Raw genomic sequence first — 54,706 nt, forward strand, 5'->3', positions numbered from 1 at the left:
ACCCACCCGTCGGCCGGCGCGCAGACGATCACCGTGAAGAACGGCCAGACCACCGTGGTCGACGGGCCCTTCGCCGAGGCGAAGGAGGTCATCGGCGGCTTCGGCATCCTGCAGGTCCGCGACGAGGCCGAGGCGATCGAGTGGGGCCGCCGGTTCGCGTCGATGTTCGACGAGGTGGCGGTCGAGGTTCGCCGGGTCTCCGAGTTCGAGTGACGTCTAGTGTTTGGGATCGTGGATCCCAAACAAGCGGTTGAGGCCGTCTGGCGGATCGAGGCGGGCCGGGTCATCGCCGGCCTGGCCCGCCTCATCGGCGACGTCGGGCAGGCCGAGGAGCTGGCGCAGGACGCGCTGGTCGCGGCGCTGGAGCAGTGGCCGGCCGAGGGCGTGCCGCGCAACCCCGGCGCCTGGCTCATGACCACGGCCAAGCGCCGCGCCATCGACCAGATCCGCCGGCGCGAGCGCTTCGAGCGCAACCTGCCCGACCTCGTGCATCCCGCGGAGGCCGACACGTCCGACTTCGACGCGGTCCTCGAGGATGAGCCGATCGAGGACGACCTGCTGCGGCTCATCTTCACGGCCTGCCACCCGGTGCTGTCGCCGGAGGCCCGCGTGGCGCTGACCCTGCGGATGCTCGGCGGCCTGTCGACGGTCGAGATCGCCCGCGCCTTCCTGGTGCCGGACGCGACGGTCGGCCAGCGGATCAGCCGCGCGAAGAAGACCCTCGCCGACGCGCACGTGCCGTTCGAGCTGCCGGTCGGCGAGGACCGGGCCGCCCGGCTGGCCTCCGTGCTGGAGGTCATCTACCTGATCTTCAACGAGGGGTATTCGGCGACCGCCGGCGACGACTGGATGCGCCCCGCACTCTGCGAGGAGGCGATGCGGCTGGGCCGCGTCCTGGCCGGCCTCATGCCCGGCGAGGCCGAGGTCCACGGCCTGGTCGCGCTGCTGGAGATCCAGGCGTCCCGCAGCGCCGCCCGCACCGGCCCCTCCGGCGAGCCGATCGTCCTGCTGGAGCAGGACCGCGGCCGCTGGGACCGGCTGCTCATCCGGCGGGGCCTCGACGCGCTGGCGAAGGCGGAGGCGCTGGGCGGCGGGACCTACACGCTGCAGGCGGCGATCGCGGCGTGCCACGCCCGCGCGCGGACCGCCGCGGAGACGGACTGGGCGCGGATCTCCCTGTTGTACCGGGAGCTGTCCGCCGTCGCGCCGTCCCCGATCGTCGAGCTGAACCGCGCCGTCGCCGTGTCGATGGCGGACGGCCCGGCGGCCGGCCTGTCGGTGCTCGACCCGCTGGCGGAGGAGCCGTCGCTGCGCAACTACCACCTGCTGCCGAGCGTGCGCGCCGACTTCCTGCTCCGGCTGGGCCGCCCGGCCGAGGCCCGCGCGGAGTTCGAGCGCGCGGCCTCGATGACCCGCAACGAGCGGGAACGCTCGCTGCTCCTCGCCCGCGCCGCGTCCTGCTGACGGCTCAGAGGTTGCGGTCCAGGAAGTCCACGACCGCTCGGGTGAGCGCCAGACGGTGACCGGACAGGACGTGGTCGTCGGGGAGGACGACGTGCTCGGCGCCCTGGTACGCGGCCACGAGCGGTTCGTGGTGCAGCGCCGGCGGGGCGACGGTGTCGTCGGCGGCCGCGACCAGCAGCACCGGGCGGTTCGCGAGCCGCGGCCCGAGGCCGGCGAGCGCGAACGCGTCGGCGTTCGTCTCGGCCTCCGCCAGGAGCTGCCCCGCGCTCGTGCCGCGCAGCGGCAGCAGGTCCTCGCCGAACATCGTCCGCAGCGCCTCCCGGGCGGCCGGGTCGGCCAGCCCTCGTCGCGCGGCCCCGCCGAAGTCGAAGCCGGCGATGGAGACGACCGCCCGGACCGCGGGATCGCCGGCCGCGGTGTGCAGGGCGGCGAACCCGCCGAGGCTGTGCCCGACGACGGCGACGCGGCCCGGGTCGAGGTCCTCCGTGGGTGGCTTCTCGCGCACGATCCGGGTGACGTGGGCGGCGTCGGCGAGCACGGTGCGCCAGCCGTACGCGCCGCCCACGCCCCACGAGCCGCGGTAGTGGAAGACGAGCGTCGCGTACCCGGCCCGGCGCAGCGCCTGCGCGAGGTCGAAGTTGCGCTCGTTGCCGGGGAAGCCGTGCAGCAGCACGACCACCGGGTGCGGCCCGGGGCCGGCGGGCACGTGCAGGACCCCGAGCAGCGTCTCTCCGTGGCTCTCCAGCCGGACTTCGGGCGTCCGCGCGGGCGGCAGGAGAGCGGGATCGGGGTCAGCCATCCAGCGGTCGATCACGGCCTCAAGGCTAGTGGGGCCGTCGACAGCACGACGGGCCACGCCCTGGCTCAGGACGCGTAGCGGCGCAGGGTCGTCGTCGCCAGGCCCGACTCGGCGGCCAGCGCCGACCAGGTGGCGCCCCCGGCGCGGCGGGCCGCGACCCAGTCCGCGATGGAGTCGTGGCCGACGGTGGCGGCGGCGGCCCGGCGGCGCAACTCGGCGCCGGCCCGCTTGCCGGCGTGGGCCAGCATCGGGATGCCGTGGTGGGCCAGGGCCGCGACCACGGTCGTCCGCGACACGCCGGCCTCGGCGGCGATCGCCGCGACCGTGCGGTGCCGGGCGAGGTGGGCGTCGCGCAGGTAGCCGGCGACCGAGTCGTGGCCGGCCGCCCGGGCCGCCGGCCCCAGCCGCACGTCCGTGTGGTGCGGCTTGGGCGCCGGGGCGTGCCGGGCCACCCAGTCCTTGTGCAGGCCGGCCTCGCGGCTCACCGCGGCCATGCTCATCCCGCTCGCCAGGCGGTCGGCGACGTACTCGGCGAAGGTCGGGAAGCCGAACCGGGCCGCGGCCGACGCCTCGGTGCGCGCCCGTTGCCGCTCGGCCCGGCGGCGGTTGCCCGCGGCCCGGGCCGCCGGGTCGACCGTGGCGAGGGCGGCGAGAGTCTTCGCGAGCCGCTCCGCGGGGTGGGCCCGGCCGCGGGCCGCCCGCGCGGCCGCCGCCGTCAGCGTGCCGTCGCCGGCCCGGCCGCGGGCCGCGCGCTGGGCCTCACGGATCACCGGCTCCACCGCGCGGCGGGCGGTCAGGGCGGCCGCGCGACGCTTGCGGGTCGCCTCGCCGCTGAGCGGGTTGCCGATCTCCAGGCCGAACGCCTCGATGTACTGCGCCTTGGTCCATCCGTGGTGCCGCAGATGACTCGCCACGGACAGGAACCACCGCCCGCACAGGTGGCAGCAGACGCGGTCGCCGTCCACCAGCAGCTGCCCCACCGGCGCAAAGTCCACGACCATACCTCCAGTAGTCACAGTGAGACTACTGGAGCACGCAGTACGCTGCCAACCGTGCCGTCGTTGTCGCTGGCCGAGTGGATCGTGCTCACCCTCGTCGACGAGGCGCCGACGCACGGCTTCGCCGTCGCGGCGCTCACCGGCGACGGCGGGACCGTCGGGCGGGTGTGGCACGTCCCGCGGCCGGTGGTGTACCGCAGCCTCGACCGTCTCGGCGCGTTCGAGCTCGTCCGCGTCGAGGCCACCGAGGCCGGCAGCCGCGGGCCGCAGCGCTCGATCCTCACCACGACACCGGCCGGCGCCGGGGCGGTGTCGGACTGGCTGGGCCGGCCCGTCGAGCACGTGCGCGACCTGCGCTCCGAGTTCCTGGTGAAGCTCGCCCTGCTGGACCGCCGCGGCCGCGGCACCGCGGACCTCGTCGCCCGCCAGCGCGAGGTGGTCGCGCCGCTCGGCCGGGCGCTGGAGCGGCGGCAGGCCACGGCGAGCGGATTCGACCGGGTGCTCGCCGCTTGGCGCAGCGAGAACGTGCTCGCCGCGCTACGTTTTCTCGACGCCGTCGATACGCATTCATAGCAATTCGGTGAAACGCATTCTTGGAATGACCGGATAGGTCCGGTCCGGACCTGCTGTTTACCTGCTGCATGTCCGGCGTAAGCGTTCGAAATCCCGTTCGGCCATGCGCTCATCGGAGGCTCGGTTTCCTCGTATGCGCTGGTCAGAGGGCCGATAGACGATTCATTCGTCGTTCATTGACCTACTACTCGGCGGTGGTTCTGCACTGCCAGGGTCGCCAACGCATCCAACTGTGGGTGCAAGGCGGAAAGGTCAGCGAATGCGAACCATCAGCAAGGTCGGGCTGGGGGTGGCGGGAGTAGCGGTGCTCCTGTTCGCCCAGGCCACGCCCGCGGGCGCGGATGCCGCCGCGCAGGGTGCCGACATCGTTGGCGTCGGCTCCGACACCATCCAGTACGCCGCCGACTTCCTGGCGGACGGCGACTACCTGGGCAACCCCGGCTTCAACGCCGCGGGCGCCCGCATGTTCAGCTTCGACGCGACCGGTGACGCCCGGGGCACGCTCACCACGGGTGCGACCGTGGTGCTGCGGGGCGGCAACTTCCCGGTCGTGCGGCCGAACGGTTCCGGCGGTGGTCTGACGTACTTCACGCAGACCGACACCGGCGCGAACCACAAGGTCCAGTTCGTCCGTAGCTCCCGCAAGCCCAGCAAGACCGAGAACGACCGCGCGGTCGCCCTCGGCTGGGGCGGCCTGCGCTGCTACCAGATGGGCCTCGACGGTCTGAAGATCGCCACCTCCAAGCTGGTGGCGTCGAACGCGGGCACCGGTGGCATCAGCGCCGCCGACCTCAAGAAGATCTACAGCAGCCCCCCGCAGATCACCACCTGGGGCCAGGTCACCGGCTACAACGGCCCCAACCCCGGCGCGACGATCGTCCCGATCCTGCCGCCGGCCACCTCGGGCACCGAGCAGTTCTTCATCGCGCAGCTCGGCCTGACCGAGGCCCAGGTCCGCACCACGGCTGAGGGCCTGGTCCGGGCCGAGGAGCACGACCCGGCGCCGGTCCAGAGCAACGCGAACGCCATCGCGCCGTTCTCGACCGCCCGTCTGGTCATGATCCACAACGGTTACTTCAACAACGGCACCGCGCAGGACCCGATCAACCTGCTCTCCGGTGGCCAGGCGTTCGACGTGACGCGGCCGGTGTACTTCATCGTCCGCAACAGCGAGATCAACACCTCCTGGAACCGGGCGCTGTTCGCTCCGGGCGGCTTCCTCTCGCAGTCCTTCCTGGCGCAGCCGCTGGTCGAGGACGCGGCCGGCTTCACGTACCAGTACGCCGACGCCGGTATCTGCAACACGCCCTGACGCCAGCTCCACACACCAATGAAAGGGAGTTCCCGTTGAAGATTCGCTCCAGGTCCCTGATGGTCTCGGCGGCCGCTCTGGTCGTCGCGGCCGGCGTGCTGGCGGGGGGAGGTGTCGCGAACGCTGCGGTGACGCCCGGCTTCGAGCCGGACCCCAACGCGATCGGGCACATCACCCTGTACAACGCCAGCGGCGCCGTCATCACCGGCGGTAGCCTCAGCACCGTCCCGTTCGCGGCCTACGCTTCGGCGTCGGGCCCGGGTCGTTCGGGGGACACCAGGGCCTTCATCCGGGTTGCGACCCCGAAGGCGGCCACCCCGACCGACCAGTTCGTGTCGGCGGTCGTCACCAACACCACCAACTACCCGAACACCAACGCTCCGGCGCCGCTCAACACGTCGACGAACCCGCTCGTCTCCGCGACGACGGGCCAGTCGCTGGCGGCGTACATCGCGGCGAACCCGAACACCGAGACGGCTCCGGCTCTCGCGAACATCTACCAGGTTCGCCTGATCACGACCGCCCCGGGTCAGTCGCCCGATGTGAACTACTTCCGTGTCGACATCCAGGTGGACACCGCTGCCGGCACGTGGACCGTGGTCCACCCGGCGTCGGCCACGCCCACCACGACCACGCTGACGGCCAGCCCGTCCAGCCCGGTCAACAGCGGCACGGCGGTCACCCTGACCGCGAAGGTGACCCCGACCGGCACCGCCGGCTCGGTCCACTTCTTCGACGGGGCGACCGACCTCGGCGCCGGCACCTACAACGCGGCCACGGGGACGGCGACGTTCCCCGCCACCCCGTCGGTGGGCAGCCACTCGTACACCGCGCAGTTCACGCCGAGTGACACCTCCGCCTTCAACGGTTCCACCTCCACGGCGCTGCCCTTCACCGTGAACGCCCCGGGCACGCCGACCACGACCCAGCTGTCGGCGAACCCGCCGAGCGGCACCGCGGCCGGTTCCGGCGGCACGCTCGACGTGACCCTCACGGCGAACGTCGCCCCGGTCGGCACCGCCGGCTCGGTCGAGTTCTTCGACGGTTCCACCAGCCTCGGCCAGGGCACCTACGACGCCGCCACCGGCACGGCGACGCTCGTCAAGACCCTCGCCACCGGCAACCACCTGCTCGTCGCCACGTTCACGCCGAGCGTCAACGGCTTCCAGTCGTCGACGTCCTCGATCGTGAACTACGCGGTGGTGGGCGCGAACTCGGCGGCCGTGCCGCTCGAGGCGCAGAACAACACTGAGCCGTTCGCCGGTGCCCTGGTCCTCCAGGTCGCCGCGGGCACCAAGGTTCAGCTGACCCAGATTCCGGTGACCGACCCGAACGGCCACCCGGCCCTGGCGACCGACCCCACGGGTCACCGCCACGCCTGGGTGTTCACGGGCTCGCTGACCGGCGTCTCGGTGAACGACACCCGGCCGACCCAGGACGGCTGGACCCTCAACGGGCAGGCCGCGGACTTCCACAACGGCTCGACCGTGGTCCCCGCGTCCTACCTCGGCTGGGTCCCGGCGGCCGCCGGCGGCGACGCCGAGGGCACCGTGTCGGCCGGCCCGACGGTCGACTCCAAGCTCAAGACGGAGTCGAGCAACGGTCTCGGCGTGAGCAGCCAGTTCGCGAAGGCCGCTCCCGGCAACGGTCTGGGCACCAAGGACCTCACCTCCTCGCTGGAGCTGCGGATCCCGGACACCAGCCCGACCGGCCTGTACACCAGCACCCTCACGCTGACCCTGGTCAGCCCCTGACGGTGAACAACTGAAGACAGCTCAGGTCGGTCCGGGGCTTCCCGGGCCGGCCTGAGCCGTCGCCCTTTCAGACGACGACGACAGACGACGGACGGATGCTGAACATGAGACGCCTCGTATCGCTGCTCCTGGCGGTCGCCGCCGGGGTGCTGCTGGCCCCCGCGGCCGCGCACGCCGAGCCCGCCGACGACGGCAACCGAGCCTGGTCGGTGCGGCCGGGAAGCCCCGAGGGCAAGCCCGACCGGCGCACCCACTACACGCTGCAGGGCACGCCCGGCGCCAGCGTGGAGGAGAAGGTCCTCGTCACCAACAGCAGCAAGGTCGCGGCGTCGTTCGTCATCTACGGCACCGACGCGTTCAACACCAGCACCGGCGCCTTCGACCTGCTGCCGGCCGCGCAGAAGCCGATCGACATCGGTTCCTGGATCAAGTTCGGCGCGGCCACGGTCACCATCGAGGCCGGTGCGACGGCGGTGGTGCCGTTCAGCATCGCGGTACCGCAGAACGCCACACCCGGCGACCACGCCGGCGGCGTCGTGGTCTCGCTCGCCACGGGCACCGACGTCAAGGTCGACACGCGGGTGGCGGTGCGGGTGTACTTGAGGATTGCCGGGCTGCTCAGCCCGAGCCTCACCCCCAAGGATGTCGATGCCGAGTACACCGGCGTCAGCAACCCGTTCGGCTCCGGCAAGGTCGCCGTCTCCTACACGGTCGAGAACACCGGCAACATCCGCCTGCAGAGCCGCGCGAAGCTCGTGGTGAAGTCCGCGGCGACGGGCATCACCCTTGCCGAGAAGAAGCTGACCGACCTTCCCGAGCTGCTTCCCGGTCAGCACGTACCGCACCGCGCCGAGGTCGACGGCGTCTTCCCGGCCGGTCCGCTGACCGTCCGCATCGAGCTGGAGCCGTTCCCCGACCCCGAGCAGCCGGTCGGCCAGGCCGTCCCGAAGACCGAGAGCCACACGATCATCTGGGCGTGGCCCTGGCTGCTGCTGCTCGCGTTCCTGATCCTGCTCGGCGGTGCCGGCTTCCTGGTGCGCCGGCAGCTGATCCGCCGCCGGCTGGCCAAGGCCCAGGCCGAGGCGCTGGCCCGCAAGCGCGCCCGCAAGGAGGCCAAGAAGGCCGAGGCCGCCGGAGCCAAGCCGGAGGACAAGGCCGAGGACAAGGCCGAGGCCGGCGCCGGGGCCGGAGCGAGCGCATGAGGTTCATGAGAGCAGCGGCCGCGGTGGCCATGGTGGCGGCGCTCGCCACCACCGGCGCGTGCGGCAAGGACGACGAGCCCGTGCCCTACACCGACTCCCGCTCGGCCGGCGTGATCGCCCTCTACGGCCGGGACGGCAACATCGTCACGCAGGGGAAGGTGTCGGACAAGCCGTTCGTCGCCAAGGCGGTCGGCCACGTCAAGGCGGCGCCGCCCTACGACGGCGAGGGCCGCAAGGCGACCCTGCTCGGCTTCCTGCCCCGCCACGGCACCGACCCGACGCAGTGGAACGGCCGCTTCCTGACCGGCGCGAGCACCTACGAGGACCCGGCCCGCCCGACGGTGATCGCGCCGCCCGAGGCCGGCTCGCTCGCCGAGTTCCTCGAGGTCTACCCGACCCAGTGGAACGGCCTGGTCCAGCTGCGCATCTTCCTCGGGGTGCCCGGCGAGGGGACGCTGACCTCCAGCTACGCGACGGCCGACATCAAGGTCACCGGCGACACCTGGAAGCTCGTGCGCGGCGCCACCACCGAGGCGATCGGGGAGCAGCCCCGCGACATCCACCCGGTCGGCGTGCGGGAGACCGGCGTGCCGATCAGCGTCGAGGTGAGCGGCAGCCCGCACCCGTCGCCCAGCCCGTCCAACGGCGCCCCGCTGCCGCGGACCGGCACCGACGTCATGACGATCGCCGGCGCGGGCCTCGCGCTCGTCGCGGTCGGCGCCATCGCGGTCGCCCTCGGGCGCCGCCGCCGGAAGGTGACCTCATGAGCACCGCACCCACGCAGGAGATGTACTTCCAGCCGCCGCCGCCGCCGCCCCCGCCGCGGCACGCGTCCCTGGCCACGCTGGAGGCGCGGGCCATCTCGGCCTGGTTCGGCCAGCGCAAGGTGCTCGACCGGGTGTCGCTCACCATGCAGCCGGGCAGGGTCACCGCGCTCATCGGCCCCTCGGGCTGCGGCAAGTCGACGTTCCTGCGGATCCTCAACCGGATGCACGAACTGGTGCCCTCGGCCCAGCTCGCCGGCGAGGTGCTGCTCGACGGCGTGGACATCTACGACACCGGCCGCCGGCTCACCGAGGCCCGCCGCCAGATCGGCATGGTGTTCCAGAAGCCGAACCCGTTCCCGACGATGAGCATCTACGACAACGTGGTCGCCGGGCTGAAGCTCACCGGCACCAACGTGCGCAAGTCGGAGAAGGACGCGCTCGTCGAGGAGTGTCTGATCAAGGCCGGCCTGTGGCGCGAGGTCAGCGACCGGCTCAAGTCGCCGGGCGGCGCGCTGTCCGGCGGCCAGCAGCAGCGGTTGTGCATCGCCCGCTCGCTGGCGGTGCGGCCGCGCGTGCTGCTCATGGACGAGCCGTGCTCGGCGCTCGACCCGACCTCGACCCGCGTCATCGAGCAGACGATCGCCGAGCTTGCCCACGAGGTGACGATCGTCATCGTCACGCACAACATGCAGCAGGCCCACCGGGTGTCCCAGCAGTGCGCGTTCTTCCTGGCCGAGCACGGCACGCCCGGTGCCATCGTGGAGAGCGGCGACACCGAGCAGATGTTCGGCGCGCCGCGCGACCAGCGCACGTCCGACTACGTCAACGGCCGGTTCGGATGAGCGCGCCCGAGCTCCAGGACGAGGTACCGCGATCGCTCGCGTCGGTCGGGTCGCTCGCCGACCGCGTCTTCCGGCACACCGCGCGCGGCGTCGGCGTGTTCATCCTGGTGGTCTTCGGCTCGATCGGCGTGTTCCTGGCCCTGCAGGCGCTGCCGACGCTGCGCCGCTACGGCGCGGCGTTCTTCACCGAGAACGAGTGGCTGCCGGAGCGCGACCAGGTCGGCATGTCCGCCGTGCTCCTCGGCACCCTGCTCGTCGGCGTCATCGCGATGCTCACCGCGTTCCCGCTGGCGCTGGCCTCGGCGCTGTACATCACCGAGTTCGCGCCGAACGCGATCCGCAAGACGCTCGTCGCGATGGTCGACCTGATGGCCGCCGTGCCGAGCATCATCTACGGCCTGTGGGGCTTCTGGCTGCTGCAGCCGCAGCTGGTGCCGGTCGCGCACTGGATCCACCAGAACCTCGGCTGGATCCCGCTGTTCGAGGCCAGCACCGACCCGGACGCGCCCGCGTACGCCCAGTCCGTCTACACCGGTTCGGCGTTCATCGCCGGCCTGGTCGTCGCCATGATGGTCATCCCGATCAGCTGCGCGGTCATGCGTGACGTGTTCGCCCAGGCGCCCGTCGGCGAGCGGGAGGCGGCCCTGGCGCTCGGCGCGACCCGGTGGGGCATGATCCGCACGGTCGTGCTGCCGTTCGGGCGGGGCGGCATCGTCGGCGGCACCATGCTCGGTCTCGGCCGGGCGCTCGGCGAGACGGTCGCCGTGCTGCTCATCATCTCGGTCGCGTTCGAGATCAAGATCCGCATCCTGGAGAACGGCACGATCACGGTCTCCTCGCTCATCGCCAACCGCTTCGGCGAGGCGACGGCGGCGCAGCTGTCGGCCCTGCTCACCGCGGGCTTCGTCCTGTTCGTCATCACGGTGATCGTCAACACGATCGCCGCGATCATCGTCAGCCGCAGCCGCAGCGGCGCCGCGACCGAGATCTGAGGGCCGAGCCGTGACCGTGACCGCACCACCACCCGTCCGCACCGGGCCGCCCGGGCCGCCCGGACCGCCCGGGCCACCCCGGCCGCCCAAGCCGGAGCAGCCCGCCGTCGTCGAGCGGCCGCGGCGGCTGCGCGGCCGGACCCTCGACGACAAGCTCAGCTTCGCCGGCGCCACCCTGGCCTCGCTCGCCCTGACCTGGGTCGGCTACGGCAAGATCCTGCCGTTCTACGGCTTCATCGGCTTCGTCATCGTGTGGTACGTCGTCTTCCTCCTCATGTATGCGACGGTCACCGCGCTGTCCAGCCCGCGGCCGGTCGTCGTCGACCGGGTGGCGTCGGCGATGGTGCACGCCGGCGCGATCGTGGTCGGCATCGCGCTGCTCTCGACCGTGCTGTACACCTTCTTCCGCGGCTTCCTGGTGACCCTGCACCTGAACTTCTTCACAGCGGACATGGCCGGTGTGCGGCCGCAGGCGCCGCTGAGCGAGGGCGGCATCAAGCACGCGATCATCGGCACGGCCATCGAGATCGCGATCGCCGTCGTCATCTCGCTGCCGCTCGGCATCGCCACCGCCGTGTACATGGTGGAGGTCGGCGGGAAGCTGGCCCGGGTGGTGCGCACCGTCGTCGAGGCGATGACCGCGATCCCGGACATCCTCGCCGGCCTGTTCGTCTACACCACCGTCATCATCGCGCTCGGCTGGGAGAAGTCCGGCTTCGCGGCCGCGCTCGCGATCGGGGTCACCATGCTGCCGATCATCGCCCGCGCCGCCGACGTGGTGCTGCGGGTGGTCCCGGGCGGCCTGCGCGAGGCCGGCCTGGCCCTCGGCGCCTCGCAGTGGCAGGTGATCCGGCACGTCGTGCTGCCGACCGCCCGCCCGGGCCTGGCGACCGCGCTCATCCTGGGCGTCGCCCGTGGCATCGGCGAGACCGCGCCGGTGCTCATCGTCTCGGGCGCCTCGACGTTCACGAACCTCAACCCGTTCGAGTACACGATGAACTCGCTGCCGCTGTACATCTTCATCGCTGTCCGAAGTGGACAGCCGGGCTACATCGACCGCGGGTTCGGCGCCGCCGTCGTCCTGCTGACCCTGGTGCTGCTCCTGTTCGCCGTGACCCGCTGGCTCTCCCGGCCCCGGGTCTGACACCGAGGATCTATCGTGAAGCGAATTCCCCCCAGGCCGGCACGGGCCGCGATCGTGGCCGTGCTCGCGATCGTCGCATCCCTGGTCGCGCCGGCCACCCCGGCCGCGGCCGCCGTCGGTCACGCCCGCATCACCGGCACCGGTTCGTCCTGGAGCGCGAACGCGCTCAACCAGTGGGTCGCCGACGTGCAGAAGCAGGGCATGCAGGTCGACTTCACCCCGACCGGTTCGGCGACGGGTCGTAAGGACTTCGCGGCGCTCGCGAACGACTTCGCCATCTCCGACATCGGCTTCCGGGGCACCGACCCGAAGACCGGCCAGAAGGACGACTCGCAGGGGCGCCCCTACGCGTACCTCCCGATCGTCGCCGGCGGCACGTCGTTCGTCTACCAGGTCCGCGTCGGCGGCCAGTTGGTGCGCAACCTGCGGCTGTCCGGCGAGACGCTGGCGAAGATCTTCCTCGGCAAGATCACGAACTGGAGCGACCCGGCGATCACCGCCGACAACAACGGGCGCAAGCTGCCGTCGCTGCAGATCCTCGTCGTCGTGCACTCCGAGGGCTCCGGCTCGACCGCCCAGTTCACCTCGTACCTGGCCAAGCAGTACCCGGCGCTGTGGCGGGAGTACAACGGCTCCGCGGAGTTCACGGAGTACTTCCCGACCACCCCGGCGGGCGGCGGCAAGTTCGGCGGCCAGAACGGCAAGATCATCGCCCAGAACGGCTCGGACGGTGTGATCAACCAGGTCACCGCCGGCTCCAGCAACGGCGCCATCGGCTACGACGAGTACTCCTACGCTCTCGGCGCCAACTACCCGGTCGTCAAGCTGGAGAACTCGGCCGGCTACTTCACCGCGCCGACCGACTTCAACGTCGCCGTCGCCCTGACCCGGGCCGAGATCAACAAGGTCAAGGACGACCCCGACTGCGGCAAGGACGGCAAGCCCCTCTGCCAGTACCTGCTGCAGAAGCTGGACAGCGTCTACGTCAACCCGGACAAGCGGACCTATCCGATGTCGTCCTACTCGTACCTCATCCTGCCGACCGGCAAGGATGCGGAGGACGCCCGGCTGACGAGCGAGAAACGCCAGACCCTCGTCGACTTCATGTCGTACTCCATCTGCGCCGGGCAGAGCTCGATGGGCGTCGCCGGCTACTCGCCCCTGCCGATCAACCTCGTGCAGGCCGGCTTCGAGCAGCTGCAGAAGCTGGTCGAGGCCGACCCGAAGGTGACCCTGGCCGCCAAGCCGGTCAACACCTGCAACAACCCGACCTTCATCGCCGGCCAGCCGGAGAAGAACCACCTCGCCGAGATCGCGCCCAACCCGCCGGAGTGCGACAAGCGCGGCAACGGCCCGTGCGCCAACCCCGGCACCAACCCCGGCAACAACGGTGGTGGCGGCGGCGGTGGCGGCGGTGGCGGCGGGGGAGGCGGCGGTGGCGGCGGTGGTGGTGGCGGCGGGGGCACCAACCCCAGCGGCTCGGCCGCCCCGGGCGCGGTGATCGACCCCGACACCGGCGAGGTGATCAGCGGCGGCAACGGCGGCGGCACCGGCGGTGGCGGCGACGCCAACGCGGTAGGCGTGCCGAACGACCTCGCGGCCTTCCAGACCGGCAAGCACATGAAGGTCCTCGGGCCGACGGCCGCGGTGCTGCTCCTGCTCATCGTCTTCGCACCCGCGCTGCTGGGCCGGTGGCTGCGCCGCCGGCGGGAGGACTCATGAAGCGCAAACGGGTCGCCGGCCTGTTCGTCCTGCTGGTCAGCCTCGGCGTCATCCTGCCCGGCTCCGGGGTCTACCCGGCGCCGACGGGCGAGCCCGAACCCGAGTTCACCGCCACCAAGTCGATGACCCGTGCGCACCTGCGCGCGGACGGCACCGACGAGGTCGTGGACCAGAAGAACGTGACGGTCACGGTCAGCCAGATCAGCAACCTGCGCAACAACCAGCAGGTCCGGGTCCGGTGGACCGGGGCCCACCCGACGCACGCCACGGGCGAGAACCCGAACACGGTCACCGCGTACCTGCAGGAGTACCCGGTCGTCGTGATGCAGTGCCGAGGCGTCGACACCGCGCAGAACCCGCTCACGCCGGAGACCTGCTGGACGCAGAGCATCGACCAGCGGCGCTTCACCTCGTACCTGTTCACGCAGTTCCCGCCGTGGCGGATGGACCGGTACGAGACCGCCGCGAACCGCAAGTCGCTCGTCGGCGTGCCGAGCGACCTGCCGAAGACCTGCGACCAGTCGACCATCAACCCGCCGTCGCGCTTCGTGCCCTTCCGCGGCCCGGCCCCCGGCAACATCGTCTACAACCCGCTGCAGACCCGGGAGAACGTCACCTGCGGCCCGGTGCTCGCCCCCGACATGGTCAACGTCGAGGACAAGGACGCGCCGCCCGCCAACACGACCTTCGGGGCGACCAACCACGACGGCGAGGGCTTGGCCAAGTTCGTCGTGCAGACCAACGAGCACAACCCCTCGATGAGCTGCTCGATGACCACCCTGTGCTCGCTCGTCGTCATTCCGATCATGGGGATCAGCTGCGACCCCACCGCGGCGGCCCTTCCGCCCGAGGACCGGCCCACGCCGGCCGACCTGAAGTTCGGCGAGCCCACGTGCCGCGGCGCCGGGAAGCTCCCGGAGAACACCCGGATCCCGATCAACGACATCTTCCAGGTCGACGCGGCGGTCACCGGCACGATGTGGTGGAGCGCATCCAACTGGCGCAACCGGATCAGCGTGCCGATCACGTTCGGCCCGCCGGCGAACCTGTGCGAGCAGGCCGGCTCGTCGCTGCCGCTCGACATCTTCGGCTCGGAGATGCTGGTGCAGGCCACCGACCAGTGGTCGACCGCATTCTGCACCGACCCGAGCCGGTTCAAGTTCCGGCACGTCCGCCTCAACGAGCCGCAGGCGAAGGCGGCCCTGGTCGCCAGCGGCGCGCAGGGCGCGTTCGCGAGCCTGCCACCCGACGAGCCGTATCCGATACCCGTGGTGAGCTCACCGGTCGCGATCACAGGGTTCGCGATCAGCTACCTCATCGACGACGACAAGGGCAACGAGTACACCGACCTCAAGCTGACACCGAGGCTCCTGGCGAAGCTGCTGACCCAGTCCTACCCCACGCGGAGCGGCCTGCGCACCGCCTGGGGCAAGGCGAGCGGCCAGTACGAGGGCTACAAGGCGCTGGCGAAGAACCCGCTCGCCATCACCCAGGACCCGGAGTTCCGGGCGCTGAACCCGGCCGTCCCCGACGCCATCGAGAACTTCCTCACCTCCTCGACCGTGCTGGCGCTGTCGGCCAACTCCGACGTCATGTGGTCGCTGTCGGCGTACATCGACGCGGACCCGGAGGCGCGAGCCTGGCTGGACGGTGAGAAGGACCCGTGGGACATGGTCGTCAACCCCAACTACAAGGGGATCGACCTGCCGCTGTCCAGCTGGCCGCTGCTAGACAACTTCGTCTCCGCGGACTTCTCGTCGTACGGCGGCTGCCCGGACATGACCGACGAGCTCGCGGCGTCGCTGACCCCGATTCCCTACCTGCCGCTCGTGGCCTCGCCGGTGGCGAGCCTGGCCAACATCTCGCAGCGCGTGCAGTACGCGCTGTCCAACGCCCACGTCAACTGCACCGTGCTGTACAACAAGTTCAACATCCCGATGGGCGTCAACCTGGGCGCCTGGGGGCGGCAGTCCCATCCGCGCTTCATGCTCGGCGTGACGACGCTGGCCGATGCGGCGTTCCTCCAGCTGAACACGGCCGCGCTGCAGTCGTACTCGTCGGTGCCGCGCACGGAGAAGATCACGAACCGCGACGGTCGCACGTTCGTCGAGCCCACCGACGACTCGATGAAGGCCGCGATGAAGTTCGTGAAGGCCGACGCCACCACGAACACGTGGCGGATGCAGTACGACAAGCTCGTCACCGCCGACGCGGCCGGGGCGTACCCCGGGACGATGCCGGTCTACGCGGTGGTCCCGACGGCGAACCTCGCCGGCGAGAACGGCAAGAAGCTCGCCCAGTTGCTGCGCTTCGCGGCCGACGAGGGGCAGTCGCCCGGCCTCGGCAGCGGCCAGCTGCCGCCCGGGTACCTGCCGATGACCGACGCCAACGGGTTCGGGGACTTCCGCGCCTACGCACTGCGCGCCGCCGACGCGGTCGCCGCGCAGACCGGGCAGGTGCCGCTGGTGGTGCCGGCCGCGCCCGCGGCCACCACGTCGCCGCCCGCGCCCCCGCCGCCGGCTTCCAACGGTGGCGGTTCCAGCCCGACCACGTCGGCGCTGCCCGAAACCGGCTCGCGCCCGTCCGGCTCGGCCTCCCCGTCGCCGTCCGCGGCCGCGGTGCCGCAGTCGGCCGGCTTCACCGCGCTGCTGTCGTCGGGGCTGGCCGCGTGGGCGCTGCCGATCGCGGCGCTGATCGCGCTGTCGACGTTCCTGATCGGCTCGGTCACCCGGGCCGTGACCTTCGTCGTGACCTGGTGGAAGGCGACATGACGGCGACTGTTGTCGATCTGGATGACGACCTCGACGATGATGACGACGACGAACTGGATGAGCCGGTCGTCCTGACCAAGCCGCCCGTTCCCCCCGCCGTCACGATCACCGTCCGGTCGCTGATGACGCTGGCCATCGTGTCCGGCTGGCTCGTCATCTACACCCTCGGCGTGAGCTCGGTGCAGCAGTCCCGCACGCAGCAGCAGCTCTACAACGGCTTCCGGGAGAAGGTCGCCCTGGCCACCGCGCCGCTGGGCGGCGACATCCCGGCGGGCACGCCCGTGGCGCTGCTGGAGGCGCCCTCGATCGGGCTGCGCCAGGTCGTCGTCGAGGGCACCTCGTCGGGCGTCATGCGCGACGGCCCGGGCCACCGGCGGGACACGGCGCTGCCCGGGCAGCCGGGCACGTCGGTGATCTACGGCCACGCGGCCGCGTTCGGCGGCCCGTTCCGCCAGATCACGTCGCTGAAGGAGGGCGACAAGATCACGATCACCACCGGCATGGGCATCTTCCAGTACGAGGTGCAGGGCGTGCGCCGGGCCAACGCCCCGCTGCCGGCCCGGCTGGCCTCGGGCGGCTCCCGCCTGACCATGGCCACGGCCGAGGCGGACGGCTGGCGCTCCGGGTGGGCTCCCACGAACGTCGTGTACGTCGACGCCGTGCTCAAGGGGGAGACGACCCTCGGCCCGCCGGGCCGCCCGACCTCGGTCCCGGTCGCCGAGCGGGCCATGCAGGCGGATCCGGATGCTCTGGTACCGCTGGTGTTCTGGCTCCAGGCGTCGCTCGCCGTGACGCTCGGGCTGACCTGGGCGCGGGTCCGCTGGGGCGGCCTGCAGACGTGGTTCGTCGGCCTGCCGGTCCTGCTGGCCTGCCTGTGGGGCACGGTGGAAACGCTGGCCGAGTTCCTCCCGAACCTGGTGTAGCCGCTCAGTCCGCGAGGTGGCGCTCGACGCTGGCAACCTTGGCGTCGAGCGCCCCGGTGACCCCCTCGCGCCAGTCGACCTTGATGACGGTGCTGGTCCGGGGCGCCTTTGCCTGCACGGCCGCGACCGCCGCCCGTACCACTCCCATCACCTCGTCCCAGGACTCACCCTCGACCGACGTGAACATGGCATCGGTCCGGTTGGGCAGCCCCGAGGCCCGGACGACCCGCACGGCCTCGGCCACGAGCGCGCCGACGTCTTCCCCGACGCCGAGCGGCGTCACACTGAATGCGACAAGCACCGACATATCGCCGAGCCTACCCGCGCCCCATTCGTGAACCGATCAGGATTCGAGAAGCATCGGCCGTCGTGGCTCACTTAGAGTAACGGTCATGGAGATCAAGACCGTACTGCATCCCGTGTCCGACCTCGAGGCCGCCAAGAGGGTCTACACCGCGCTCCTGGGCGCCGAGCCCACGGCCGACAGCGCCTACTACGTCGGCTACGACGTCGGCGGCCAGCACATCGGGCTGGTGCCGAGCGGCGGCCCGCAGGGCATGACCTCGCCGGTCGCGTACTGGCACGTGACCGACATCGAGGCCAAACTGGCCGAGGTGACCGCCGCGGGCGGGGCCGTGAAGGAGGCCGCGCACGAGGTCGGCCCCGGGCGCCAGGTGGCGACCGTCACCGACCCCGACGGCAACGTGCTGGGTCTGCTGCAGGACAAGTGATTCTGGTGGGGGACACGATGAGCCAGGCGTTCGATCGCGGCGATGTCATCCGCGTGCAGGGCGCACGGGAGAACAATCTCAAGGACGTCAGCGTCGAGATCCCGAAACGCCGGCTCACCGTGTTCACCGGCGTGTCCGGCTCGGGCAAGAGCTCGCTGGTGTTCGACACGATCGCCGCCGAGTCACAGCGGATGATCAACGAGACGTACAGCGCCTTCGTGCAGGGCTTCATGCCGACGCTGGCCCGGCCCGACGTCGACCTGCTCGACGGGCTGACCACGGCGATCATCATCGACCAGGAGCGGATGGGCGCCGACCCGCGCTCCACGGTCGGCACCGCCACCGACGCCAACGCGATGCTGCGGATCATCTTCAGCCGGCTCGGGCAGCCGCACGTCGGCCCGCCGAACGCGTTCTCCTTCAACGTGGCCTCGGTCCGGGCCAGCGGTGCGATCACCGTGGAGCGCGGTGGTGGGCAAACCGTGCGCAAGACGTTCACGCGCGCCGGCGGCATGTGCCCGCGCTGCGAGGGCCGGGGCCAGGTCACCGACCTCGACCTCACCCAGCTGTTCGACGACTCCAAGTCGATCCTTGAGGGCGCGATCACCATCCCCGGCTGGAAGGCCGACAGCTTCTGGACGACGCAGGTGTACGTCGAGTCGGGCTTCGTCGACCCGAACAAGCCGATCCGCAAGTACACCAAGAAGGAGATGCGGGACTTCCTGTACCACGAGCCGGTCAAGGTGAAGGTCCAGGGCGTCAACCTGACGTACGAGGGCCTGATCCCGAAGATCCAGAAGTCCATGCTCTCCAAGGACGTCGAGGCCATGCAGCCGCACATCCGCGCCTTCGTGGAGCGCGCGGTGACGTTCCAGACCTGCCCCGAGTGCGACGGCAGCCGGCTCAGCGAGGCGGCCCGGTCGTCGCGCATCGACGGCATCAGCATCGCCGACGCGTGCGCGATGCAGATCAGCGACCTGGCCGACTGGATCCGCGACCTGGAGGAGCCGACGGTGGCGCCGCTCCTGGGCACGCTCCAGCACACGCTCGACTCCTTCGTGGAGATCGGGCTGGGGTACCTCTCGCTGGACCGCCCGGCCGGGACGCTCTCCGGCGGCGAGGCCCAGCGCACCAAGCTGATCCGCCACCTGGGCTCGTCCCTGACCGACGTGACGTACGTCTTCGACGAGCCGACGATCGGCCTGCACCCGCACGACATCCAGCGCATGAACCAGCTGCTGCTCCGCCTGCGCGACCGCTGCAACACGGTCCTGGTCGTGGAGCACAAGCCGGAGACGATCGCGATCGCCGACCACGTGGTGGACCTGGGCCCGGGCGCCGGCATCGGGGGCGGCACGGTCTGCTTCGAGGGCACGGTGGAGGGCCTGCGGGCGAGCGACACGATCACGGGCCGCCACCTGGGCGACCGAGCTACATTGAAGCCTTCCGTACGGTCGTCGACGGGCGCCCTGGAGATCCGCGGCGCGACCAAGCACAACCTGCGCGACGTGGACGTCGACATCCCACTGGGCGTGCTGGTCGTGGTGACGGGCGTGGCCGGCTCGGGCAAGAGCAGCCTGATCCACGGCTCGGTGGCGGGCCGCGAGGGCGTGGTCCTGGTGGACCAGACGCCGATCAAGGGCTCCCGCCGCAGCAACCCGGCAACGTACACGGGCCTGCTGGACCCGATCCGCAAGGCCTTCGCGAAGGCGAACGGCGTGAAGCCGGCGCTGTTCAGCGCCAACTCGGAGGGCGCCTGCCCCAACTGCAACGGCGCGGGCGTGATCTACACGGACCTGGCGATGATGGCGGGCGTGGCGACGGTCTGCGAGGAGTGCGAGGGCAAACGCTTCGAGCCGTCCGTGCTGAACTATCGCCTGGGCGGCAGGGACATCAGCGAGGTCCTGGCCATGCCGGTGGCGGAGGCGGCCGACTTCTTCGCGGAGGGCGAGGCGCGTACCCCCGCGGCCCACACGATCCTGTCCCGGATGTCGGACGTGGGCCTGGGCTACCTGACCCTGGGTCAGCCCCTGACCACGCTGTCGGGCGGCGAGCGCCAGCGCCTGAAGCTGGCCACGCACATGGCCGAGAAGGGCGGGGTGTACGTCCTGGACGAGCCCACGACGGGCCTCCACCTGGCGGACGTGGAACACCTCCTGGGCCTGCTGGACCGCCTGGTCGACACGGGCAAGTCGGTCATCGTGATCGAACACCACCAGGCCGTGATGGCCCACGCCGACTGGATCATCGATCTGGGCCCAGGCGCCGGCCACGACGGCGGCCAGGTGGTCTTCGAGGGCACCCCGGCCGCCCTGGTTGGGGCTCGCTCCACGCTGACGGGCCAGCACCTGGCCGACTACGTGGCCTCCTGAGCGGCGGTCGCGCGGTCGGTGGCCGGCCGTGCCTGACCTCGCCCGGACGTACCAGGGCCGCTTGGCGATGCTGTCGATCGGCCGTCGAGCCACCTGACGCGCCGCCCTGGTCTGGTGAGACTTGGCCGAACCACGACGGCGTCGTCGTCCACGACCCTCTACGCTGGAATTCTGGAGCACGTGTCATTCGCGCCCACGGTCGCCGGGAGGGCCAGATGCGCATCAGCGACGTACTTCGCGTCAAAGGCGGACAGGTCGTCACGGTGACCCCTGACAGCGACGTGCGGCACCTGCTCAGCGTCCTGGCAGAGCACCGGATAGGCGCCGTGGTCGTCTCACAGAACGGCACCTCGGTCGACGGCATCGTCAGCGAGCGCGACGTCGTCCGGGCGTTGGCCGAGCGGGGTCCGGCGGTGCTGTCCGACCCGGTCACGGCAATCCACACGGCCCGGGTGCACACACTCACGCCGGACACCCACCTCCAGGACGTCATGCGGATCATGACCGAGCAGCGGGTCCGACACGTGCCCGTGATGGTGGACGGCAGCCTGTGCGGGATCGTCAGCATCGGCGACGTGGTGAAGAACCGCATCGATGAGCTCGAAACCGAGCGGTCCGCACTGACCAACTACATCTCGGGCACCCGCTGAGAGCCGCCCCGCCGGCACGTCGAGCAAGCCTCGAACCATCCGGTGCGGCTCGCGCCACAACAGCGAACACACCGGCTGCGGACGCGGCCGGCGCGAGCATGAACGCCGATGGCATCACGGTGCCGGTCCTGCCGCGCTTGGTCGCCGACGACGTCACCAGCGAGCAGGCCGCGTCTCTTTTCGCCGAGCAGGGCGGCCGGCTGGCCGTGCTGTCGGCGGAAGGTGGCATCTTCGCCACTCTTGCCGGCCGCTACAGCGGTACGCCCAACCTTGAGGTGTTCCTCAAGGGCCATGCCGGCGACATGCTGCGCGTCGACCGGCGCTCCCGCCCGGCCGAGCACGTCGTCCGGCCCGCGCTGATGCTCGGCCTGGCGGTACAGCCCGAGGTGCCGCGCGACATCGCGCCGTACCGGAGAACACGGTCGGCCGCCGCCGCCGCATCGGCACTGATCCCGTCCCTCCTGTGGCCGCGGATACGTACGCCGCCAACCTCGGCGCCCTGGTCGAGGCACTCGACGGCTGGCCGATCCCGCCGTGATGCCGTCGACCGCCGCCGTGAATGCTCGGGTGCTCGACCCTGAGCGTGACGTCGAGCCGCGCCTCGGCCCGACCGGTGCATGGGCGTACATCGTCGACCGGTCTGCAAGTACACCGGCGCCGTCGTCCGCCTCGCCGGCCTGCTCCACCTCGCCACGCATGGCAGCGACGGCTGCACGTGTTCCGTGGACGCCGAGACGGTCGACCGGCCGCCGCGCTCGGCCTGCCCGCCCGAACTGACCGCGCTCCACATCCGCGAGTTCGGCACCAGCGCGGACGGCCGGATCTTCGTCGGTGAACGCAACGGCTAGGAGATGCCGAAGCTAACGATCGTGCACACATGGAAGCGAGCACGCGAGGAGGTATTCACGGACGACGTCCTAGCCTCGCCGCTCGCGAAGCGTCCTTACGACCTGCGTCACGCTGCCGTGTCGACGTGGCTTAATGGGGGAGTGCCACCAACGCGGGTCGCCGAGTGCCGAGTGGGCAGGTCAGTCGGATCGTCACTTCTAGAGGCTCACGTCAAGCCAGCGAGCCAGCGTTCGAGGGCTTCCGGAACCGTATTTTCGATGTCAAGCAGGTCGAATTGCTCTCGAAGTGTCCCGATGATGTCGGCGCGGAGATTCCTGAATCCTTTATCGGCCAGCAGTAGAGTCGGCCTATTCAGGGCCCGCATGAAGCCGTATTCGAGTGCAACATTAGGATTGAACTCATCTGCTGCGCGGTCCTCAAGGATGGCAACTCCCTTACCGCAGCAGAGCATGTACACGCACACGTTGTTCCAGAGATTGCGGTCTGGCATGTACATCTTGTCATCTGCTCGGACCGGATTGAGGTCCTTGCCGCGAAGTGTTTGGCGGATGGTTGCGTCCAGCGTTGCAAGGAACTTGTTGGCAGGGTCGAACCGTGTCATCAGGAAGACGTTGTCCTCGTAACGGGGATGATCCCTGAAGAAGCGCTCGCATTCTTTGGAGAGGAACTCGTATCCGGGTGGAATCATGAAGTTGCCCACCAAATCAAATCCCCGGATGTAGTGGAGTTGGCGATTGATGGCGTAATTGAGTTGGATGTCAAGCGCAAGCCGTGCGGACATCGGCCACTGGTCCCGCTCCTCCGGGGCATCTCTCCTGGTCTCCTCAGGAATCAGGCAGGCCCAGTCCTGGGGACGGATATTGAGGTCGGCATAGATCCTTTGGATGATTTCCAATGTCTGTTCCGGATTCAAGGGATCGCCGCTGATTCTCGGAGTCTCATCGGGCCATGGCAGTGCGTCGCTCCCGCTACTTATCGCTGGGGGTGCGCTTGTTGCCGGACGGTCGTGAAAGAGGAAGAGTCGAGTCGATTCCGTAGCTTGAAAGATCCTGGCCTCAAAGTTCGCGATTGCTGGCCAACGGTGTAGGTCATTGCGATAGTGCTGCTCGATCGCGCCCCGCATGAAGCCCGTCAGCGTAAAGGCCCAATCCAAGTTGAAATGAGGTCGAACCACAGTATCCTCCGCGCTTCGGTCAGTCCGTGGGTCTCAACCGGTTCGTGGGTGGTGGGGTTGCGCCGATGCGAGTGCCATCACGTCTACGCTCGTCCCATGATCTTCTCTTGCGGGCAAGTTGTCCCGTCGACTCGCATCTTCGGCTCGGCCTACATGTCAAAGTTGGGAACGTCTTGGGAAACGGGTAGCCGATCAAGGCCGCTCAGAGCCAGCTATAGCCGTAGACAACGGTGAAGCCCTGGACGGCGCTCTCGCTGCTCCAGGGCTTCGTTTGTCCTGCTGGACCGTCGTTCGGTCGGTGGTGCCCCCGGCTAGAGACAAACCTGCACGGCTTGACCGTGACGTTGCCTGGGTTGAGCTGCGCCGATGCGCGGGCTGACCTCGTGTTCGAGCTGCCAAGGCGGTTGCAGGTTGGCGGTTCCGAACGGTGCTTCGTGCGCTGACGGCCGGCCCGTTGCCGGCGCTCGCACCATGCCCTCCGTGTCGGCCAGGACGCATCAGATCCTGCGGGAGAGTTGTCGGAGTGCCCGCATGTCGGATCGGCGTACGTCTCATGACCGTCTTCGTCGATGCGGTTGGCTGGCCACGTCTGCGCGGTGACCTTGTGCCTGCCAGCAGCGCGCACCGATGAGGTTTTCGCGCAGCGCCCGTCTGTACGTATGAGATCGACTTACGAGAGGCTGGCATGATGCGGAAACTGACCTTCGGCATGAATGTGACCCTGGACGGCTACATCGCCGCGCCCGGCGACGACCTCGGCTGGAGTGGCGGTGAGGGACCGGACTCGTCGCCGAGCGACGAGCTGTTCCAGTGGTGGTCCGACCGGGTGGGGGCGACGGGCCTGGCGCTGTATGGGCGCAAGCTGTGGGAGGCGATGAGTTCCCACTGGCCGACCGCCGACCAGCAGCCCGGCGCCACGAAGGCGGAAATCGAGTACGCCCGCCGCTGGCGGGACATGCCGAAGGTGGTGTTCTCCTCGACGACCAGCACGGTCGACTGGAACACCCGCCTGGTCACCGGCGACGCGGTCACCGAGATTACCCGGCTCAAGGCAGCGGACGCCGGCCCGATGGACATCGGCGGCGCGACGCTCGCCGGGGCGGCCATGCGGGCCGGGCTGATCGACGAGTACCTGCTGGTCACCGTGCCGGTCCTGGTGGGCGGCGGCACGCCGTTCTTCACCGCGCTGGACAGCTGGGTGAACCTGAACCTCGTGGAGACGCGGACATTTCCCGGCGGCGTCGTGCTGACCCGATACGAGACGAGGCGATGAGCACGGGCCAGTTGCTCGGTTCGTGAGGCCGGGCCGAATTCCTTCCTGACGTTCTTCGGGCATCACGATGCCCCGCCGGCGGGGCGGTGGTGTTCACGTTGTCGCGTTGGCGTTCAGTTGGTCGGGGTGCTCATTCCGCGGTGACTTCGGTGACGCCGGCCCGTGGCCGCTGGACTCGTCGACGACGGGGACCTGTCTGATCACAGTGTCGGGGGCAGGTCCAGCCATGGTTTGTCGGTGGCGTCGAATCCGGTGAGCTCGGCGATCTTCCCGTCGACGATGTGCAGGACCGCGATGTTGAACAACCGGTACTCCGGGTCGTCAGGGGTGCGGAGGTACAGCGCGGCGGCGGGCATGCGGTTGACCGTCGTGGCGATACAGCGCCAGTCGTCGTAGCCGGGCTGGAAGAGCCCACCGGAGACCCAGCCGTCCACCGCGTCCTTGGCCGTGATGACCGAGGTGCCCGCCTCGGGCAGCATCACGAAGCGCAGGTCGTCGCGCAGCAGGGACATCAGCCCGTCGAGGTCATTGCGCTCATGGGCGTCGATGTACGACTTCACCACGCCGCGCTCGTCATTCGACAGCTCGTGGGCGGCGGGGCTCCGCCAGTCGAGGCGGCGGCCGGGCAGCCGCTCGCGCATCGTCACGCGCGCCCGCTGCAGCGCGCTGGTCACCGATGCGATGGTCAGATCGAGGGCGTCGGCGGCCTTCGACGCCGGCCAGCCGACGACGTCGCGCAGGATGAACACCGCCCGCTGCCGCGGCGGCAGATGCTGGACGGCGACGATGAACGCCAGCTCGATCGTCTCCCGCGCCACCACCGATTCCTGCGGGTCCTCGGGGAGCATCCGGTCGGGGTACGGCTGCAGGTACAGCACCTCGGAGCTGGAGTCCGACAGCCCGGACGGTACGGGTGTACGGTCGTTGCGCTTCTCCAGGAAGTCAAGGCAGACGTTCGTCGCGATCCGGTACAGCCAGGTCCGCAGCGCAGCGTGGCCCTTGAACGACTCCCGCTTGTTCCACGCTCGCAGGAACGTCTCCTGCGTCATGTCCTGGGCGTCCTCGTAGTTCGCAAGCATCCGGTAGCAGTGCACCTGCAGCTCACGCCGGTGGCGCTCCGTGATGAGCGCAAACCGCGCCGTATCGCCTGAGCGAACCACCGCGATGAACGAGGCCTCGTCAGCGCCCAGCGGTCTAGCGTCGGTCATGGTCACCAATCCTTCCACCGGTGCGAGCGGGCTACCAGAACCGACGACGTGGCGGAAGAATTCTGATCGGTGAAGCCGCTGACACCACGCCATCGTCACCGGGCCAGCAACTTCACGCGGCCGGCGGAAACACCCAAACGAGGTGAGGCCCAATCAGAGTGCCGCACCTCGCAGCGACCGGCGAGTGGGCCAATCAAGATACCGCCCGACCCCGCAACCCAGACACCGGGGCCACTGCAGAATGCCGAACCGGGGCCACTTCAACTTGCCGAATCAGGCAAGACGCATGCCGGATGAGAGCAACATGTAGCAGCGATCCCGGCGCGTTCCGCGCCCGTACATCGAGCCAACGCGAGGATGCCCCCAGCCGCTCGGCCGGGGGCATCCCGTAAACGTCTACTCGAACGCGAAACTGGCCTCTCCGATCAGTGATCGGCCGGTCGCGCTGCGCGTTCGCAGTTCTGTGACGTGCCCCCGGCAGGATTCGAACCTGCGCCCCCGCCTCCGGAGGGCGGTGCTCTATCCCCTGAGCTACGGGGGCCTTGCCTAAGGCCTCGCAAAGAGTAGCAGACCACCTCCGCCCGCCGCGCATCACATACCCCGCGGCGGGCGACAGCAGAGGCTACGACGACAAGGGTTGGGCGCCCAGGTCCTTCAGGAGCTCCGTCAACTGCGAGATGTCGTACTGCTGTGCCACGCGCATCTTCTCGGCCGCGTCGCGTACCTCGGGGGTGGACGCCTTCGTGGCCGCCACCTCCGCCATGTGGATGCCGCCCAGGTGGTGGCGCAGCATCAGCTGGGCCCACAGGGCGTCGAAGTCCTTGCCCGTGGCGGACTTGAGCTTGTCCAGCTCGGCCTTCGAGGCCATGCCGGGCATGCGGCCGTCCGGCTGCAGGGCGTTCTGGCCGTCCGGCATCCAGGCCATGGCGCGCGTGCTCGTCGTCGGGGACAGGTGCCACTCGACCAGCCAGGTCTGCATCTGGCCGATCTGCCACTGCTGGCTGGCCGCGATGTCGTACCCCAGCGTCCGCACGTGGTCGGAGTTGCCCAGGCGGAAGGCGAACATGGCCATCTCGACCGCCTGAGCGTGGTGGGTGCTCATGTCGCGGGCGAAGCCGGCGTCGACCGAGTCGTCGCCCGGCTGGCGGAGGGTGGGGACCAGGTAGCCGATCGCGACGCCGGTCACCAGCAGGAGTACGGCGGCGAGCACGCCCATGGTCAGGCGTGCTCGCCCCGAGAGTTGTGCGAACACGGTCGGTCAGTTGCCCATGCCGGTGCCGCCGCCGTCCTTGCCCAGGTCGCGCGGCGTGGTGCCGGTCTCGGTGATGACGTCACCGTTGGAGCACGGCGTGCCGGCCTCCAGGGAGGCGTTCTGGCGCAGGGCCTTGACGAACTCGTCGATCCGCGCGTCGCTGGCGTTGCTGACCTTCAGCTGGAAGCCCCACGCCTGCAGGGAGATCGGCGTGTCCTGGTCGGCGAACGGGCTCATGAGCATGAAGTCGTTGCCGCGGACCTTCTTGGCCAGCGTCTCGACCTGGTCGGCGGGCAGGTCCGGCTGGTACGTGATCCAGACGGCGCCGTGCTCCAGGCTGTGCAGCGCGTGCTCGGTGGCGATGGGTGCCGTGTAGACGTCGCCCATGCATCGCTGCCAGTTCGGGTTGTGGTTGCCGGCGACCGGGGGCTTCATGTTGTACGTCTGGGGGCCCCACACGTGCTCGCGCTGGTCGACGAGCGCCTTGTCGGTCTTGCGGTAGTCCTTGATGCCCTGGATGCGGTCGGCCCGGTCCTGCCAGCTGAGGCCGTTCTCATACACCTGCCAGCCGGCGAAGCCGATGATGCCCAGCGCGAGCACGCCGACCGTCGTGAACAGGGCGATCGGGCCCCACGACGTGCCCTGCTTGACCTTGACGGGGGCGATCTTCTTGACCGCGGGGCGGGTCGAACCGGCGGGGCGCTTCCCGGCCGGGGCCGTCTTGCGAACCGGCGCCGACTTGCGCGGGTTGGCCTTCGGGCGGGCGGGGGCCTGCGACTCCTCAGCCTCCTCGGCCTCAGAGGTCTCGTCCACGACGTCGTCGAGCTCCGCGTCCTCGTCACCACCCTGCTTCGGCTTGGCGCCGGACACAGCCTTGGTGGACGGCTTGCGGTTGCCGCCGCCGTGCTGGGTGCTCATGCTCATTTCGTCGCCTCGCAACGCTGGGCAGTGTGGTCGCTCATCGGGCCTCGTCTGGTCAACGGTCGGGGGTTTCGGGCGGAAACTCGGCCAGCCGTCCCGCATTGTGACCAGCACAACGGGCCGCCGCCAAGTACGGGAGTCTACCCCCGATAACATTTGTCGGTGACTCCCGCTGAACTCGCCGTAGCAGTCCTCGAAGCCGCCCGTGCGGCCATCACCGAGCGTGACCTCGACGCGTCCGTTCTTCCGGCGACGACCAGCGTGGAGCGACCGCGAAACCCGGAGCATGGTGACTATGCGTCGAATATCGCCCTGCAGTTGGGCAAGAAGGTCGGACTGAATCCGCGCGAGCTCGCCGCCGCGGTCGCGAAAAACTTGCAGGAAACTCCCGGGATCGACAGCGTTGAGATCGCCGGGCCCGGGTTTCTCAACATCCGGCTGTCCGCGGCCGCCGCCGGCGCGCTGGCGCGGCTCGTCGTGCAGGCCGGCGCCGCGTATGGGCACAGCGAGACCCTCGCCAAGGAGAAGGTCAACCTGGAGTTCGTCTCGGCGAACCCCACGGGCCCGGTCCACCTCGGCCACACCCGCTGGGCGGCGGTCGGCGACGCGCTCGGCCGCATCCTCACCGCCGCGGGCGCGGACGTCACCCGCGAGCACTACATCAACGACGCCGGCGTGCAGATGGCCCGGTTCGGCGAGTCGGTCATGGCGGCCGCGCACAAGCAGCCCACCCCGCCGGATGGCTACCCGGGTGAGTACATCCAGGACATCGCCGCCCAGATCGTCCGGACAAACCCGGACATTCTGCACAAGAGCGAGGCCGAGCAGCACATCGCCTTCCAGCAGGAGGGCTACCAGGCCATGCTCGCCGAGATGCAGGCAAGCCTCGAACGCTTCGGCGTCCACTTCGACGTCTGGTTCTCCGAGAAGACCCTGCACGACGGCGGCGCGGTCGAGCACGCCCTCGACGAGCTGCGCAAGCAGGGCCACGTCTTCGACGCCGACGGCGCCATCTGGCTGCGCACCACCGACTTCGGCGACGACAAGGACCGCGTCCTCATCCGGTCCAACGGCGAGAAGACCTACTTCGCCGCCGACGCCGCCTACTACATCAACAAGCGGGAACGCGGCTTCGAGCGCTGCATCTACATGCTGGGCGCCGACCACCACGGGTACATCGGCCGCCTCAAGGCCATCGCCGCCTGCGCCGGCGACGACCCGGAGCGCAACATCGAGGTGCTGATCGGCCAGCTGGTCAGCCTGCTGCGCGGCGGCGAGCCGGTCCGGCTCAGCAAGCGCGCCGGCACCCTGATCACCCTCGACGAGCTCATCGACGCCGTCGGGGTGGACGCCGCGCGGTATTCGCTGGCCCGCTCGTCGACCGACTCGCCGCTCACCCTCGACATCGAGGTCATCACCCGGCAGAAGAACGACAACCCCGTCTTCTACGTGCAGTACGTGGGAGCGCGGACGGCCTCCGTCGCGCGCAACGCCGCCGAGTTCGGCCACACCAGGGGCGACGACTTCGACGCGTCGCTGCTCGTGCACGAGAAGGAGCTCGACCTGCTCAAGGCCCTGGGCGACTTCCCGTCGGTGGTCGCGACCGCCGCGGAGCTGCGCGAGCCGCATCGCGTGGCACGCTATTTGGAGGACCTTGCCGGTGCTTACCACCGGTTCTACGACAACTGCCGGGTGCTGCCCCAGGGCGACGAGCCGTTCACGGAGACCAACCGGGCGCGCCTGTGGCTCAACGACGCCACGCGCCAGGTCATCGTCAACGGCCTCGACCTGCTCGGGGTCTCCGCACCGGAACGGATGTAAGGAACATGCGCGCACACGAGGCGGGGGCGCTGCACGCGGACCTGGGTGCCGCCAACGGCCCGTCATGGCTGCGGACCCCGGGCGACGTCAACGCGTTGGTCCCGATGCTGTGGCCCAAAACGGTCACGCGGGAACACACCGGCGAGATCACCGTCGGCGGCCTGAGCGTCCACACCATCAAGCAGGAGCACGGCACCCCCGCCTACGTCTTCGACGAAGCCGACTTCAGGGCACGCTGCAGGGCCTTCAGGGAAGCCTTCGGCGGCGCCGACGTCTACTACGCCGGCAAGGCCTTCATCGCCACCCACATCGTCCGCATCCTCGTGGAGGAAGGCCTCAGCCTCGACGTGTGCACCGGCGGCGAGCTGCGGGTAGCGCTGAACGGTGGCATGCCGCCGGAGCGCATCGGCCTGCACGGCAACAACAAGTCCACGGCGGAGCTGGGCAGGGCCGTGGCGGCAGGGGTCGGCCGCATCATCGTCGACTCGTTCGACGAGATCGCCCGACTGACCGAAATCGCCCGCGAAACGGGCAAAAAGCCCAAAGTCATGGTCAGGGTGACCGTCGGTGTTGAGGCACACACCCACGAGTACATCGCCACCGCCCATGAGGACCAGAAGTTCGGCTTCTCGCTGGCGGGCGGCGCCGCCGAGCAGGCCGTCGAGCGCATCCTGAGCGACGGAGTCCTCGACCTCCGCGGCCTCCACTCGCACATCGGCTCCCAGATCTTCGACTCGTCGGGCTTCGAGGTCTCGGCAAGGCGCATCCTCGGCCTCCAGGCGGCGATCCAGCAGAAGCACGGCACGGAACTGCCCGAGCTCGACCTCGGCGGCGGTTTCGGCATCGCCTACACGACGCAGGACAGCCCGGCGGAGCCCGCGGACCTCGCCCGCGACCTCATGCGCATCGTCAAGCAGGAGTGTGCCGCCCTGCACCTCAGCGTGCCGCACCTGTCGGTCGAGCCGGGCCGCGCGATCGTCGGCCCCTCGATGTTCACGCTGTACGAGGTCGGCACCGTGAAGGACGTCGACGGCATCCGCACGTATGTCTCCGTCGACGGCGGGATGAGCGACAACATCCGCCCGGCGCTGTACGACGCCGCCTACTCGGCGACGATCGCCGGCCGGGCATCGTCCGAACCGCCGATTCTCGCCCGCGTGGTGGGAAAACATTGCGAGGCCGGGGACATCGTCGTGAAGGATGAGTTCCTGCCGGCGGACGTTCGCGCCGGAGATCTTCTTGCGGTTCCGGGCACCGGCGCCTATTGCCGCAGCATGGCGAGCAACTACAACCACGTGCCCCGCCCGCCGGTGGTTGCGGTGGCCGATGGGGTGTCGCGGGTGATCGTTCGCCGGGAGACCGAGGACGACCTGCTCAGACTGGACGTGGGGTGACAGATGCCGAAATCGGTCAAGGTGGCGCTGCTGGGCTGCGGCACGGTCGGTTCCGAGGTTGTGCGGTTGATGCACGAGCAGGAAGACGACCTGACGGCCCGCATCGGCGCGCCCCTGGAACTGGTCGGCATCGCCGTCCGGCGTGCCGGCCGCGCCCGTGAGCTGCCGGTCGACCAGGCGCTCTTCACCACCGACGCGCTCGGCCTCATCAAAAGAGACGACGTCGACGTCGTCGTCGAGGTCGTCGGCGGCATCGAGCCGGCCCGCACCTGGCTGCTCGAGGCGCTGCACGGCGGCAAGAGCGTCGTCACCGCCAACAAGGCGCTGCTCGGCGAGGACGGGGCCACGCTGCACAAGGCCGCCGCCGACGCGGGCGCCGACCTCTACTACGAGGCGTCGGTGGCCGGCGCGATCCCGCTGCTGCGCCCGCTGCGCGACTCCCTGCACGGCGACCGCATCACGCGCGTGACGGGCATCGTCAACGGCACGACCAACTTCATCCTCTCCTCCATGGACACGAGCGGCGCCGGATTCGCCGAGGCGCTGGAGGAGGCCACCGCCCTCGGCTACGCGGAGGCCGACCCGACCGCCGACGTCGAGGGCTTCGACGCCGCGGCGAAGGCGGCCATCCTGGCGTCGATGGCGTTCCACACCCGGGTGACGGCCGCCGACGTGCACCGGGAGGGCATCACCGAGGTCACCGCGGCCGACATGGCCAGCGCGAAGGCCATGGGCTGCACGATCAAGCTGCTCTGCATCGCCACCAAGCAGGACGGCGCCGTCTCGGTGCGCGTCCACCCGGCGATGATCCCGCGCACGCACCCGCTGGCCGGCGTGGGCGACGCGTTCAACGCGGTCTTCGTGGAGGCCGAGGCCGCCGGCCAGCTCATGTTCTACGGCCGGGGCGCCGGTGGCGCGCCGACCGCCAGTGCGGTGCTCGGCGACATCGTGGCCGTGTCCCGCAACCGGCTCGCCGGCACCCACGCGGCGTCCGAGTCGGCCTACGCTGACCTCCCGGTCGCACCGATCGGGGACGTGCTCACGAGGTACCACATCTCCCTGGACGTCTCGGACAAGGCGGGCGTGCTCGCGGCCGTCGCCGGGGTGTTCGCGAAGCACGGGGTCAGCATCGCGACCGTCAACCAGTCGGGTCGCGGCAACCAGGCCGTCCTGGTCATCGTCACGCACGCCGCGCCGGACCGGGCCCTCGCCGCGACCGTCGCCGAACTGCGAGCATTGGACATCGTTCGCGCCGTGGCGAGCGTCCTGCGCGTCGAAGGAGAGTAACGCCATGTGGCGTGGCTTGATCGAAGAGTTCCGCGACCGCCTGCCGGTCACCGAGCAGACCCCGGTGATCACCCTCCACGAGGGCAACACGCCCCTGCTCCCGGCGCCGGAGCTCTCCGCGCGCACGGGCTGCGACGTCTACCTGAAGGTCGAGGGTTCCAACCCGACCGGCTCCTTCAAGGACCGCGGCATGACGGTGGCGGTGTCCAAGGCCGTGGAGGAGGGCGCCAAGGCCATCATCTGCGCCTCGACGGGCAACACCTCCGCCTCCGCCGCGGCCTACGCGGCAAGGGCCGGCATCACCTGCGCCGTCCTGGTCCCCACGGGCAAGATCGCGCTGGGCAAACTGGCCCAGGCCCTGGTCCACGGCGCCAGACTCCTCCAGGTGACGGGCAACTTCGACGACTGCCTCGGGCTGGCGTCGAAGCTGTCGCTGGACTTCCCGGTCTCCCTGGTCAACTCGGTCAACCCCGACCGCCTGGAGGGCCAGAAGACGGCGGCCTTCGAGATCGTGGCCGGCCTCGGCGACGCCCCCGACATCCACTGCCTCCCGGTGGGCAACGCGGGCAACATCACCGCGTACTGGATGGGTTACAAGGAGGACAAGGCCGCCGGCAACGCCACCCGCACCCCGCGGATGTTCGGCTTCCAGGCCTCGGGCGCAGCCCCGATCGTGAAGGGCGAGGTGGTCCGCGAGCCCAGCACGATCGCCACGGCCATCCGCATCGGCAACCCGGCCAGCTGGACCAGGGCCGTCGACGCAAGAGACGAGTCCGGCGGCCTGATCGACGCCGTGACCGACCGGGACATCCTCCAGGCGTACCGCCTGCTGGCCCGCTCGGTGGGCGTCTTCGTCGAGCTCGGCAGCGCGGCGAGCGTGGCCGGCCTCCTCCAGGCCACCGCCCAGGGCAAGATCGACCAGGGTCAGACGATCGTCTGCACGGTCACCGGCCACGGCCTGAAGGACCCGGACTGGGCCATCTCGACCGCCCCGTCCCCGACCACCGTCCCGGCCGATGTGCTGGCCGCGGCGAAGGCGCTGGATCTGGCTTAGGTTTTCCGGGACTCGGGTCCGTGCAAGGCACGACCGTCGCTCCCGCCAGACACCGCTCGCGGCCCCGGTGCATCCGCCCCGGGGCCGCGACGCTGCCATCGCCGTCGCCCCAAGGGCCCGCGGGCTGAGCCCGCGACGAGGCTCGCACCCCGCACCGCCATCCCACGCCCGCCCGCACCGTCGCCCACGGACGCGCATCTCCCGCGCCGCCCCGGAACCCGAGTCGATCGTGGAAACGCTTCGCTGCCCCGGCGGCAGGAACGTTTCACGGTCAACGTCGCGGGCCGGGCCGCGCACGTGGTGGTCCGGCCCGGCCTCGGGCTCCCGGTCAACGACGACGGCTCGTCGACGCCCACCGCTTGCGAACAGACGCCGGTCGATCCACCCTCAACTTGATCTCGGCGAGCGAGGGTAGATCGACCAACGTCAAAGGGTATGCCGCGCGACGCCGGGTCCGGCGCAGCGTGCGTTTGGGATCGTCATGCGCATGGCCCGCAGCGGGTCGCCTCTTCGACCCGGCTTGACGACGCGGGCGTCGGCGGGCTCAGGCGGAGATGTCGTTCCAGCCCGACCAGCCGTTGGTGTAGTACGTGTACAACGTGTGGCCGTCCGAAGCGCCGCGCGTGTAGACCTCCGTGCTGCCCCACCTCGGGTTGAAGATGACGGCCGGAGTGCCCGCGAACGGGGCGCCCAAGTGGATCCAGGACGACCAGGCGCTCGCGTAGTACTGGTACACAACGGCGTTGTCGGCCGTGCGGGCGTAGACCTCGGTCGTCTTCGCCGCCGGGTTGTAGAGCAGCGTCGGGTCGCTGGCCAGCGTCGCGCCCGGGCGCGACGTCCAGGACGACCAGGCCGTCGTGTAGGTCTTGTACTGGAGCTCACCCGCCGCGGTCCGGATGTACACCTCTGTGCTGCCGAAGCGCGGGTTGAACAGCACCGAGGGGGTCGCGCCCTCCGCCATGCCGCCCTCCAGGGGGAGCCAGGCCGACCACGACGCCGAGTAGTACTTGTACTCCACGCCGCCCGTCGCGTTGCGGACGTAGGCCTCCGTGGTGCCGAACCTCGGGTTGTAGATCAGGGCCGGGTCGCTCGTCAGGGCGCCGGCCAGATCGGTCCAGGCGGCCGTCCACCGGCCGTTGACGAAGTACGTAAAGGCCAGCCGGTTGTTCGACGTGCGTGCGTAGATCTCGGTCGTGCCGAACCTCGGGTTGTAGATCACCTGGGGGTTGCCCGACACCGTCTGGCTGCCCAGCTCGGTCCAGTCGGACCAGCCGTTGACGTACCGACGGTATGCGATCCGGTTGTTCGCCGTCCGGGCGTAGACCTCCGTGGCGCCCGTCGCCGGGTTCGAGAAGGCCGTCGGGTCGCCGGCCAGGTTGCCGCCCAGGTCGGTCCAGCCCGACCAGCCCTGTGCGTAGTAGGCGTAGATGAGGTGGTTGTCGGTCGACCGGGCGTAGACCTCGGTCGTGCCGAAGCGCGGGTTGTACAGCGTGGACAGGCGGCCGGAGGCCTGCGGCGGGTCGGCCTGGCGCACCTGCAGCAGCCGGTTCGGCGAGCCGGCGGGAACGCCCTTCAGGACACCGTCGACGCTGCTCTGGACGACCGCGTTGTGCACCTGGCGGGCGTTGTACGCCCGGTGCGCGCTCAGGACCAGCGCCGCCGCCCCTGTCGCATACGCGGCCGCCATCGACGTGCCGCTCATGATCGACTGGACGTCGGGGATGCCCGCCGAGGGGATGTCCACGCCCGGCGCGTAGAAGTCGACGCAGGCGCCGCGGTTGCTGAACGGCGCGACGTCGTCGGTGCGGGTGCTCGCGCCGACCACGAGCGCCTCGGTGACGCTGCCGGGGCTGGTCAGGCAGGCGTCGGTGCCGGCGTTGCCGGCCGCGACCGACCACACCACGCCGGTGTTGATCGACGCGCGGAGGGCATCGTTGACGGCGACCTTGTTGCCGGCGAGGCTCACGCTGAGGCTCGCCACCGCCGGCCGGGCCGCGTAGCGGGTGACGTGCTCGATGCCGGCCAGGACGCTGGCGTCGGTGCTGTTCCCACGGCAGTCGAGGATCCGGACCGCGACCAGCCTGACGTCCTTGGCCACGCCGTAGGTCGCGCCGCCGACGGTCGCCGCGACGTGGGTGCCGTGGCCGTAGCAGTCGGTGGGGTCGACCGGCCCATACTTGCCGTCGGGGCCGTAGTTCGCGCCGTAGGACGCGCGGCCACCGAAATCCGGGTGCTCGATCTTGATGCCGGAGTCGACGATGAAGGCCGTGATGCCGGATCCGGCGTTCGGGTATCGGAACGCGTTGTCCAGCGGCAGCCTCGGCTGGTCGATCCGGTCGAGGCCCCAGCCCGGACCGGTCTGCGTGCCCGCCGCCGTCACCCGGCCGTTGTGCTCGACGCTCGCGACCGACGGATCGGCGGCCAGCCGCCGGGCCTGGGCCTCGCCGAGGTCGTCGACGGCGAAGCCGCGGATCGCGGCGCGATACTCGGCGGTGACCGTGCCGCCGAACCGGGCGGCCAGCGCGGCGGCGCGCTCGTGGACGTCGCCCTGCTTGAGCACGACGACGTAGCTGCCCGCCTTCGCGGTGGCGGCGTCGCCGAGGACGTGGCCCTCGGCGGGCGCGGCCGGCCCGGTGCCGAGCAGGGCCGCGATCGTGGCAACGACGATGGTGCCCGCAGGTTTGCGCATCTGCAGTTGATCCTCCCCGTGTCGGGAGAGGATATCCCCGATCGCCGATCTACGGTGTCCCCGAGATCGACCGGGCCCGGTCCAGCAGCGCGCGCCGTTCGGCCTCGGAGGCGGCGCGGTCGGCCGAGGCGCGGAACAGTTCGGCGGCGCGCACCGCGTTGCCCGTGCGGGAGACCAGGTCGGCCTCGGCGGCCAGGGCCAGGGGGTAGTCGTCCAGCGCGCCACCGGCTCGGGCCTCGGCCAGCAGCCGCAGGCCCGCCTCCGGGCCGTGGGCGTAGCCGTGCGCCACGGCCCGGTTCAGGGCGATGACCGGCGTCGGCTGCAGGCGGATCAGCGCGTCGTACGCCGAGGCCACCGTCGTCCAGTCCGTCGACGCGGGGTCCGGAGACGTCGCGTGGCAGGCGGCGATCCGGGCCTGCAGCGCGTAGGGGCCGTTCGAGGTGGGCAGCAGCGCGACCGCCTCCGCGATCATCGGCGCGTCCCAGCGCGTCCGGTCCTGCCGGTCCAGCGTCAGGAGATTGCCCTCCGCGTCCCGGCGGGCGTCGCGGCGGGAGTGCTGGAAGAGGAACAGTGCCAGCAGGGCCGCCACCTCGGGCTGGTCCGGCATCAGCGACCGCAGCAGCCGGGCCAGGCGGATCGCCTCATCGGCGAAGGCCGGCTCGCCGGACGCGTTGTAGCCCTGGGTGAACAGCAGGTACAGCACCGCCAGCACCCCGGGCAGGCGCTCGGCCAGCGCCGGGCCGGTCGGCACGCGGTACGGGATGCGGGCGTCGGCGATCTTCGACTTCGCCCGCGTCAGGCGGCGGGTCATCGCCGACTCGCTCGCCAGGAAGGCTTGCGCGATGGCGCCCGTGGGGACGCCGCAGACGACCCGCAGGGTCAGGGCGACGCGCGACTCGAGCGCCAACGCCGGATGGCAGCAGGTGAAGACCAGCCGGAGGCGGTCGTCGTCGATCTCGTGGGCCGGCGGATCGGCCTGACCGAGCCGGGCAAGCTCGCGGAGCTTCCGCTGCTCGACCGACGACCGCCGCAGCACGTCGACCGCCCGGTTGCGGGCGACCGTCATCAGCCAGCCGCCCGGGTTGGCCGGCACGCCGGCGGCCGGCCAGCGCTCCAGCGCCATCGCGAGCGCGTCCTGCGCGCAGTCCTCGGCCAGGCTCCAGTCCCCGGTGACGCGGATGAGGGCGGCCACGATCCGCGGGAAGGCATCCGCCGCGGCGGCGGACGCCTCCTCGGCGGCGCTCACAGGTCGGCGAACGGGCGCAGCTCGATGCGACCGGCCCGGGCCATCGGGTGCGTGCGGGCGACCTCGATCGCCTCGTCGAGGTCGGCGCACTCGAGCAGGTCGAAGCCGACGATGACCTCCTTCGTCTCGGCGAACGGGCCGTCGGAGACGAGCAGCTCGCCGTTGCGGACGCGCACCGTCGTTGCCGACGACGTCGCGGCGAGGGCATGGCCCTGCTCCCGGCGGCCCTTGGTGTCGTTCTCCTCGACCCAGGCGAAGATGTCGGGCGCGGGGGACGGGTCGGTGTCGGGCGAGGTGTCGGTGCAGACGAACATCATGTACTGCATGTCGGGCTCCCTGTCCGGTAGCGGTTTCATCAGCATGACGAACGGCGTCGCCCGGATCGGACACCTATCGTGTCGTACGTGCCGCCAACCCTCTCGGTCCTTACCCGCAACAAGGACTTCCGCCATCTGTTCGCCGCCGACCTGATCGGGCTGGGCGCCGACTGGTTCGTCATGATTCCCCTGCTCAGCCTGTTGCCGCAGCTCACCGGCTCCGGCACGTGGGGCGCACTGGTGCTGGCCGCCGACACGGGCGTGATCGCGCTGCTGCTGCCGTACACGGGGACGGTCGCCGACCGGCTCGACCGCCGCAAGATCATGATCGCGGCCAACCTGGCGATGGCGGTGTGCACGCTGGCGCTGCTGCTCGTGCGCACGGCGGCGACCGCCTGGCTCGCCGTCGCCGCGATCGCGGTCGTCGCCGTGGCGAAGGCGTTCTTCGTGCCGGCGGCCTCGGCCGGGCTGCCCAACGTCGTCGACGCGGAGGACCTGCCGGCGGCCAACGCGCTCAGCGGCTCCGCCTGGGGCACGATGCTGGTCGTCGGCGCGTCGCTCGGCGGCGTGGCGTCCTCGATCACCGGTCCCTACCCGTGCTTCGCCTTCGCCAGCGCGCTGCTCCTGCTGGCCGCGTTCCAGGGCTGGCGGATCCGCCGTCCGCTCCAGGCGGGGCCGCCCGTGGACGGCAAGGCGGGCGTGGGCGAGGCGCTGCGGTACATCCGGAGCCATCCGCGCGTCGCCTCGCTCGTCACGGTCAAGTGCGCCGTCGGCCTCGGCAACGGGGTCCTCGCCACGTTTCCGCTGCTCGCCGCCGTGCTCGGGGCCGGCCCGCTGGGGCTCGGCCTGCTCTTCGCGGCGCGCGGGCTCGGCGCGCTCATCGGGCCGCTCGTCCTGCGCCGCGTGCTGAGCCACCGCGCGTGGATCCTGCCGGGCCTGGCCGTCTCGATGGCGGTCTACGGCCTCGCGTACCTCGGGGTCAGCGTCGCGAGCTGGTTCCCGCTCGCGCTCGCCGGCGTCGTCGTCGCCCACCTCGCCGGCGGCGGCAACTGGATGATGTCGAACTACCAGCTGCAGGCCGAGGTGCCCGACGCGCTGCGCGGCCGGGTCTTCGCGACCGACGTCATGCTGGCCACCCTCGCCGTGTCGGTGTCCCAGCTGGCCGTCGGCGCCTTCATCGACCGGGTCGACCCGCGCCCGCTGGTGGCGATCAGCGGAGCGGTGACGCTGGTGTACGCGATCGGCTGGGCCCTGGTCACCCGGCGTGGCGCGGCTCGCGCGCCTGAGCTATCCTCGTGATATCACTTCGATAGCCGGGAGATGTCATGGAGAGACGTGCGTTTCGCCTTTCTGGGTTCCTGATGCTCGCCCTGGCGCTCGTCATCGCGGCCGTGGCCGTCGCGGTGGTGGCGTCGCTGCCCGAGGACACCGCCGGCGGCCTGGTCGCCGCCGCCTCGCTCGTCGTGGTCGTCATCGCCGCCGGGTTCACGGTGATCAACCCCAACGAGGCCCGGGTCGTGCAGTTCTTCGGCCGCTACGTGGGCACGCTGGAGCAGGCCGGCTTCCACTGGACCGTCCCGTTCAGCCAGAAGCGGCGCCTCTCCCGCCGGGTCCGCAACTTCGAGACCGCCCGGCTGAAGGTCTCCGACGCCGACGGCAACCCCGTCGAGATCGCCGCCGTCGTCGTCTGGCGGGTCGTCGACACCTACATGGCGAGCTTCGGCGTCGACGACCACGTCTCGTATGTCGCGGTCCAGTCCGAGGCCGCCGTCCGGCACCTCGCCACCAGCTACCCCTACGAGGCGCACGACGACGGCCGGGCCAGCCTGCGCGAGGGCAACGTCGTCAGCGAGGAGCTCAACACCGAGCTGGGGGAGCGGGTCGCGCTGGCCGGCGTCGAGGTGCTGGAGTCGCGGATCACGCACCTGGCCTACGCGCCGGAGATCGCCCAGGCGATGCTCGCCCGCCAGCAGGCCAGCGCCATCGTCGGCGCGCGGGTGAAGATCGTGGAGGGCGCGGTCGGCATGGTCCAGAGCGCGCTGGAGCGGCTCAGCGAGCTGCAGGTCGTCGAGCTCGACGAGGAGCGCAAGGCGCAGATGGTGGCCAACCTGCTGGTGGTGCTCTGCGGCGATCGCAACGTCCAGCCCGTCGTCAACACCGGCTCGCTCTACGCCTGAGCCCATGGCGGAGCGCAAGAAGCTGCTGCTGCGGCTCGATCCGCAGGTCTACGACGCGATCGCCCGCTGGGCCGCCGACGACCTGCGCAGCGTCAACGCCCAGATCGAGTTCGCGCTACGCCTCGCCCTGCGCCAGGCCGGCCGGTCAACGAGGGCGCAGCCGGAGGCCGAGCTGGATCCCGAAGACTGAACGTTGACGTCCTCATGGTGAGATGAGGGGCATGGCTCTGCTGTCCGAACCCGTCGTGGCCCGAGTGCCCGCGACGAGCGCGAACCTCGGTCCCGGCTTCGACGCGCTGGGCCTCGCCCTCACCCTCTACGACGTGGTCGAGGCACGGGTGACCGGCGCCGGCGTCACCGTCGAGGTTCGCGGCGAGGGCGCGGGCGACCTGCCCGGCGACGAGAGCCACCTCGTGGTCCGCACCATGCGGCGGACGTTCGGCCTGCTCGGCGAGCAGCCTCCGGGCCTGGCCCTGCGGTGCGACAACCGCATTCCCCAGGCCCGGGGGCTCGGCTCGTCCTCGGCCGCGATCGTCGCCGGCATCGTGCTGGCGCGCGGGCTGGTCGACGGCGGGGCCGAGCGCCTCGACGACGCGGCCGCCCTGGCCCTGGCCAGCGAGATCGAGGGGCATCCCGACAACGTGGCACCGTGCCTGCTGGGCGGGTTCACGATCGCGTGGACCGGCGAGGAGGGTGCGTCGGCGGTCCGGCGGGAGCCCGCCCCCGGCATCCGCCCCGTCGTCTTCGTGCCGGAGGAGCGCGGCCTGACCGAGGTGGCGCGCGCCGCGCTGCCGCCGGTCGTGCCGCACGCCGACGCGGCGTTCAACGCGGGCCGCGCCGCGCTGCTCGTCCACGCGTTGACGGGCGACCCCGGCCGGTTGTTCGCCGCCACGGAGGATCGGCTGCATCAGCGGTACCGTGCGGAAGGCATGCGAGCGACGGCCGAACTCGTCGCCGGCCTGCGAGACCAGCAGGTGGCCGCGGTCGTCTCGGGAGCCGGGCCGAGCGTGCTGGCGTTCGCGGCCGCCGACTGGGCGCCCATGCCGATGCCGGGTTGGCGTGTTCTTCCGCTTGACGTCGACATGACCGGTGCGCGTCTCGGCGGTGACCTGGGATGGGGTACGCTGGAACACGCCGAGCGGGACCCTGTTGCCGCTGGCTAGCGGAGTTGATTACTCTCTAGTCCTACAGCAGCCGCTCAGTGCGGCGATCTCATGCGGGGCGGCGTGCTCCGATTTCCGTGGCACCCCTTGCGCACGCCCGGCCGCCAACCCGCGTTTCCTGTGGTCGCACGCGCACGGCTGGGCCAGGCCGCAGATGGTGGCGTCCAGCCCACCGGCACAGCGCTGCAACATCTCCCGCACCGCACGTGAGGCGGGAGCACCCGCGGGCCGCCCGGCCACCGTGTCTCGAATCCGGGCAGCTCCGGCCTAACGAGGGAAGGAATCCATTGAGCGACACCACCGACGTCACGTCGGATGTCTCCACCGGGGCGGACAGCGCCGAGGCGGGCGCGACGCGCCGGCGGGCGCGCTCCGGCACGGGGCTGTCCAGCATGCTGCTCCCCGAGCTGCAGAGCCTGGCCGCCTCGTTGGGCATCTCCGGCACTGCCCGGATGCGCAAGGGCGAGCTGGTGACGGCCATCCAGGAGCGTCAGGCGGGTGAGTCGCGGCCGGCGGCCGCCGCCGCACCGCGCGCCGCTCGCGCCACGCGCACCGCGACCCCCGAGGCGGAATGGCCGTCCGCCACCGAGGTCACCGAGGCTCCCGCTCCCGCCCGCTCCCCTCGTCGGGCGACCCGCGCCGCCGGCCCGCCGGAGCCGCGCGCCGCCCGTGAGGACGCCGCCGCGGCCGCCGAGGCCGTGGCCGAGAAGCCGGCCGCGGCCGAGCCCGCCGCCGAGCAGCCCGTCGCCGAGCGCGCGGAGCGCAACGGCCGGGCCGAGCGGCCGAGCCGCGCCGAGCGCGCCGCGGAGCGGGCCGCCGAGCGCTCCTCGGATCGTGCCGAGCGCGGCGAGCGTTCCGCCGAGCGTGCGGACCGTGCCGAGCGTGCCGACCGTGCCGACCGGGCCGACCGGGCCGAGCGACCCGACCGGGGCGAGCGAGCCGACCGGGCCGACCGCGCCGATCGGGGCGAGCGCTCCTCGGAGCGCGGCGACCGCAACCAGCGGGGCAGCTTCACGCAGCACGACGACGAGGGCGACGACGACGGCGGCCGGCGCGGCCGGCGCAGCCGGTTCCGTGACCGCCGCCGCGGCCGTGACCGCGACGGCGCCGAGACCGGCGCGCGCGGCGGCAACGAGCCGCAGGTCAGCGAGGACGACGTCCTCGTGCCCGTGGCCGGCATCCTCGACGTGCTCGACAACTACGCCTTCGTGCGCACCACGGGCTACCTGTCCGGCTCGAACGACGTCTATGTCGCGATGTCGCAGGTCAAGCGCTACGGGCTGCGCCGCGGCGACGCGGTCACCGGCGCCGTGCGCCAGCCGCGCGACGGCGAGCAGCGGCGCGACAAGTACAACCCGCTGGTCCGCCTCGACACGGTCAACGGCATGGACCCGGAGGAGGCCAAGCGCCGCCCCGAGTTCTACAAGCTGACCCCGCTCTACCCGCAGGACCGCCTGCGGCTGGAGACCGAGCCGCACATCCTCACCACGCGCGTCATCGACCTGGTGATGCCGATCGGCAAGGGCCAGCGCGCGCTCATCGTGTCCCCGCCGAAGGCCGGCAAGACGATGGTGCTGCAGGCGATCGCCAACGCGATCACCCGCAACAACCCCGAGTGCCACCTCATGGTCGTCCTCGTCGACGAGCGGCCGGAGGAGGTGACCGACATGCAGCGGTCGGTGAAGGGTGAGGTCATCGCCTCCACCTTCGACCGTCCGCCGACGGACCACGCCACGGTCGCCGAGCTGTCGATCGAGCGCGCCAAGCGCCTGGTCGAGCTGGGCCACGACGTGGTCGTGCTGCTCGACTCGATCACCCGCCTCGGCCGGGCGTATAACAACGCCTCGCCGGCGTCGGGCCGCATCCTCTCGGGTGGTATCGACTCGACCGCGCTCTACCCGCCGAAGCGCTTCCTCGGCGCCGCCCGCAACATCGAGAACGGCGGCTCGCTGACCATCATCGCCACGGCCCTCGTCGAGACGGGCTCCACGGGCGACACGGTCATCTTCGAGGAGTTCAAGGGCACGGGCAACGCCGAGCTGAAGCTCGACCGCAAGATCGCCGACCGCCGCATCTTCCCGGCGATCGACATCGACCCGTCCGGCACCCGCAAGGAGGAGATCCTCCTGGCCCCGGACGAGCTGGCGATCGTGATCAAGCTCCGCAAGGTCCTCCACGCGCTCGACTCCCAGGAGGCGCTGAACCTCCTGCTCGACCGCCTGAAGAAGACCCGCACCAACGTCGAGTTCCTGATGCAGATCGCCCAGACCACACCGGGCGAGTAGGACGCGCCGGCCGCCCTCGCTCACGCGGGGGCGGCCGTTTGCTGTTCTCGTCGTGGCGCTTTCACGCCGTTTAGCCGAGCCGCGACGGGAAAGCCGATAGATATGCGACGCGGAGACAAGGTTCGGTGGCGGTCGCACGGCGCCACGGTCGAGGGCACCGCGGTGCGGAAACTTACGCGGCGCACCCGGGCCGCCGGACGGGTCGTGGCCGCCTCGCCGGACCGGCCGCAGTGGGTCGTCCGCAGCGACAAGACCGGCAAAGCGGCCGTCCACCGCCCGGAGGCGCTGGGCCTGTTTCGCACCTGGCCTTAGAAGTCGCCCTCCGCCACCTGGAAGACCGTCAGGCCCAGCGAGCGCCACATGCGGACCACCTGCTGGCGGTCGTCGAAGACGCCGACCACGTGGTAGCGGCTGCGGATCTCGCGGTCGAAGATCTCGGCCTTCACGACCGAGTCGCGGCGCTGGTCGCCGAACTCCCGCATGAACAGGCCCACGTAGGGGACGCCCACGTGCTTGTCCAGCCACGCCGCCGTCTCGTCGCGGCAGTCGTCCGAGCGGCCCGAGCAGAACACCACCTCGTGGCCGGCGGCGTGCATGGCGCGCACGGCGGCGATCACCGGAGGGTTCGGGAGGTCCGAGCCCACCCGGGACATGTCGTACGGGCTGCGGCCGTTGAACAGCGCCACCGTGCCGTCGATGTCGACCAGGACCGCGCGCGGGGCGTCCGGCGGTGGGTCGTACGTCACACCCAGCGCCGGGTTGAGGACCGGGAGCGGCAGGGGAAGCGGGCGGCCCGCGAGGTACCGCAGATGCATCCCCCGGATCACGTCCTCCCCGACCTGCGCGTCACCGGTCCGCAGGGCGTCGCGCCGCAGGCACTCCTCCAGCGGGACGTCGGTGAAGTCGCGGACGGAGAAGGTCGCCCCGCAGCGGGCCGCCAGCTCCGCGAACTCCCGCACGACCCGGCCCCGGAGGTTCGTGTCGTCGCAGACCACGTCGGCGCCGGCCCGCAGCAGGGCCTCGACCATCGCGTGGTGCGCGGCGGTGACCTCGCGCTCGGCCCGGCCGCGCAGCGCGTCGTCGGCCAGCCGGCCGCCGTGCATCATGCGGCGCAGGTCGTCGCGGTTGACCCGGACCAGGTGCGTCTCCTGCTTGGCCCAGGTGGTCTTGCCCGAGGCGGGCAGTCCGCGGGTCAGGGTGAGGCTACGCACCGGGCTCCTCCAAGGATGGTCGTACCTGCTGCCACAGGTGCGAGTCATAGTCCTTCTCGTCCAACCGCAGGAACAAGCATCCGCGCATCGGATGCCGGGCCACCGCCAGCGCGAAGTCCTTCCGCGCCCAGCCCGGCGGCAGGCCGGCGACGACGGACTCGAAGGTCGCCTCGACCGAGGCGTGCAGCGCGGCGACCTCGGAGCGCAGGGACACCGCGATCTTCGTGGCCCACGCGTGGAACTCGTCCGGCAGCGGCTCCAGCAGCTGGTCCAGCGTGCCGCCGACGACCGCCTCCCACACCACGCGGGCGTTGAGGCCGGTGACGATGCGGTGCAGGCGGACGTACTCGGCGTACTTGATCTTCAACCGGGTGTCCGGGCCGACGAAGTGGACGACGAGGCCCTCACGATTGTCGCGCGGCGGCGCCGCCAGCGCCTCGGCCAGCGTCGCGTAGCCGAACGACTCGACGGCCGGGCCCGGCCAGCCGGCCACCCCGGCCGGGCCGTGGCTGCGGCCGGTCCCGATGTCGACGGCGCCTAGCAGCACGAGGTCGTCGAGGTCGCCGTAGTCGAGCACGATCCGGTTCCCCGGATAGATGATCTCGAACAGCAGTGTGCGGCCCTCGGGCGGCGTGAAGCGCCCGGCGTACCGCGACCGCCACACCGCCGTCGCGTGCCGCGCCTGCGTCGAGTCGAACGAGCCCCGGGTCGCGACCGCGTGCCCGTCCGGCGTGGGGAACAGCACACCGAGCGAGCCGTCGGCCTTGTCCGTGACGCTGACCGGCCCGTCGAGGTCCAGCTCGGGAGCGCCGGGCTGCCCGTGGTTGAAGAACTTGGCGAACGGCCGCGCGAGCACCGTGCCGGTCACCGCCGACACGACCAGCCCGCGGCAGGCCAGCGTCGCCGGGTTCCACACGTTGTCGTACTGCGCCTTCTCCGTGTAGTTGTGGATCAGCAGCGGCAGCGCTGGGTGGCGCTGGGTGCGGATGTACCCGCCGCTCACCATCGCGGTGAGCAGCGCCGGGTCGCAGAGTTCGTCGATGTGCAGGCTCATGGCACGAGCCAGGGTAGAAGGGATCATCAAGCCGCCGCGAGGGACTTTCGGCGGGCAGGATCGGCGGGCCGGCCGACGGCCGGGTGGCCCGCCCGGGTCGTCGGGGAATGAACACCCCGTGGGCAGCGTTACAGGTGCCGGTTGAGATGTCGTGACAAGCGCATGGCAGACTTGACCGACGGCCATGAGGTTCCGGTTCACGCCACAAGTGGCGACCCGGCGACCGATCTGAAGAGAGGACCGCGGCCATGAAGCCGGGCATTCACCCGCAGTACGAGACCACTCAGGTCACCTGTTCCTGCGGCAACTCGTTCACGACCCGCAGCACCGCCAAGGGCGGCGCGATCCACGTGGAGACGTGCTCCGTCTGCCACCCGTTCTACACGGGCAAGCAGCGCGTGCTCGACACCGCCGGCCGGGTCGCGAAGTTCCAGCAGAAGTACGCGAAGGTCCAGGCCAAGAAGGCCGCCAAGTAGCGACGCTTCCGGCGCCCGCACCGCCCCTCCTTCGAGGGTGCGGGCGGGCGCCGATTTCGTGTCGACCCTTCTGAGACGAGGCTGGAGAGGACATGACCGCCGACACCCGGCTCGCCACGCTGTTGGCGGAGTACCAGGAGCTTGAGCAGAAGCTCGCCGATCCCGGCATCCACGCCGACCAGGCGCTCGCCCGCAAGACCGGGCGGCGCTTCGCCGAGCTGTCGCCGATCGCCAAGACGGCGACCGAGCTCGACCAGGCCCGCGAGGACCTGCAGGCCGCGCGGGAGCTCGCCGCCGAGGACCCGGCGTTCGCCGGCGAGGCCGAGGAGCTGGAGACGCGCATCCCGCAGCTGGAGGAGCGGCTCGCCGAGCTGCTCGCCCCGCGCGACCCCAACGACGCCAAGGACGTGATCTTCGAGATCAAGGCGGGGGAGGGCGGCGAGGAGTCCGCGCTCTTCGCCGGCGACCTGTTGCGGATGTACCTCAGGTACGCCGAGCGGCACGGCTGGACGACCGAGGTGCTCGACTCCCAGGAGTCCGACCTCGGCGGGTTCAAGGACGTCGCGGTCGCGATCAAGTCGCGCGGCATCCCCGACGGCGGCAACGGCGTCTGGTCGCGGCTGAAGTGGGAGGGTGGCGTGCACCGCGTCCAGCGGGTGCCGGCCACCGAGTCCCAGGGCCGCATCCACACCTCCGCGGCCGGCGTGCTGGTCACCCCGGAGGCGGAGGAGACGGGCGAGATCGAGGTCGACCCCAACGACCTGCGCGTCGACGTGTTCCGTTCGTCCGGCCCGGGCGGGCAGAGCGTCAACACCACCGACTCGGCCGTGCGGATCACGCACCTGCCGACCGGGATCGTCGTGTCGTGCCAGAACGAGCGCTCCCAGCTGCAGAACAAGGACCGGGCGATGCGCATGCTCCGGGCCAAGCTGGTGGCCCTCGCCGAGGAGCAGGCGGCGGCCGCGGCCGGCGACGCCCGGCGCTCCCAGGTGCGCACCGTGGACCGCAGCGAGCGGATCCGGACGTACAACTTCCCCCAGAATCGCATTTCCGACCATCGGATCGGTTACACCGCGTACAACCTGGACCTGGCCCTCGCCGGCGACCTCGACGGGGTGCTGGATGCCCTGGCCGAGGCCGACCGCAAGGCCCGGCTCGCAGGTGAGGACCAGCTCAGCAGAGGGTGACGCGGGTCTAACGCAGACGTCACATCATGGAAACGGTGCAGCGGGATGCTGAACTCCGGTAGCGTTTCGTGCCGGGAAAGCTGCACGCACCGTGATCACCACCGGGAGGGAAGCCATGCCGTCTGCGTCGTCGTCCGTCGACCTGTCCGCCGGCCCGCGTGCCGTGGTGGGGACGGCCGCCGAGATCATCTTCAAGGTCGGACGGACCGTGCTCGGCGCCGATCGGGTGCCGACGGCGAAGTCGAACGCGTGGGCGGCGGTGTGCGCGGACCAGGAGCGCGCCCGGATCCGCGAGGAGAACGCCCGGATTTCGTCCCGCTAGGGGGCACTTGCGCCGAAGTTGCAGCGGCCGTGAGAGAGGTTCTCGCGGCCGCTGCTCTGCGTCTACGACGCTCTACGACGCGGCTCGGGGGCGCGGGGCCTTCGCCCGCAGCATCGCGTGGTCGGCCGCCTCGAACGCCGCCGCCACGCTGCCGAAGTCCTCGCCCTGCAGGCCGGCCCACCCGATCGTCACCCCGACCGGCGTCCCCGGCACCAGCGAGTGCCAGTCCTCCGCCGCGACCGCGGCCACGATCCGGCGGGAGATCTCCCGCGCCTCGCCCGCGCTCGTCGTCGGCAGGACCACGACGAACTCGTCGCCGCCATAGCGCGCCACGAAGTCGCCCTTGCGCATGACCCGGTTCAGCACGCCGGCCACCCGCTGGAGCACCAGGTCGCCGGAGAGGTGGCCGTGGACCGTGTTGACGTCCTTGAACCCGTCCAGGTCGCAGACGCCGAGCACGGCGTGCCCGCCGGCCTTGAACAGCTTGCTGACGTGCTCCTCGAGGTAGCGCCGGTTGGGAAGCCCGGTGAGCGGGTCGGTCAGCGCCTCGCCGCGGTGGAAGTCGATCCGCCGCACCATGTCCTCGTGGTCGAGGAGGGCCGCGACGCCCTCGACGAACAGGTCGCGCAGCCGGTCGAGCTGGGCGACGGCGACCCGGAAGGCGCTGCGGTCGGCGTGGTACGCCAAGCGGTAGTCGGCCGCCCCGAGGTGGGCCAGGGCGCGCAGCCGGTGGATCTCCGCCCCGCCGAGCGAGTCCTCCGCCACGGTCGCCGTCTCCAGCCGGGCCACCGCCTCGATCGGCCGGCGCTCGGCGATCGCCTGGCAGACCGCGCCGAGCGTGCGCAGGTCACCCGCCCGGGTCGACATTCCGGCCGACTCCAGCAGCGGCCACGCCTCCAGCCCGGTCTGCACGACGCCCAGCGTGCCCAGTCGCACGACGGCGTATCCCATCGCGCCCCGGGCGATCGGCCGCAGCCGGCTCAGCTCGTCGTCCTTCTGCTTGCGCTCCAGGTCGTGCACGATGTCGCGCAGGATGCGCTGGCAGCCCTCGCTGTCGCCGCGGTGGTCGAGGTCGACGGCGAGCCGCAGCCGGATCTGCGGCGCCGCGAAGTCGGTGTTGGCGGTCGGCACCCCGACCTCGACGGCCACCTCGCGGGCCTTCTCCATGGCGGCCAGCGCGTGGCCGTGGAAGCCCGTGTACGAATACGCCATGGCCAGGTTGTGCCAGCCCCACGCGGTGCCCTCGTCGGTCAGCTCGACCGCGCCGAGCGCCCGCGAGCCGTGCACCAGCGCCCGCACGCAGCGGTCGAGCGAGCCGGCCCGTAGGGCCACGATGGCCGCGAGCGCCTGAAGCTCCCCGTACTGCGCGGGGTCCTGCACCTGCCGGGCGGCGGCCAGCCCGGCGTCGAGCGCGGCGGCGAGGTCGCCCGCCTTGCCCAGGTTGATCAGCGTGATGAGGCGCAGCGTCAGCGCCTCCACCCGGTCGTGCGGCGCCTGGTCGCCGGCGAGCACCCGGTCGACGACCGTCATCGCCTCGCCCAGCTGATCCTCGAAAATCAGGCGCCGGGCGCGCGCCAGCTCCGACGTGCGGTCGGCAACCGCCATCGGGACCCCCTTTCACCGCGCGCCCCATGATTATGGGGTGCACAGCGTCGAAGATGACACGCCAGAACGTGAGTTGCCCACGCTTCTCACCGCCGCGACCCGCTCGCTGGCCGCCGGCGGCGTCCCCTCCCCGAGGGTGGATGCCGAGCTCCTGGCCGCGTACGTCCTGTCGGTCCCGCGCTCCCGGCTGCGCCTGGTCGGGTCGTTGACGCCTGCGCAGGCAACGTTGTTCGCCTCGCTGGTGGCTCGCCGCGCCGCGCGCGAGCCGTTGCAGCACGTGACCGGCGAGGCCCCGTTCTACGGCCTCTCGCTGGCCGTCGGCCCGGGCGTCTTCGTCCCGCGGTTCGAGACGGAGCTGCTCGTGGAGTGGGCGTTACGCCAGCCGGCTTCCCGCGTGGTGGACCTGTGCTCGGGTTCGGGCGCGATCGCGGTGGCGTTCGCGGTCAACCGCCCGTCCGCCCGGGTCACGGCGGTGGAACGTTCCCCGGCCGCGCTGCGGTGGCTGCGCCGCAACGTCGACGCGCTGGCCCCGTCGGTCGAGGTGGTCGAGGGCGACGTGACGGACTTTTCGATTTTGTCCGATGTAGACGGTTCGGTGGATCTCGTACTGTGCAATCCGCCCTACGTCCCGCTGGACGCCCCGGTCGACGTCGAGGTGCGCGACCACGACCCCGCGGAGGCGGTGTTCGCGGGCGACGACGGCCTGGCGCTGATGCCCGCCGTCGCGGCGCGCGCGGCGGCGCTGCTGCGCCCGGGCGGCCGGCTGGCGATCGAGCACGACGACACCCAGGGCGAGTCGCTCCCGGCCCTGCTCCGCGAGGGCCCCTTCACGGACGTGACCGACCACGCGGATCTCGCGGGCCGCCCCCGCTTCACCACGGCCCGCCGGGTGGCAGACTAGGTTCTCGTGATGCTCTACGACTGCAGCCAGTTGGCCGAGCGCGAGCGCGGGATCGCCGCGGCGATCGAGGCCGTCGGCCGGGGTGACCTGGTCGTCATGCCGACCGACACGATCTACGGCATCGGCGCCGACGCCTTCAAATCGTGGTCGGTCACCGCGCTCAACAACGCCAAGGGGCGCTCGGCGGCCGTGCCGGTGCTCGTCGGCTCCCGGCACACCCTCGACGGGCTGGTGTTCGGCCTGCCGCAGGCCGCCCGGGACCTGGTCGACGCGTTCTGGCCGGGTCCGCTGACGATCGTCGTGGAGCACGCCCCGAGCCTGCAGTGGGACCTCGGCAGCACCGACGGCACGGTGGCGGTGCGCATGCCGCTGCACCCGATCGCGCTCGAGGTGCTGCGCGAGACCGGTCCGATGGCCGTCTCGTCGGCCAACAAGGTCGGCCAGCCGCTGCCGCAGACCGCCGAGGAGGCCCGCGACCAGCTCGGCTACGCGGTCAGCGTCTACCTGAGCACCCCGGCCGACCTCGACAACGTCACGAGCACGATCGTGGACGTGACCGAGAACCGGGTGCGCGCCGTCCGCATCGGCGGCCTGTCGATGGACCAGCTCCGCGAGGTCGTCCCCGAGATCGAGGAGCCGATCTAGCCCTGGGCGGCCGCCTCGATCTGCGCCAGGGTCACCGGCCCCTGGCGCAGGATCCGGAACGCGCCGGCCTCGACCAGCACCAGCGTCGAGGCCAGCGGCTGGGTGATCGAGGTGACGTCCTCCAGCACCGGCACGACCTCCTCGCCCGACCAGTCGAGCTCGGGCAGGAAGTCGTGGTCGAGCGGCCGGCTCTCCTCGCCCGAGCGGTTCAGGCTGGTCGCCGTCACCGGGCGGCCCAGCAGGTCGACCACCTGCAGGGTGGCGGGGTGGTCGGGCACGCGCACGCCGACGGTGCCGTTGAGCGTCACGAGGCGGTCCGGCAGGCGGCCGCTCTGCGGCACCACCACCGTCAGCGGGCCCGGCGTGAACGCCCGGACCAGCCGCTCGGCCACCTCGTCGAGCCGCGCGAAGTCGTGCACCATCCGCAGCGACCCGAACGCCACGTGCATCGGGTTGGCGAGGCTGCGCTCCTTGGCGTGGAAGACCTTCTCGACGGCCGGCTCGTTGGTCGCGTCGGCGGCGATCATGTAGCCGGTCTCGGTCGGCAGCACCGCCAGGCCGCCCCGGCGGAGATGGTCGGCCACCCGCGCGGCGGCGCCGAACGACAGCAGCTTGGCGGGGCTGTGCGTGAGCGCTTCGAACCTGGTCACGGACCGCCATGTTAGCTTGCCGCCATGTCGTCACCGTTCAGCGTCCTCGTCGTGTGCATGGGCAACATCTGCCGCTCGCCGATGGCCGAGCGCATCCTGGTCGCCGACGCGCTGGCGCTGGGCGCGACCGCCGACCAGCTGTACGTGCACGGGGCCGGGACCGGCGGCTGGCACGCGGGGGAGGGGATGGACCCGCAGGCGGCCAGGCAGGTGCTCGCCCGCGGCGGCGACCCGGCCGGGTTCCGGGCCCGCAAGCTGCTCGCCGAGCACGTCGAGGCGTCCGACCTGATCCTGACCGCGACCGGCGAGCAGGTCGACTTCGTCGTGGCGCTGTGCCCCGACGCCGAGGACCGCACGTTCGTGTTCGGCGAGTTCGGCCGGCTGCTGGGCCGGGTGGACCTGGCCGCGCTGCCGGGCGGCGACGTGTACGAGCGCGGGGTGGCGCTCGTCGAGGCGGCGGAAGCGGCGCGCGACGGGCGCCGGGACAGCGACGACCTCGACGACCCGTGGGGCCGCCCGGACGCGTACTTCAGCCGCGTCGCCGACGAGATCCACGAGGTGACCCGCCCGCTGGCGGCGGCGCTACTGCGCTGAGGCCGACGCGGTGCGCGCGATGTTGCGGGCCATCCCGCCGAAGACGACGGCGTGGAACGGGGCGACCGACCACCAGTACGCGTGCCCGGCCAGCCCCTTCGGCAGGAAGACCGCTCGCTGCTCGTAGACGGAGCCGCCCGCGCCGTCGTCGTGGACGCGCATCTCCAGCCAGGCGCGGCCCGGCAGCCTCATCTCCGCGCGCAGGCGCAGCAGCTCGCCGGGGACGATCTCCTCGACCCGCCAGAAGTCCAGCGCCTCGCCGACGTACAGCCGGTGCGGGTCGCGCCGCCCCCGCCGCAGCCCGACGCCGCCGACCGCCCGGTCGAGCCAGCCGCGCACCGACCAGGCCAGCGGGAACGAGTGCCAGCCGTGCTGGCCGCCGATCGCCTCGACGACCTGCCACAGCGCGTGCGGCGGGGCGTCGACGGCGCGGACCCGCTGGTCCTGGTACGCCGTGCCGCCCGACCACGACGGGTCGCTCGGCAGCGGGTCACTCGGCGCGCCCGGCACGGCCGCGTTCGCCCAGCTGGTCTCGACGTCGGCGTCGCGGATCCGGCGCAGCGCGAGCTGGACGGCGACCTCGAAGCCGGTGAGGCCGTCGTGCGGATCCGGGACGTACGCGGCGACGTCGTGCTCGCGGCACACCGCCTCGTGGACGAGGCTGCCGACCAGCGGCCTCGCGATCCGGTTCGGCACCGGCGTGACCAGGCCCACCCAGTGCGACGAGAGCCACGGCGTCAGCGCCCGCACCGGGATGAGGACGCGGCGGGGCAGGCCGGCCACCCTGGCGTACCGCTGCATCATCTCCGCATACGTGAGCACGTCGGGCCCGCCGATGTCGAACGCCCGGTTGACCGGCGGCGGGAAGACCGTGGCCGCCGCGACCAGGTAGCGCAGGACGTCCCGGATGGCGATCGGCTGGATCCGGTTGCGCACCCACTTGGGCGTGACCATGACGGGGAGGCGTTCGGTGAGGTACCGCAGCATCTCGAACGACGCCGACCCCGACCCGATGATGACCGCCGCCCGGAACACGACCGTCGGCACGCCGCTGCGCAGGAAGATGTCGCCGACCTCGCCGCGGGAGCGCAGATGCGCGGAGGCGCGCTCGCCGGGCACCGGGCCCCCGAGGTACACGATGCGCTCGACGCCGGCCTCGCGCGCCGCGATGACCAGGTTCAGCGCGCTCTCGCGGTCCACGTCCTCGAACGCGGCCTGCCCGAGCGCGTGCACCAGGTAGTACACGACCTCGACGCCCTTGCACGCCTCGGCGAGTCCCTCGTCGGCCGCGACGTCGCCGGTGACGATCTCCACCCGCGCCGCCCACGGCACGTCGCGCAGGCGCCGCGGATCGCGGGTCAGGCAGCGCACCGCGTGGCCGGCGGCCAGCAGCCGCGGCACGAGCCGGCCGCCCACGTACCCGGTCGCGCCGGTCACGAGACATCGCATGACTTCATGCTTACCCTGCGCGATTGCCACCTAGACTCGTTTCATGGGCGACACGTACTGGGGACCGGACTTCCAGGCGCTCCGCGAGACCGACCCGGAGATCGCCGACGTCGTCGTCGACGAGCTGCAGCGGCTGCGCGGCGGCGTCCAGCTCATCGCGAGCGAGAACTTCACGTCCCCGGCCGTGCTCGCCGCGCTGGGCTCGACGCTCACGAACAAGTACGCGGAGGGATATCCCGGCCGGCGGTACTACGGGGGCTGCCGCGAGGTCGACCGCGCCGAGGAGCTGGGCATCGAGCGCGCCAAGGCCCTCTTCGGCGCCGAGCACGCCAACCTGCAGCCGCACAGCGGGGCGAGCGCCAACCTGGCCGCCTACGCCGCCCTCCTGATGCCGGGCGACACGGTGCTCGCGATGGAGCTGCCGCACGGCGGCCACCTGACCCACGGCAGCAAGGTGAACTTCTCCGGCAAGTGGTTCAACACCGTCGGCTATCCGGTGAGCAAGGAGGACGAGCTCATCGACTACGACGAAGTCCGCGACCTCGCCCTGACCCACCGCCCGAAGATGATCATTTGTGGCGCCACCGCCTATCCGCGGCTGATCGACTTCGCCCGCTTCCGCCAGATCGCCGACGAGGTCGGCGCCTACCTGATGGTCGACGCCGCCCACTTCATCGGCCTGGTCGCCGGCCGGGCGATCCCGTCCCCGGTCCCGCACGCCGACGTCGTCTGCTTCACCACGCACAAGGTCCTGCGCGGCCCGCGCGGCGGCATGATCCTGTGCAAGGAGTCGCTCGCCCAGCGCATCGACAAGGCCGTCTTCCCGTTCACCCAGGGCGGCCCGCTCATGCACGTGGTGGCCGCGAAGGCGGTGGCGCTGAAGGAGGCCGCCCAGCCGGCGTTCGCCGACTACGCCCGCCAGGTGGTCGCCAACGCCCGGGAGCTGGCCGCCGGCCTGGCGGCGGAGGGCATGCGCCCGGTCTCCGGCGGCACCGACACCCACCTGGCCCTGATCGACCTGCGCGGGCTGGGCATCACCGGCCGCGAGGCGGAGGAGCGCTGCGACGCCAACGGGATCACGCTGAACAAGAACGCGATCCCGTACGACCCGGAGAAGCCGATGACCGCGTCCGGCATCCGCGTCGGCACGCCGTCGGTGACCACGCAGGGCATGAGGGAGCCGGAGATGCGGGAGATCGCGTCGCTGATCGGGGCCGCGCTGCGCGGCGAGAAGGTCGCCGACCGGGTCACGGAACTGGTGACCCGCTTCCCGGCCTACCCGGTCCCGCTCACCGCCGCCCCCTGACCCGCGCGCTGTCCGCGCGCGCCGGCGCTCTGTCCGCGCGCGCCGGCGCTGCGGCCGCGGCGGGCGACGCACCTCGCCTCCGCGGACGCCCGGCCTCGGCCATTAGGTCGTGTCTCGTGGATCTTTGGTGAGGTCGCGTAGCCAGATCTTCATCGTGGCAATGTCGACGGTGGCGCGGTA

At 71.2% G+C, this 54,706-nt stretch carries 51 protein-coding genes and 1 tRNA gene; 36 read left to right on the plus strand and 16 right to left on the minus strand.

Going from position 1 to position 54,706, the window contains the following annotated elements; genetic code table 11:
* A partial coding sequence (locus tag IEZ31_RS57375) for a YciI family protein (protein WP_229836768.1) occupies positions 1 to 213 on the plus strand: 213 nt, incomplete at its 5' end.
* Between the two features lie 15 nt (positions 214 to 228).
* Positions 229 to 1,464 (plus strand): RNA polymerase sigma factor, encoded by a 1,236-nt coding sequence (locus IEZ31_RS44200; RefSeq protein ID WP_444542479.1) that lies wholly within the window; start codon positions 229 to 231, stop codon positions 1,462 to 1,464.
* 4 nt (positions 1,465 to 1,468) lie between these two features.
* On the opposite strand, the gene IEZ31_RS44205 is transcribed toward IEZ31_RS44200, so the two are convergent.
* Together IEZ31_RS44205 and IEZ31_RS44210 are read right to left on the minus strand one after the other, a co-directional pair.
* On the minus strand, positions 1,469 to 2,278 hold the full coding sequence (locus IEZ31_RS44205) for an alpha/beta hydrolase family protein (RefSeq protein ID WP_229836770.1): 810 nt from the start codon (positions 2,276 to 2,278) through the stop codon (positions 1,469 to 1,471).
* A gap of 50 nt (positions 2,279 to 2,328) precedes the next feature.
* Positions 2,329 to 3,258: a MucR family transcriptional regulator gene (locus tag IEZ31_RS44210; RefSeq protein ID WP_190256181.1), complete on the minus strand. Its 930-nt coding sequence runs from the start codon at positions 3,256 to 3,258 to the stop codon at positions 2,329 to 2,331.
* A 57-nt stretch (positions 3,259 to 3,315) separates the two neighbouring features.
* Between IEZ31_RS44210 and IEZ31_RS44215 the strand changes: the two genes are divergently transcribed.
* The 11 genes from IEZ31_RS44215 (at position 3,316) to IEZ31_RS44265 (ending at position 17,263) form a co-directional block, all read left to right on the plus strand.
* A complete protein-coding gene (locus IEZ31_RS44215) occupies positions 3,316 to 3,834 on the plus strand; it encodes a PadR family transcriptional regulator (RefSeq protein ID WP_229836772.1) in 519 nt (172 codons plus the stop codon).
* Between the two features lie 259 nt (positions 3,835 to 4,093).
* Complete coding sequence (locus IEZ31_RS44220) at positions 4,094 to 5,146, plus strand: PstS family phosphate ABC transporter substrate-binding protein (protein ID WP_190256134.1); 1,053 nt, start codon at positions 4,094 to 4,096, stop codon at positions 5,144 to 5,146.
* Positions 5,147 to 5,181: 35 nt separating this feature from the next.
* Entirely contained in the window at positions 5,182 to 6,900 is a 1,719-nt protein-coding gene (locus IEZ31_RS44225) for an Ig-like domain-containing protein (protein ID WP_190256135.1), read from the plus strand.
* Positions 6,901 to 7,004: 104 nt separating this feature from the next.
* Positions 7,005 to 8,102, plus strand: a complete 1,098-nt coding sequence (locus IEZ31_RS44230) for a WxL protein peptidoglycan domain-containing protein (RefSeq protein WP_190256136.1) — start codon at positions 7,005 to 7,007, stop codon at positions 8,100 to 8,102.
* A complete protein-coding gene (locus IEZ31_RS44235; RefSeq protein WP_190256137.1) occupies positions 8,099 to 8,869 on the plus strand; it encodes an LPXTG cell wall anchor domain-containing protein in 771 nt (256 codons plus the stop codon). The genes IEZ31_RS44230 and IEZ31_RS44235 overlap by 4 nt, the downstream gene beginning before the upstream one ends.
* 20 nt (positions 8,870 to 8,889) lie before the next feature.
* A complete protein-coding gene (locus IEZ31_RS44240) occupies positions 8,890 to 9,711 on the plus strand; it encodes a phosphate ABC transporter ATP-binding protein (protein ID WP_229836792.1) in 822 nt (273 codons plus the stop codon).
* The gene (gene pstC, locus IEZ31_RS44245) at positions 9,708 to 10,703 is read left to right on the plus strand and encodes a phosphate ABC transporter permease subunit PstC (protein WP_190256139.1); all 996 of its coding nucleotides are present in this window, start codon (positions 9,708 to 9,710) and stop codon (positions 10,701 to 10,703) included. Before IEZ31_RS44240 ends, pstC begins: the two co-directional genes overlap by 4 nt.
* A 10-nt stretch (positions 10,704 to 10,713) precedes the next feature.
* Positions 10,714 to 11,847 (plus strand): phosphate ABC transporter permease PstA, encoded by a 1,134-nt coding sequence (gene pstA / locus IEZ31_RS44250; protein WP_229836773.1) that lies wholly within the window; start codon positions 10,714 to 10,716, stop codon positions 11,845 to 11,847.
* 15 nt (positions 11,848 to 11,862) lie between these two features.
* Entirely contained in the window at positions 11,863 to 13,569 is a 1,707-nt protein-coding gene (locus IEZ31_RS58400; protein WP_268241747.1) for a substrate-binding domain-containing protein, read from the plus strand.
* Positions 13,566 to 16,340, plus strand: coding sequence for a hypothetical protein (locus IEZ31_RS44260; RefSeq protein ID WP_190256140.1), 2,775 nt, complete (start codon positions 13,566 to 13,568; stop codon positions 16,338 to 16,340). The genes IEZ31_RS58400 and IEZ31_RS44260 overlap by 4 nt, the downstream gene beginning before the upstream one ends.
* Entirely contained in the window at positions 16,337 to 17,263 is a 927-nt protein-coding gene (locus IEZ31_RS44265) for a sortase domain-containing protein (RefSeq protein WP_190256141.1), read from the plus strand. Before IEZ31_RS44260 ends, IEZ31_RS44265 begins: the two co-directional genes overlap by 4 nt.
* A gap of 4 nt (positions 17,264 to 17,267) precedes the next feature.
* On the opposite strand, the gene IEZ31_RS44270 is transcribed toward IEZ31_RS44265, so the two are convergent.
* Positions 17,268 to 17,570, minus strand: coding sequence for an MTH1187 family thiamine-binding protein (locus IEZ31_RS44270; protein ID WP_190256142.1), 303 nt, complete (start codon positions 17,568 to 17,570; stop codon positions 17,268 to 17,270).
* 85 nt (positions 17,571 to 17,655) lie between these two features.
* On the opposite strand from IEZ31_RS44270, the gene IEZ31_RS44275 reads away from it, so the two are divergent.
* The 5 genes from IEZ31_RS44275 to IEZ31_RS57390 all read left to right on the plus strand — a co-directional run bounded on the left by IEZ31_RS44275 (position 17,656) and on the right by IEZ31_RS57390 (position 21,864).
* A complete protein-coding gene (locus IEZ31_RS44275) occupies positions 17,656 to 17,994 on the plus strand; it encodes a VOC family protein (RefSeq protein WP_190256143.1) in 339 nt (112 codons plus the stop codon).
* 17 nt (positions 17,995 to 18,011) lie between these two features.
* Positions 18,012 to 20,366, plus strand: a complete 2,355-nt coding sequence (locus tag IEZ31_RS44280; RefSeq protein ID WP_190256178.1) for an ATP-binding cassette domain-containing protein — start codon at positions 18,012 to 18,014, stop codon at positions 20,364 to 20,366.
* A gap of 263 nt (positions 20,367 to 20,629) precedes the next feature.
* A complete protein-coding gene (locus tag IEZ31_RS44285) occupies positions 20,630 to 21,016 on the plus strand; it encodes a CBS domain-containing protein (RefSeq protein ID WP_229836775.1) in 387 nt (128 codons plus the stop codon).
* On the plus strand, positions 21,013 to 21,597 hold the full coding sequence (locus IEZ31_RS57385; RefSeq protein ID WP_268241748.1) for a DUF3987 domain-containing protein: 585 nt from the start codon (positions 21,013 to 21,015) through the stop codon (positions 21,595 to 21,597). The genes IEZ31_RS44285 and IEZ31_RS57385 overlap by 4 nt, the downstream gene beginning before the upstream one ends.
* Positions 21,598 to 21,633: 36 nt before the next feature.
* Positions 21,634 to 21,864 (plus strand): DUF3987 domain-containing protein, encoded by a 231-nt coding sequence (locus IEZ31_RS57390; protein ID WP_229836781.1) that lies wholly within the window; start codon positions 21,634 to 21,636, stop codon positions 21,862 to 21,864.
* 206 nt (positions 21,865 to 22,070) lie between these two features.
* Here IEZ31_RS57390 and IEZ31_RS44295 read toward each other — a convergent pair whose 3' ends face one another.
* Positions 22,071 to 22,988, minus strand: coding sequence for a hypothetical protein (locus IEZ31_RS44295; protein ID WP_190256145.1), 918 nt, complete (start codon positions 22,986 to 22,988; stop codon positions 22,071 to 22,073).
* Positions 22,989 to 23,724: 736 nt separating this feature from the next.
* Here IEZ31_RS44295 and IEZ31_RS44300 point away from each other — a divergent pair.
* Positions 23,725 to 24,312: a dihydrofolate reductase family protein gene (locus tag IEZ31_RS44300; RefSeq protein ID WP_229836784.1), complete on the plus strand. Its 588-nt coding sequence runs from the start codon at positions 23,725 to 23,727 to the stop codon at positions 24,310 to 24,312.
* Between the two features lie 200 nt (positions 24,313 to 24,512).
* Here IEZ31_RS44300 and IEZ31_RS44305 read toward each other — a convergent pair whose 3' ends face one another.
* From IEZ31_RS44305 to IEZ31_RS44320, 4 genes are all read right to left on the minus strand, one after another.
* On the minus strand, positions 24,513 to 25,520 hold the full coding sequence (locus tag IEZ31_RS44305) for an RNA polymerase subunit sigma-70 (protein ID WP_190256146.1): 1,008 nt from the start codon (positions 25,518 to 25,520) through the stop codon (positions 24,513 to 24,515).
* A gap of 469 nt (positions 25,521 to 25,989) precedes the next feature.
* Positions 25,990 to 26,061, minus strand: a tRNA-Arg gene (locus IEZ31_RS44310).
* A gap of 81 nt (positions 26,062 to 26,142) precedes the next feature.
* Positions 26,143 to 26,772, minus strand: a complete 630-nt coding sequence (locus IEZ31_RS44315) for a DUF305 domain-containing protein (protein WP_190256147.1) — start codon at positions 26,770 to 26,772, stop codon at positions 26,143 to 26,145.
* A 6-nt stretch (positions 26,773 to 26,778) separates the two neighbouring features.
* Positions 26,779 to 27,690 carry a thioredoxin-like domain-containing protein gene (locus tag IEZ31_RS44320; protein ID WP_190256148.1) on the minus strand — a complete coding sequence of 304 codons (912 nt, stop codon included), beginning with the start codon at positions 27,688 to 27,690 and terminating at the stop codon, positions 26,779 to 26,781.
* A gap of 165 nt (positions 27,691 to 27,855) precedes the next feature.
* Here IEZ31_RS44320 and argS point away from each other — a divergent pair, with 165 nt between their 5' ends.
* From argS to thrC, 4 genes are read left to right on the plus strand one after another with little or no spacing between them, the layout of a single operon-like run.
* Positions 27,856 to 29,514: an arginine--tRNA ligase gene (gene argS / locus IEZ31_RS44325; RefSeq protein ID WP_190256149.1), complete on the plus strand. Its 1,659-nt coding sequence runs from the start codon at positions 27,856 to 27,858 to the stop codon at positions 29,512 to 29,514.
* Between the two features lie 5 nt (positions 29,515 to 29,519).
* Positions 29,520 to 30,908 (plus strand): diaminopimelate decarboxylase, encoded by a 1,389-nt coding sequence (lysA, locus tag IEZ31_RS44330; protein ID WP_190256150.1) that lies wholly within the window; start codon positions 29,520 to 29,522, stop codon positions 30,906 to 30,908.
* Between the two features lie 3 nt (positions 30,909 to 30,911).
* The gene (locus IEZ31_RS44335; RefSeq protein ID WP_190256151.1) at positions 30,912 to 32,195 is read left to right on the plus strand and encodes a homoserine dehydrogenase; all 1,284 of its coding nucleotides are present in this window, start codon (positions 30,912 to 30,914) and stop codon (positions 32,193 to 32,195) included.
* 4 nt (positions 32,196 to 32,199) lie between these two features.
* Positions 32,200 to 33,249: a threonine synthase gene (thrC, locus tag IEZ31_RS44340; RefSeq protein ID WP_190256152.1), complete on the plus strand. Its 1,050-nt coding sequence runs from the start codon at positions 32,200 to 32,202 to the stop codon at positions 33,247 to 33,249.
* Between the two features lie 544 nt (positions 33,250 to 33,793).
* On the opposite strand, the gene IEZ31_RS44345 is transcribed toward thrC, so the two are convergent.
* Genes IEZ31_RS44345 through IEZ31_RS44355 form a run of 3 tightly spaced genes read right to left on the minus strand, consistent with a single transcriptional unit; the run spans position 33,794 to position 37,510 of the window.
* Positions 33,794 to 35,938, minus strand: a complete 2,145-nt coding sequence (locus tag IEZ31_RS44345) for a DUF8189 domain-containing protein (RefSeq protein ID WP_190256153.1) — start codon at positions 35,936 to 35,938, stop codon at positions 33,794 to 33,796.
* Positions 35,939 to 35,987: 49 nt separating this feature from the next.
* On the minus strand, positions 35,988 to 37,184 hold the full coding sequence (locus IEZ31_RS44350; RefSeq protein ID WP_190256154.1) for an RNA polymerase sigma factor: 1,197 nt from the start codon (positions 37,182 to 37,184) through the stop codon (positions 35,988 to 35,990).
* Entirely contained in the window at positions 37,181 to 37,510 is a 330-nt protein-coding gene (locus IEZ31_RS44355; RefSeq protein ID WP_190256155.1) for a YciI family protein, read from the minus strand. The genes IEZ31_RS44350 and IEZ31_RS44355 overlap by 4 nt, the downstream gene beginning before the upstream one ends.
* Positions 37,511 to 37,588: 78 nt before the next feature.
* On the opposite strand from IEZ31_RS44355, the gene IEZ31_RS44360 reads away from it, so the two are divergent.
* The 6 genes from IEZ31_RS44360 (at position 37,589) to IEZ31_RS44385 (ending at position 43,438) form a co-directional block, all read left to right on the plus strand.
* Positions 37,589 to 38,800 (plus strand): MFS transporter, encoded by a 1,212-nt coding sequence (locus IEZ31_RS44360; protein ID WP_190256156.1) that lies wholly within the window; start codon positions 37,589 to 37,591, stop codon positions 38,798 to 38,800.
* 26 nt (positions 38,801 to 38,826) lie between these two features.
* Positions 38,827 to 39,678: an SPFH domain-containing protein gene (locus IEZ31_RS44365; RefSeq protein ID WP_190256157.1), complete on the plus strand. Its 852-nt coding sequence runs from the start codon at positions 38,827 to 38,829 to the stop codon at positions 39,676 to 39,678.
* Between the two features lie 4 nt (positions 39,679 to 39,682).
* Positions 39,683 to 39,868 (plus strand): type II toxin-antitoxin system antitoxin, encoded by a 186-nt coding sequence (locus IEZ31_RS44370; RefSeq protein ID WP_190256158.1) that lies wholly within the window; start codon positions 39,683 to 39,685, stop codon positions 39,866 to 39,868.
* Between the two features lie 31 nt (positions 39,869 to 39,899).
* Positions 39,900 to 40,841: a homoserine kinase gene (gene thrB / locus IEZ31_RS44375; protein ID WP_190256159.1), complete on the plus strand. Its 942-nt coding sequence runs from the start codon at positions 39,900 to 39,902 to the stop codon at positions 40,839 to 40,841.
* A 287-nt stretch (positions 40,842 to 41,128) separates the two neighbouring features.
* Entirely contained in the window at positions 41,129 to 43,126 is a 1,998-nt protein-coding gene (gene rho / locus IEZ31_RS44380; RefSeq protein WP_190256160.1) for a transcription termination factor Rho, read from the plus strand.
* A gap of 102 nt (positions 43,127 to 43,228) precedes the next feature.
* Complete coding sequence (locus IEZ31_RS44385; RefSeq protein WP_190256161.1) at positions 43,229 to 43,438, plus strand: hypervirulence associated TUDOR domain-containing protein; 210 nt, start codon at positions 43,229 to 43,231, stop codon at positions 43,436 to 43,438.
* Here IEZ31_RS44385 and IEZ31_RS44390 read toward each other — a convergent pair.
* Together IEZ31_RS44390 and IEZ31_RS44395 are read right to left on the minus strand one after the other, a co-directional pair.
* Positions 43,435 to 44,337 carry a phosphatase domain-containing protein gene (locus IEZ31_RS44390; protein WP_190256162.1) on the minus strand — a complete coding sequence of 301 codons (903 nt, stop codon included), beginning with the start codon at positions 44,335 to 44,337 and terminating at the stop codon, positions 43,435 to 43,437. The two genes, IEZ31_RS44385 and IEZ31_RS44390, sit on opposite strands and share 4 nt — an antisense overlap.
* Positions 44,330 to 45,391 carry an RNA ligase gene (locus IEZ31_RS44395; RefSeq protein WP_190256163.1) on the minus strand — a complete coding sequence of 354 codons (1,062 nt, stop codon included), beginning with the start codon at positions 45,389 to 45,391 and terminating at the stop codon, positions 44,330 to 44,332. Before IEZ31_RS44395 ends, IEZ31_RS44390 begins: the two co-directional genes overlap by 8 nt.
* A gap of 248 nt (positions 45,392 to 45,639) precedes the next feature.
* Between IEZ31_RS44395 and rpmE the strand changes: the two genes are divergently transcribed.
* The 3 genes from rpmE to IEZ31_RS44410 all read left to right on the plus strand — a co-directional run bounded on the left by rpmE (position 45,640) and on the right by IEZ31_RS44410 (position 47,376).
* Positions 45,640 to 45,867, plus strand: coding sequence for a 50S ribosomal protein L31 (gene rpmE / locus IEZ31_RS44400; RefSeq protein WP_190256164.1), 228 nt, complete (start codon positions 45,640 to 45,642; stop codon positions 45,865 to 45,867).
* Positions 45,868 to 45,959: 92 nt separating this feature from the next.
* Positions 45,960 to 47,054 (plus strand): peptide chain release factor 1, encoded by a 1,095-nt coding sequence (gene prfA, locus IEZ31_RS44405; RefSeq protein ID WP_190256165.1) that lies wholly within the window; start codon positions 45,960 to 45,962, stop codon positions 47,052 to 47,054.
* Positions 47,055 to 47,169: 115 nt separating this feature from the next.
* Positions 47,170 to 47,376: a hypothetical protein gene (locus IEZ31_RS44410; protein ID WP_190256166.1), complete on the plus strand. Its 207-nt coding sequence runs from the start codon at positions 47,170 to 47,172 to the stop codon at positions 47,374 to 47,376.
* A gap of 72 nt (positions 47,377 to 47,448) precedes the next feature.
* Here IEZ31_RS44410 and IEZ31_RS44415 read toward each other — a convergent pair whose 3' ends face one another.
* Positions 47,449 to 48,981: a GGDEF domain-containing protein gene (locus IEZ31_RS44415; protein ID WP_190256167.1), complete on the minus strand. Its 1,533-nt coding sequence runs from the start codon at positions 48,979 to 48,981 to the stop codon at positions 47,449 to 47,451.
* Between the two features lie 37 nt (positions 48,982 to 49,018).
* On the opposite strand from IEZ31_RS44415, the gene prmC reads away from it, so the two are divergent.
* Positions 49,019 to 49,882 (plus strand): peptide chain release factor N(5)-glutamine methyltransferase, encoded by an 864-nt coding sequence (gene prmC, locus IEZ31_RS44420; RefSeq protein WP_190256168.1) that lies wholly within the window; start codon positions 49,019 to 49,021, stop codon positions 49,880 to 49,882.
* A gap of 9 nt (positions 49,883 to 49,891) precedes the next feature.
* The gene (locus IEZ31_RS44425; protein WP_190256169.1) at positions 49,892 to 50,527 is read left to right on the plus strand and encodes an L-threonylcarbamoyladenylate synthase; all 636 of its coding nucleotides are present in this window, start codon (positions 49,892 to 49,894) and stop codon (positions 50,525 to 50,527) included.
* On the opposite strand, the gene IEZ31_RS44430 is transcribed toward IEZ31_RS44425, so the two are convergent.
* Entirely contained in the window at positions 50,524 to 51,177 is a 654-nt protein-coding gene (locus IEZ31_RS44430) for an L-threonylcarbamoyladenylate synthase (protein ID WP_190256170.1), read from the minus strand. The two genes, IEZ31_RS44425 and IEZ31_RS44430, sit on opposite strands and share 4 nt — an antisense overlap.
* Positions 51,178 to 51,201: 24 nt before the next feature.
* Between IEZ31_RS44430 and IEZ31_RS44435 the strand changes: the two genes are divergently transcribed.
* On the plus strand, positions 51,202 to 51,771 hold the full coding sequence (locus IEZ31_RS44435) for an arsenate reductase/protein-tyrosine-phosphatase family protein (protein ID WP_229836788.1): 570 nt from the start codon (positions 51,202 to 51,204) through the stop codon (positions 51,769 to 51,771).
* Here IEZ31_RS44435 and IEZ31_RS44440 read toward each other — a convergent pair.
* Entirely contained in the window at positions 51,760 to 53,220 is a 1,461-nt protein-coding gene (locus tag IEZ31_RS44440; RefSeq protein WP_190256171.1) for an SDR family oxidoreductase, read from the minus strand. The two genes, IEZ31_RS44435 and IEZ31_RS44440, sit on opposite strands and share 12 nt — an antisense overlap.
* 43 nt (positions 53,221 to 53,263) lie before the next feature.
* Here IEZ31_RS44440 and glyA point away from each other — a divergent pair, with 43 nt between their 5' ends.
* Positions 53,264 to 54,526, plus strand: coding sequence for a serine hydroxymethyltransferase (glyA, locus tag IEZ31_RS44445; protein WP_190256172.1), 1,263 nt, complete (start codon positions 53,264 to 53,266; stop codon positions 54,524 to 54,526).
* Positions 54,527 to 54,706: the final 180 nt, after the last annotated feature.

The organism is Dactylosporangium sucinum (assembly GCF_014647515.1).
GTDB lineage: Bacteria > Actinomycetota > Actinomycetes > Mycobacteriales > Micromonosporaceae > Dactylosporangium > Dactylosporangium sucinum.

Bases quoted from the DNA above. Each gene is read 5' to 3' on its own strand.
- IEZ31_RS44435 (WP_229836788.1), top strand. From the start codon at position 51,202: ATGTCGTCACCGTTCAGCGTCCTCGTCGTGTGCATGGGCAACATCTGC.
- IEZ31_RS44425 (WP_190256169.1), top strand. From the start codon at position 49,892: ATGCTCTACGACTGCAGCCAGTTGGCCGAGCGCGAGCGCGGGATCGCC.
- IEZ31_RS44220 (WP_190256134.1), top strand. From the start codon at position 4,094: ATGCGAACCATCAGCAAGGTCGGGCTGGGGGTGGCGGGAGTAGCGGTG.
- IEZ31_RS44265 (WP_190256141.1), top strand. From the start codon at position 16,337: ATGACGGCGACTGTTGTCGATCTGGATGACGACCTCGACGATGATGAC.
- glyA (WP_190256172.1), top strand. From the start codon at position 53,264: ATGGGCGACACGTACTGGGGACCGGACTTCCAGGCGCTCCGCGAGACC.
- IEZ31_RS44395 (WP_190256163.1), bottom strand. From the start codon at position 45,391: ATGAGCCTGCACATCGACGAACTCTGCGACCCGGCGCTGCTCACCGCG.
- thrC (WP_190256152.1), top strand. From the start codon at position 32,200: ATGTGGCGTGGCTTGATCGAAGAGTTCCGCGACCGCCTGCCGGTCACC.
- IEZ31_RS44355 (WP_190256155.1), bottom strand. From the start codon at position 37,510: ATGCAGTACATGATGTTCGTCTGCACCGACACCTCGCCCGACACCGAC.
- thrB (WP_190256159.1), top strand. From the start codon at position 39,900: ATGGCTCTGCTGTCCGAACCCGTCGTGGCCCGAGTGCCCGCGACGAGC.
- IEZ31_RS44230 (WP_190256136.1), top strand. From the start codon at position 7,005: ATGAGACGCCTCGTATCGCTGCTCCTGGCGGTCGCCGCCGGGGTGCTG.
- IEZ31_RS44300 (WP_229836784.1), top strand. From the start codon at position 23,725: ATGATGCGGAAACTGACCTTCGGCATGAATGTGACCCTGGACGGCTAC.
- IEZ31_RS44260 (WP_190256140.1), top strand. From the start codon at position 13,566: ATGAAGCGCAAACGGGTCGCCGGCCTGTTCGTCCTGCTGGTCAGCCTC.
- IEZ31_RS44240 (WP_229836792.1), top strand. From the start codon at position 8,890: ATGTACTTCCAGCCGCCGCCGCCGCCGCCCCCGCCGCGGCACGCGTCC.
- IEZ31_RS44440 (WP_190256171.1), bottom strand. From the start codon at position 53,220: ATGCGATGTCTCGTGACCGGCGCGACCGGGTACGTGGGCGGCCGGCTC.
- IEZ31_RS44270 (WP_190256142.1), bottom strand. From the start codon at position 17,570: ATGTCGGTGCTTGTCGCATTCAGTGTGACGCCGCTCGGCGTCGGGGAA.
- IEZ31_RS44410 (WP_190256166.1), top strand. From the start codon at position 47,170: ATGCCGTCTGCGTCGTCGTCCGTCGACCTGTCCGCCGGCCCGCGTGCC.
- IEZ31_RS44335 (WP_190256151.1), top strand. From the start codon at position 30,912: ATGCCGAAATCGGTCAAGGTGGCGCTGCTGGGCTGCGGCACGGTCGGT.
- IEZ31_RS44280 (WP_190256178.1), top strand. From the start codon at position 18,012: ATGAGCCAGGCGTTCGATCGCGGCGATGTCATCCGCGTGCAGGGCGCA.
- IEZ31_RS44415 (WP_190256167.1), bottom strand. From the start codon at position 48,981: ATGGCGGTTGCCGACCGCACGTCGGAGCTGGCGCGCGCCCGGCGCCTG.
- IEZ31_RS44345 (WP_190256153.1), bottom strand. From the start codon at position 35,938: ATGCGCAAACCTGCGGGCACCATCGTCGTTGCCACGATCGCGGCCCTG.
- IEZ31_RS57390 (WP_229836781.1), top strand. From the start codon at position 21,634: ATGGGCGTACATCGTCGACCGGTCTGCAAGTACACCGGCGCCGTCGTC.
- IEZ31_RS44275 (WP_190256143.1), top strand. From the start codon at position 17,656: ATGGAGATCAAGACCGTACTGCATCCCGTGTCCGACCTCGAGGCCGCC.
- IEZ31_RS44385 (WP_190256161.1), top strand. From the start codon at position 43,229: ATGCGACGCGGAGACAAGGTTCGGTGGCGGTCGCACGGCGCCACGGTC.
- IEZ31_RS44320 (WP_190256148.1), bottom strand. From the start codon at position 27,690: ATGAGCACCCAGCACGGCGGCGGCAACCGCAAGCCGTCCACCAAGGCT.
- IEZ31_RS44370 (WP_190256158.1), top strand. From the start codon at position 39,683: ATGGCGGAGCGCAAGAAGCTGCTGCTGCGGCTCGATCCGCAGGTCTAC.
- prfA (WP_190256165.1), top strand. From the start codon at position 45,960: ATGACCGCCGACACCCGGCTCGCCACGCTGTTGGCGGAGTACCAGGAG.
- IEZ31_RS44295 (WP_190256145.1), bottom strand. From the start codon at position 22,988: ATGCGGGGCGCGATCGAGCAGCACTATCGCAATGACCTACACCGTTGG.
- pstC (WP_190256139.1), top strand. From the start codon at position 9,708: ATGAGCGCGCCCGAGCTCCAGGACGAGGTACCGCGATCGCTCGCGTCG.
- IEZ31_RS44235 (WP_190256137.1), top strand. From the start codon at position 8,099: ATGAGGTTCATGAGAGCAGCGGCCGCGGTGGCCATGGTGGCGGCGCTC.
- IEZ31_RS44365 (WP_190256157.1), top strand. From the start codon at position 38,827: ATGGAGAGACGTGCGTTTCGCCTTTCTGGGTTCCTGATGCTCGCCCTG.
- rpmE (WP_190256164.1), top strand. From the start codon at position 45,640: ATGAAGCCGGGCATTCACCCGCAGTACGAGACCACTCAGGTCACCTGT.
- IEZ31_RS44305 (WP_190256146.1), bottom strand. From the start codon at position 25,520: ATGACCGACGCTAGACCGCTGGGCGCTGACGAGGCCTCGTTCATCGCG.
- lysA (WP_190256150.1), top strand. From the start codon at position 29,520: ATGCGCGCACACGAGGCGGGGGCGCTGCACGCGGACCTGGGTGCCGCC.